The organism is Halorubrum sp. ARQ200 (assembly GCF_005435115.1).
GTDB classification, from domain to species: Archaea; Halobacteriota; Halobacteria; order Halobacteriales; family Haloferacaceae; genus Halorubrum; species Halorubrum tropicale.
The window spans coordinates 56318-111591 of record NZ_SGTZ01000007.1; the positions used below are offsets into that span (position 1 = coordinate 56318).

Annotated in this window: 57 protein-coding genes and 1 pseudogene (2 of these 58 running past the window's edge); 36 read left to right on the plus strand and 22 right to left on the minus strand. The window is 68.6% G+C overall.

The annotated features are described in order from the left end of the window. The 4 genes from EXE50_RS10145 to EXE50_RS10160 form a co-directional block, all read right to left on the minus strand. Positions 1-18 carry the beginning of an ABC transporter ATP-binding protein gene (locus tag EXE50_RS10145; RefSeq protein WP_053770418.1) on the minus strand. Its footprint begins 1101 nt before the window's first position, so the window shows 18 of its 1119 coding nt (coding positions 1-18); its start codon is at positions 16-18; its stop codon lies beyond the left edge, outside the window. A gap of 102 nt (positions 19-120) precedes the next feature. Continuing rightward, entirely contained in the window at positions 121-1065 is a 945-nt protein-coding gene (locus EXE50_RS10150) for a carbohydrate ABC transporter permease (protein ID WP_053770419.1), read from the minus strand. Continuing rightward, a complete protein-coding gene (locus EXE50_RS10155) occupies positions 1062-2048 on the minus strand; it encodes a carbohydrate ABC transporter permease (protein WP_053770420.1) in 987 nt (328 codons plus the stop codon). Before EXE50_RS10155 ends, EXE50_RS10150 begins: the two co-directional genes overlap by 4 nt. A 53-nt stretch (positions 2049-2101) precedes the next feature. Next, complete coding sequence (locus EXE50_RS10160) at positions 2102-3409, minus strand: ABC transporter substrate-binding protein (RefSeq protein WP_137705014.1); 1308 nt, start codon at positions 3407-3409, stop codon at positions 2102-2104. Between the two features lie 171 nt (positions 3410-3580). On the opposite strand from EXE50_RS10160, the gene EXE50_RS10165 reads away from it, so the two are divergent. The 5 genes from EXE50_RS10165 (at position 3581) to EXE50_RS10185 (ending at position 8002) form a co-directional block, all read left to right on the plus strand. After that, a complete protein-coding gene (locus tag EXE50_RS10165; RefSeq protein ID WP_053770422.1) occupies positions 3581-4237 on the plus strand; it encodes a DUF4013 domain-containing protein in 657 nt (218 codons plus the stop codon). Positions 4238-4297: 60 nt separating this feature from the next. Further along, positions 4298-5347, plus strand: coding sequence for an AAA family ATPase (locus EXE50_RS10170; RefSeq protein WP_121599970.1), 1050 nt, complete (start codon positions 4298-4300; stop codon positions 5345-5347). Then, complete coding sequence (locus EXE50_RS10175; RefSeq protein WP_053770979.1) at positions 5344-5997, plus strand: protein sorting system archaetidylserine decarboxylase; 654 nt, start codon at positions 5344-5346, stop codon at positions 5995-5997. The genes EXE50_RS10170 and EXE50_RS10175 overlap by 4 nt, the downstream gene beginning before the upstream one ends. Before the next feature lie 88 nt (positions 5998-6085). Then, a complete protein-coding gene (locus EXE50_RS10180) occupies positions 6086-6736 on the plus strand; it encodes an HVO_2922 family protein (RefSeq protein ID WP_053770424.1) in 651 nt (216 codons plus the stop codon). 105 nt (positions 6737-6841) lie between these two features. Beyond that, positions 6842-8002 carry a DNA primase gene (locus EXE50_RS10185; RefSeq protein WP_053770425.1) on the plus strand — a complete coding sequence of 387 codons (1161 nt, stop codon included), beginning with the start codon at positions 6842-6844 and terminating at the stop codon, positions 8000-8002. Between the two features lie 55 nt (positions 8003-8057). On the opposite strand, the gene EXE50_RS10190 is transcribed toward EXE50_RS10185, so the two are convergent. Beyond that, complete coding sequence (locus EXE50_RS10190) at positions 8058-8273, minus strand: hypothetical protein (protein ID WP_053770426.1); 216 nt, start codon at positions 8271-8273, stop codon at positions 8058-8060. 176 nt (positions 8274-8449) lie between these two features. Between EXE50_RS10190 and EXE50_RS10195 the strand changes: the two genes are divergently transcribed. Further along, on the plus strand, positions 8450-9091 hold the full coding sequence (locus EXE50_RS10195; RefSeq protein WP_121599972.1) for an SWIM zinc finger family protein: 642 nt from the start codon (positions 8450-8452) through the stop codon (positions 9089-9091). Here the strand turns inward: EXE50_RS10195 and EXE50_RS10200 are convergent. The 4 genes from EXE50_RS10200 to EXE50_RS10215 all read right to left on the minus strand — a co-directional run bounded on the left by EXE50_RS10200 (position 9072) and on the right by EXE50_RS10215 (position 11421). After that, a complete protein-coding gene (locus EXE50_RS10200) occupies positions 9072-9263 on the minus strand; it encodes a hypothetical protein (protein WP_053770428.1) in 192 nt (63 codons plus the stop codon). The two genes, EXE50_RS10195 and EXE50_RS10200, sit on opposite strands and share 20 nt — an antisense overlap. A gap of 121 nt (positions 9264-9384) precedes the next feature. After that, positions 9385-9729: a 50S ribosomal protein P1 gene (gene rpl12p, locus EXE50_RS10205; protein ID WP_137705015.1), complete on the minus strand. Its 345-nt coding sequence runs from the start codon at positions 9727-9729 to the stop codon at positions 9385-9387. Between the two features lie 16 nt (positions 9730-9745). Then, positions 9746-10786 (minus strand): 50S ribosomal protein L10, encoded by a 1041-nt coding sequence (locus tag EXE50_RS10210; RefSeq protein WP_053770430.1) that lies wholly within the window; start codon positions 10784-10786, stop codon positions 9746-9748. Next, positions 10783-11421: a 50S ribosomal protein L1 gene (locus EXE50_RS10215; RefSeq protein WP_053770431.1), complete on the minus strand. Its 639-nt coding sequence runs from the start codon at positions 11419-11421 to the stop codon at positions 10783-10785. The genes EXE50_RS10210 and EXE50_RS10215 overlap by 4 nt, the downstream gene beginning before the upstream one ends. Before the next feature lie 294 nt (positions 11422-11715). Between EXE50_RS10215 and EXE50_RS10220 the strand changes: the two genes are divergently transcribed. Then, positions 11716-13260, plus strand: a complete 1545-nt coding sequence (locus EXE50_RS10220) for an acyl-CoA carboxylase subunit beta (protein WP_053770432.1) — start codon at positions 11716-11718, stop codon at positions 13258-13260. Further along, positions 13260-13583, plus strand: a complete 324-nt coding sequence (locus EXE50_RS10225) for a hypothetical protein (RefSeq protein WP_053770433.1) — start codon at positions 13260-13262, stop codon at positions 13581-13583. The genes EXE50_RS10220 and EXE50_RS10225 overlap by 1 nt, the downstream gene beginning before the upstream one ends. Positions 13584-13881: 298 nt before the next feature. Here the strand turns inward: EXE50_RS10225 and EXE50_RS10230 are convergent, their stop codons facing one another. Continuing rightward, a complete protein-coding gene (locus EXE50_RS10230) occupies positions 13882-14094 on the minus strand; it encodes a hypothetical protein (RefSeq protein ID WP_053770434.1) in 213 nt (70 codons plus the stop codon). A gap of 86 nt (positions 14095-14180) precedes the next feature. Here EXE50_RS10230 and EXE50_RS10235 point away from each other — a divergent pair, with 86 nt between their 5' ends. Then, a complete protein-coding gene (locus tag EXE50_RS10235; RefSeq protein WP_137705016.1) occupies positions 14181-16055 on the plus strand; it encodes a biotin carboxylase N-terminal domain-containing protein in 1875 nt (624 codons plus the stop codon). A gap of 5 nt (positions 16056-16060) precedes the next feature. Here EXE50_RS10235 and EXE50_RS17960 read toward each other — a convergent pair. After that, positions 16061-16291: pseudogene (locus EXE50_RS17960) on the minus strand (3-keto-5-aminohexanoate cleavage protein); the annotation flags it as partial. Between the two features lie 96 nt (positions 16292-16387). Here EXE50_RS17960 and EXE50_RS10245 point away from each other — a divergent pair. The 3 genes from EXE50_RS10245 to EXE50_RS10255 all read left to right on the plus strand — a co-directional run bounded on the left by EXE50_RS10245 (position 16388) and on the right by EXE50_RS10255 (position 17967). Further along, positions 16388-16735 (plus strand): hypothetical protein, encoded by a 348-nt coding sequence (locus tag EXE50_RS10245; RefSeq protein WP_053770437.1) that lies wholly within the window; start codon positions 16388-16390, stop codon positions 16733-16735. A gap of 146 nt (positions 16736-16881) precedes the next feature. After that, a complete protein-coding gene (locus EXE50_RS10250) occupies positions 16882-17355 on the plus strand; it encodes a TRAM domain-containing protein (protein ID WP_053770438.1) in 474 nt (157 codons plus the stop codon). 126 nt (positions 17356-17481) lie between these two features. Then, positions 17482-17967 (plus strand): Tfx family DNA-binding protein, encoded by a 486-nt coding sequence (locus EXE50_RS10255; protein ID WP_053770439.1) that lies wholly within the window; start codon positions 17482-17484, stop codon positions 17965-17967. Positions 17968-17995: 28 nt separating this feature from the next. Here the strand turns inward: EXE50_RS10255 and EXE50_RS10260 are convergent, their stop codons facing one another. Further along, positions 17996-19057, minus strand: a complete 1062-nt coding sequence (locus tag EXE50_RS10260; RefSeq protein WP_137705017.1) for a succinylglutamate desuccinylase/aspartoacylase family protein — start codon at positions 19055-19057, stop codon at positions 17996-17998. A 124-nt stretch (positions 19058-19181) separates the two neighbouring features. Here EXE50_RS10260 and EXE50_RS10265 point away from each other — a divergent pair, with 124 nt between their 5' ends. Both EXE50_RS10265 and EXE50_RS10270 read left to right on the plus strand, forming a co-directional pair. Then, on the plus strand, positions 19182-20009 hold the full coding sequence (locus EXE50_RS10265) for an MBL fold metallo-hydrolase (RefSeq protein ID WP_053770441.1): 828 nt from the start codon (positions 19182-19184) through the stop codon (positions 20007-20009). Between the two features lie 56 nt (positions 20010-20065). Further along, a complete protein-coding gene (locus tag EXE50_RS10270; RefSeq protein WP_053770442.1) occupies positions 20066-21154 on the plus strand; it encodes a molybdopterin-dependent oxidoreductase in 1089 nt (362 codons plus the stop codon). A 6-nt stretch (positions 21155-21160) separates the two neighbouring features. On the opposite strand, the gene EXE50_RS10275 is transcribed toward EXE50_RS10270, so the two are convergent. From EXE50_RS10275 to EXE50_RS10285, 3 genes are all read right to left on the minus strand, one after another. Then, on the minus strand, positions 21161-21553 hold the full coding sequence (locus EXE50_RS10275; RefSeq protein ID WP_053770443.1) for a PIN domain-containing protein: 393 nt from the start codon (positions 21551-21553) through the stop codon (positions 21161-21163). Next, complete coding sequence (locus EXE50_RS10280; protein WP_053770444.1) at positions 21550-21762, minus strand: antitoxin VapB family protein; 213 nt, start codon at positions 21760-21762, stop codon at positions 21550-21552. Before EXE50_RS10280 ends, EXE50_RS10275 begins: the two co-directional genes overlap by 4 nt. A 69-nt stretch (positions 21763-21831) precedes the next feature. Beyond that, positions 21832-24276, minus strand: a complete 2445-nt coding sequence (locus EXE50_RS10285) for a DEAD/DEAH box helicase (RefSeq protein ID WP_137705018.1) — start codon at positions 24274-24276, stop codon at positions 21832-21834. Between the two features lie 337 nt (positions 24277-24613). Between EXE50_RS10285 and EXE50_RS10290 the strand changes: the two genes are divergently transcribed. Continuing rightward, positions 24614-25054 (plus strand): DUF5807 family protein, encoded by a 441-nt coding sequence (locus EXE50_RS10290; protein ID WP_053770446.1) that lies wholly within the window; start codon positions 24614-24616, stop codon positions 25052-25054. Positions 25055-25098: 44 nt separating this feature from the next. Here EXE50_RS10290 and EXE50_RS10295 read toward each other — a convergent pair whose 3' ends face one another. From EXE50_RS10295 to EXE50_RS10305, 3 genes are all read right to left on the minus strand, one after another. After that, entirely contained in the window at positions 25099-26751 is a 1653-nt protein-coding gene (locus tag EXE50_RS10295; protein WP_121599980.1) for a long-chain fatty acid--CoA ligase, read from the minus strand. A 549-nt stretch (positions 26752-27300) separates the two neighbouring features. Continuing rightward, positions 27301-28584 carry a homoserine O-acetyltransferase gene (gene metX / locus EXE50_RS10300; protein WP_137705019.1) on the minus strand — a complete coding sequence of 428 codons (1284 nt, stop codon included), beginning with the start codon at positions 28582-28584 and terminating at the stop codon, positions 27301-27303. Position 28585: 1 nt separating this feature from the next. Then, complete coding sequence (locus EXE50_RS10305) at positions 28586-29887, minus strand: O-acetylhomoserine aminocarboxypropyltransferase/cysteine synthase family protein (protein WP_137705020.1); 1302 nt, start codon at positions 29885-29887, stop codon at positions 28586-28588. A gap of 197 nt (positions 29888-30084) precedes the next feature. Between EXE50_RS10305 and EXE50_RS10310 the strand changes: the two genes are divergently transcribed. After that, positions 30085-31503 (plus strand): DHH family phosphoesterase, encoded by a 1419-nt coding sequence (locus EXE50_RS10310; RefSeq protein WP_137705021.1) that lies wholly within the window; start codon positions 30085-30087, stop codon positions 31501-31503. Between the two features lie 598 nt (positions 31504-32101). Here the strand turns inward: EXE50_RS10310 and EXE50_RS10315 are convergent. Continuing rightward, complete coding sequence (locus EXE50_RS10315) at positions 32102-32665, minus strand: HalX domain-containing protein (RefSeq protein ID WP_121599984.1); 564 nt, start codon at positions 32663-32665, stop codon at positions 32102-32104. Positions 32666-32809: 144 nt separating this feature from the next. Between EXE50_RS10315 and EXE50_RS10320 the strand changes: the two genes are divergently transcribed. Together EXE50_RS10320 and EXE50_RS10325 are read left to right on the plus strand one after the other, a co-directional pair. Then, positions 32810-33541 carry an ATPase domain-containing protein gene (locus tag EXE50_RS10320; RefSeq protein WP_121598121.1) on the plus strand — a complete coding sequence of 244 codons (732 nt, stop codon included), beginning with the start codon at positions 32810-32812 and terminating at the stop codon, positions 33539-33541. Positions 33542-33716: 175 nt separating this feature from the next. Further along, entirely contained in the window at positions 33717-34997 is a 1281-nt protein-coding gene (locus EXE50_RS10325; protein ID WP_137705022.1) for an RNA-guided endonuclease TnpB family protein, read from the plus strand. Positions 34998-35063: 66 nt separating this feature from the next. On the opposite strand, the gene EXE50_RS10330 is transcribed toward EXE50_RS10325, so the two are convergent. Further along, positions 35064-35402, minus strand: a complete 339-nt coding sequence (locus tag EXE50_RS10330) for a helix-turn-helix domain-containing protein (RefSeq protein ID WP_137705023.1) — start codon at positions 35400-35402, stop codon at positions 35064-35066. A 184-nt stretch (positions 35403-35586) separates the two neighbouring features. On the opposite strand from EXE50_RS10330, the gene EXE50_RS10335 reads away from it, so the two are divergent. The 7 genes from EXE50_RS10335 to EXE50_RS10365 all read left to right on the plus strand — a co-directional run bounded on the left by EXE50_RS10335 (position 35587) and on the right by EXE50_RS10365 (position 40827). Beyond that, on the plus strand, positions 35587-35925 hold the full coding sequence (locus EXE50_RS10335) for a hypothetical protein (RefSeq protein WP_137705024.1): 339 nt from the start codon (positions 35587-35589) through the stop codon (positions 35923-35925). Between the two features lie 190 nt (positions 35926-36115). Next, positions 36116-36706, plus strand: a complete 591-nt coding sequence (locus tag EXE50_RS10340; protein ID WP_137705025.1) for an SHOCT domain-containing protein — start codon at positions 36116-36118, stop codon at positions 36704-36706. Between the two features lie 325 nt (positions 36707-37031). Next, on the plus strand, positions 37032-37598 hold the full coding sequence (locus tag EXE50_RS10345) for an archaellin/type IV pilin N-terminal domain-containing protein (RefSeq protein WP_137705026.1): 567 nt from the start codon (positions 37032-37034) through the stop codon (positions 37596-37598). 2 nt (positions 37599-37600) lie between these two features. After that, a complete protein-coding gene (locus EXE50_RS10350; protein ID WP_137705027.1) occupies positions 37601-38338 on the plus strand; it encodes an archaellin/type IV pilin N-terminal domain-containing protein in 738 nt (245 codons plus the stop codon). Between the two features lie 159 nt (positions 38339-38497). Further along, positions 38498-39088, plus strand: a complete 591-nt coding sequence (locus tag EXE50_RS10355; RefSeq protein WP_137705028.1) for an archaellin/type IV pilin N-terminal domain-containing protein — start codon at positions 38498-38500, stop codon at positions 39086-39088. Between the two features lie 2 nt (positions 39089-39090). Beyond that, positions 39091-40011: an archaellin/type IV pilin N-terminal domain-containing protein gene (locus EXE50_RS17460; RefSeq protein WP_241982672.1), complete on the plus strand. Its 921-nt coding sequence runs from the start codon at positions 39091-39093 to the stop codon at positions 40009-40011. Positions 40012-40095: 84 nt separating this feature from the next. Beyond that, positions 40096-40827 carry a hypothetical protein gene (locus EXE50_RS10365; protein ID WP_137705029.1) on the plus strand — a complete coding sequence of 244 codons (732 nt, stop codon included), beginning with the start codon at positions 40096-40098 and terminating at the stop codon, positions 40825-40827. Positions 40828-41618: 791 nt separating this feature from the next. Here EXE50_RS10365 and EXE50_RS10370 read toward each other — a convergent pair. Next, positions 41619-42062 carry a zinc ribbon domain-containing protein gene (locus EXE50_RS10370; RefSeq protein WP_137705030.1) on the minus strand — a complete coding sequence of 148 codons (444 nt, stop codon included), beginning with the start codon at positions 42060-42062 and terminating at the stop codon, positions 41619-41621. 208 nt (positions 42063-42270) lie between these two features. Here EXE50_RS10370 and EXE50_RS10375 point away from each other — a divergent pair, with 208 nt between their 5' ends. The 10 genes from EXE50_RS10375 to flaJ all read left to right on the plus strand — a co-directional run bounded on the left by EXE50_RS10375 (position 42271) and on the right by flaJ (position 54141). Beyond that, complete coding sequence (locus tag EXE50_RS10375; RefSeq protein ID WP_199241432.1) at positions 42271-44637, plus strand: BGTF surface domain-containing protein; 2367 nt, start codon at positions 42271-42273, stop codon at positions 44635-44637. A gap of 127 nt (positions 44638-44764) precedes the next feature. Further along, entirely contained in the window at positions 44765-45121 is a 357-nt protein-coding gene (gene cheY / locus EXE50_RS10380; protein ID WP_137705032.1) for a chemotaxis protein CheY, read from the plus strand. Next, on the plus strand, positions 45121-46311 hold the full coding sequence (locus tag EXE50_RS10385; RefSeq protein ID WP_137705033.1) for a chemotaxis protein CheC: 1191 nt from the start codon (positions 45121-45123) through the stop codon (positions 46309-46311). The genes cheY and EXE50_RS10385 overlap by 1 nt, the downstream gene beginning before the upstream one ends. Then, positions 46308-46895 carry a chemotaxis protein CheD gene (locus EXE50_RS10390; protein ID WP_137705034.1) on the plus strand — a complete coding sequence of 196 codons (588 nt, stop codon included), beginning with the start codon at positions 46308-46310 and terminating at the stop codon, positions 46893-46895. The genes EXE50_RS10385 and EXE50_RS10390 overlap by 4 nt, the downstream gene beginning before the upstream one ends. Positions 46896-47066: 171 nt before the next feature. Further along, positions 47067-48908, plus strand: a complete 1842-nt coding sequence (locus EXE50_RS10395) for a FlaD/FlaE family flagellar protein (RefSeq protein ID WP_137705035.1) — start codon at positions 47067-47069, stop codon at positions 48906-48908. After that, positions 48898-49371, plus strand: coding sequence for a flagellin (locus EXE50_RS10400; protein WP_137705036.1), 474 nt, complete (start codon positions 48898-48900; stop codon positions 49369-49371). Before EXE50_RS10395 ends, EXE50_RS10400 begins: the two co-directional genes overlap by 11 nt. After that, positions 49372-49866, plus strand: coding sequence for a flagellar protein G (locus EXE50_RS10405; protein ID WP_053770467.1), 495 nt, complete (start codon positions 49372-49374; stop codon positions 49864-49866). Further along, positions 49866-50615, plus strand: coding sequence for an ATPase domain-containing protein (locus tag EXE50_RS10410; RefSeq protein WP_053770468.1), 750 nt, complete (start codon positions 49866-49868; stop codon positions 50613-50615). Before EXE50_RS10405 ends, EXE50_RS10410 begins: the two co-directional genes overlap by 1 nt. A gap of 69 nt (positions 50616-50684) precedes the next feature. After that, positions 50685-52358 carry a type II/IV secretion system ATPase subunit gene (locus EXE50_RS10415; protein ID WP_053770469.1) on the plus strand — a complete coding sequence of 558 codons (1674 nt, stop codon included), beginning with the start codon at positions 50685-50687 and terminating at the stop codon, positions 52356-52358. A 46-nt stretch (positions 52359-52404) separates the two neighbouring features. Further along, positions 52405-54141 (plus strand): archaellar assembly protein FlaJ, encoded by a 1737-nt coding sequence (gene flaJ / locus EXE50_RS10420; RefSeq protein ID WP_137705037.1) that lies wholly within the window; start codon positions 52405-52407, stop codon positions 54139-54141. 31 nt (positions 54142-54172) lie between these two features. Here the strand turns inward: flaJ and EXE50_RS10425 are convergent, their stop codons facing one another. Then, complete coding sequence (locus EXE50_RS10425) at positions 54173-55111, minus strand: NAD(P)-dependent oxidoreductase (RefSeq protein ID WP_137705038.1); 939 nt, start codon at positions 55109-55111, stop codon at positions 54173-54175. Between the two features lie 152 nt (positions 55112-55263). Here EXE50_RS10425 and htpX point away from each other — a divergent pair, with 152 nt between their 5' ends. Continuing rightward, a protein-coding gene (htpX, locus tag EXE50_RS10430) for a zinc metalloprotease HtpX (protein ID WP_137705039.1) crosses the window boundary here: on the plus strand, positions 55264-55274 show its 5' portion. 859 nt of this gene lie beyond the right edge of the window; the window shows 11 of its 870 coding nt (coding positions 1-11); it begins with the start codon at positions 55264-55266; its stop codon lies off the right edge, out of view.

Below are 55274 nucleotides of genomic sequence, written 5' to 3' on the forward strand. Positions count from 1 at the left end.
GAGTTCGAGCGTCCCCATGCTATCGCCCCCGCGGAACGGCGCGGCGGTTTGAGAGCGATACCTTCGGTCGGCTGCGTGGTTGCTGTCGAGTCATGGATTGCTGCCCGCGAGCGGCGCCGTTCATGTCGCCACCCCCTCGGCGAACTCCTCGCCGAACGCGATGTAGACCGCGAGCGTCGGGAGGGCGGCGATGAACGCGCCCGCCATGCGGAGCGCGAAGTCTTGTCCTTCGAGCGACGTGCCCAGCCCGGCGAGGATCAACACGATCGGCGCCGCCGCGCTGGATTCGGTCTGGACCAACACGAGGGTGAACAGGAGGTCGTTCCAGATCTGCGTGAACTGGTAGATCAGGACCACCGCGAACATCGGTCCCGAGAGCGGGAGCACGATGCGGCGGTAGATCCGGCGGATGGACGCGCCGTCCAGCCGCGCGGCCTCGATCATCTCCTCGCTCATGTTCTTGTAGTACGACCTGAACAGGACCGTACAGATCGGGAGCCCGTAGGCCACGTGCGTGACGATCAGTTCGAATATCCCGGTGTAGTCGTTGTTGATCCCGAGCGCCCACAGGAAGCCGAGGGCGTCCTGGAGCGGGATCATCGACCAGAACTGCGAGAGCGGCACCAGCACCGCCTGGTACGGGATGAAGATCCCCGCGACGAACAGCGCGAGGACCGGCGCCTTGTACCGCTGTTTCCAGTCCGACTGCGTGAGGCCGTACGCCGCGAAGCTCCCGAGCAGCGCCGAGATGACGGTCGCCGGGATGGCGTACAGCGCGCTGTTTATCAGGCCGCGTCCGAGCGCGTCGAACGCCGTGCGCCACTTCTCTAAGGTGAACGTGCTCCCCGTGGGCGGCGCGAACGGGAGCGACCCGGTGACGCCGCTCGACGTCTTGAACGAGGTGACGAGCCCGGACTCGATCGGGATCATGAAGAACGCCAGGATCCCGAGGAGCCCGAGGTACAGGAGGACCCGGTACCCGTCGACCTCCGCGAGCGGCCCCGCGGACGCGCCGGAGTCCGTCGCCGATGCCGTGCCGCCGTCCGTTCGTGCGTCGTCGTTCATAGGTTCCCCCGGTTGTACTGGTAGTAGAGGTACGGGCCGACGATCCCGAGCGTCATCACGAACAGGGTGATGGCGATCGCCGACGCGTACGCCCAGTTCAGGTTCGCGTACGCCTCGCGGACCATCTTCGTCGCGAGGATGTCGGACCCGTTGGGCGGTCGGTAGCCGCCGACGAGCGAGTAGAGGAAGTCGAACGCCTTCAGCGCGAACACCATCAGGACGACCGAGGCGCTGATGGTCGACCCCTTCAGCTGCGGGATGATCACGCGCCAGTACATCCGCGCCGTCGAGGCGCCGTCCACCTTCGCCGCCTCGTAGTGCTCGTTCGGGATGGCCCGCAGGCCCGCGAGGAACACGACCATCGCGTACCCCGCGAACTGCCACATCAGCGCGAACATCACCGCCCAGAGGACGATGTCTGGGTTGCCGATCCAGTTGACTCGGCCGAAGCCGAGCGACGTGATGACGATGTTGATGACCCCGTTGTTGAAGTTGAACATCCACGCCCAGAACTGGGCGGTGACCACGAACGAGAGGCTCATCGGCAACAGGTAGATCGTCCGGAACGTGTTCTCGAACCGGATGTTCCGGTCTATCAGGATCGCCAGTCCGAGCCCGATCGCGAGCGTCACTAGGGTGAACCCGACGAGCAGGATGAAGGTGTTGATCGCGGCGTCGACGAACCCGCTGTCGGCCAGCGCGCGGCTGTACATCTCGAGGTCCAGGTCGCCGTAGTTCGGGGTCCCGAAGCCGCTGAAGTCCGTCAGCGAGATCAGGAGGTTCCAGATGATCGCCCCGTAGACGAAGAGGCCGACCAGCAGGAACGGCGGCAGCCAGAACTGCGAGGACTCGACGAAGTCGCTGCCGAAGCGCTCGTTCAGCGCGTCGATCGGACTGAACCCGGACCCGCCGCGCTCCTCGGCGACGCCGCCGTCCGTGACCGCGTCGCCACTCTCGTCGCCGGTGTCAGTGTTCCGTGTCATGTGGGTCGTCGTGTGCCGAAACCGCTAAAATCCGGTCGCATCGAGGACCGGTGTCAGTTAGAGACCGCGTCGACGAAGCCCTGCGTGGCGGCGTCGACGTTGTACGGTCCGGAGAACTCGCTGGAGATCACTTCGTTCAGCGCCGTCATCGTCTCCGAGGGGACGCCGAGCCCGTGCTGTAGGTTCGGCGGCCGCTGCTCGGCGCTGGCGAAGTCTTCCTGCGTCTCCTGGAGGTACGGCCCGAACTCGCTCATGTCGACGTCGGTCCGCGTCGGGATCGAGCCCTTGTACTGGTTGAACGCGACCTGCGCCGCCTCGCTCCCGACGAACGAGAGGAAGGTCTTGGTCGCCTCCGGACTCGGGTTGTCCGACGGGTAGAGGAACGAGTCGAAGTGGAGCATGTACATGTCCTCCGAGCCGGGGTACGTCTTGAAGCCCCAGTCCTCGTTGTAGCTGAAGTCCTCGGCGTTCCGGTAGGCCCCGGCGGCCCAGTTACCCTGGTGGATGAACGCCGCGTTCCCCTCGATGATGTTCTGGTTGGACTCCGTGAGTCCGATCGAGGAGGCGTCCTCGTTGATGTAGTTCCCGAGGATCTCGGCGAGCGACTCGAAGGTCGCGCGGACGGCCGCCTCGTCCGGGCTCCCCTCGATGAAGCTCATGTACGCGTCGTACCCTTCCTGCCCGAGCATCGTCGAGGCGAACAGCTGGGTCGTCGTCCAGGTACCGCTCGCGCCGTGCGTCATCGGGATCGCGTCGGTCTCGCTCTGGACCGTCTCCAGCGCGTCGATGAGCGCCGACACGCTCGTCAGCGAGTCGGGGTCGACCCCCGCCTCCTCGACGACCGAGGTGTTGTAGAACAGGCAGTTCAGGCGGTGCGAGCCGAGGGGGACGCCCCGATAGGCGCCGTTGTACTGGTGGAGGTCGACCGCCTCCTGTACCATCACGTCCTCGAAGCCCTCGGACTCCCAGATGTCGCCGACCTCGCCCAGCACGCCCTCGTACCGCTGGAGGTTCGGGCCGGGCCAGTTCGCGAACGAGCTCGGCGGGTCGCCGTTCTGGAGCCGGTTCGCGACGACCGCGTCGAGGTTCTGGTTCCCGCCGCCGCCGATCGGGTTGAACTCGTGTTCGACGTCCGGGTGCTCCTCGTCGAAGGCGGTGACGAGCGCCTCCGCCGCGCGGGCGCCGTCGCCGCCGGTCCACGCGTGAAGAACTTCGAGCGTGTTGCCGCTTCCGCCGTCGCCGCCGTCGCCGCCGTCGCCGCCGTCGCCGCCGCCGGAACAGCCGGCGAGCCCCGCGAGCGTCGCCGCCCCCGTCGCTCCGACGAAGTGTCGCCGCGATAACCGCTTGTCTTGGTCTGTCATGGAACTTCACGATACACAATGGATGATTGCCATATATACTTACTCATTCTTTGAGAACTATTTTCGAAGTATCTATCCGGCGTCACCCACAGTCGTAATCGGAGTTCTTTACGTCCGGTCGGACGGCGACGGACCGACGGGCATACTACGGTCCGGCGGATGGGCGTACGCATGCGCCCCTCGACCGCCGCCGTCACGTATCCCGTCGCCGGCGACGCCCGGGAGCGGCCCCTCCTCGCCGTCTGGCTGCTGTTCGCGCTGGCCGTCGTCGTCCCGGTCCTCCCGGCGCTGCCGGTCGTCGGCTACCTCGTCCGCGTGCTGACCGCCAGCGAGCGGGGCGACTCGATGCCGCCCTTCCTCGCCGACGGTCGGACGCTCCTCCGCCGGTCGCTCGGCGGGACGGCCGTCTGTCTGGTGTTCCTCGGAGTCCCGTTCGCGGCCCTCCTCGTGACGCTCTACGGCGTCGTCACGCTCGACCCCGGCGCGAACGCGCCGGTCGGCCGCATCCTCGCCGGCTCGACGGCCGTCCTCTTCGTCGGCGTCCTCGGCACGTACCTCGCGCCCGTCTCGCTGATCACCTACGGCCGGGAGGAGTCGCTCCGCCGGGCCTTCTCCCCGAGCGCCCTCCGGCCGGTCGCCGGTCACGCCGCCTACTTCTTCGGGTGGACCCTCGGCTTCACCGCGCTCGTCGTCGCCGTCGGCGTCGGCGGCGCGCTGTTCACCGTCTCGCGCGCGGGGCCGCTGTTCGGGACGTTCGTCCTCGCGTACGGCCTCCTCGTGGCCGCGTACCTCTGGGGTCGCGCGGTCGAGCGCGCCCGGCGACGGTAGGGCGACGACGCGGCGCCGCGACCGACCGATTCTTGACCGCCCGGCCCGGATCCGCACGACATGGACGGACCGCTGTGGACAGACGCGCACGCGCCCGACCTCGACGAGATCCGGCAGGACGAGGCCCGCGACCGCCTGCGTCGGGCCGTCGACGAGCCGATGAACCTCGTCGTCCAGGGGCCGCCGGGAGTCGGGAAGACGGCGGCGGCGCGCGCGCTCGCGGCGGCGTCGCACGCCGACCCGGATGCCGACCTGATCGAGATCAACGTCGCCGACTTCTTCGGGCGGACAAAAAAGGAGATCCGGACCGACCCGCGGTTCGAGGGGTTCCTCGCGGGCCGAAGCTCGATGGCGAAACGCGACATGATAAACCGCGTGCTGAAGGAGTCCGCGTCGTACGCGCCGATGTCCGGTGAGTACAAGACGGTCCTGTTGGACAACGCGGAGGCGATCCGCGAGGACTTCCAGCAGGCGCTGCGCCGCGTGATGGAGAAGCACCACCGCACCACCCAGTTCGTGATCGCGACGCGCCAGCCCTCGAAGCTCATCGCCCCGATCCGGTCGCGCTGCTTCCCGGTCCGCGTCCGATCGCCGACCACCGACGAGGCGATCGACGTCCTGGAAGCGATCTGCGAGCGCGAGGGCGTCGACTACGACGGCGACGGGCTGGAGTTCGTCGCCAGCGCGGCCGGCGGCGACCTCCGGGAGGCGATCCTCTCGGCGCAGGCGACCGCGGTCGAGGGCGGCGAGATCACCATGTCGACCGCCTACGAGACGCTCGGCGACGTGGGCGACGACGACGCGATCCGCGCGGCGCTCGCCGACGCCCGCGCCGGCGACCTGGCGGACGCCCGCTCGGCGCTCGACGACCTGCTCGACGAGGGGTACGACGGCCAGGAGCTGCTCCGCGAGACGCTCCGCGTCGCCCGCGCCGGCTCCGAGTACGGCGGCGACGACCTCGCGCGCCTCCACGCGCTCGCGGGCGAGGCCGACCTCGACCTGTCCGACGGGCTCCACGACACGACCCACCTCGTCCACCTGCTCGCGGCGTGGGCGGCGGGGCGGACCGAGCTCTCGCCCGGTCTCCGGGACGCGGAGGCGGCGCCGTGACCCGCCGCCCGCCGCTCTCGCGGCTGCTCCCCTTCCCGGTCGTCGACGCCGCGTGGGACCTGGCGCTCGTCCCCGCGCTCGCGGGCGCCGTCGCGCTGCCGTTCGTCCCGCCCGTCGGCGCCGCGCTCGTCGCGCTCGCCGTCGTGGTCCTTTGGTTCCACCGCGACCCGGCGCGCGACCCGCCGAGGGGCGACGAGACGGTCGTTTCCCCGGCCGACGGCACCGTCTCCGTGGTCCGCGAGGAGGGCTCGCGGCTCCGCGTCGGCGTGTTCATGAACGTCACCGACGTGCACGTGAACCGCGCGCCGCTCGCGGGCGAGGTGCGCGAGGTCCGCCACCGTCCCGGCGCGAACCGCCCGGCGTTCGACAAGGAGTCGGACCGCAACGAGCAGGTCGCGATCGACTTCGGGGAGTACGAGCTGCTCGTCATCGCGGGCTGGTTCGCCCGGCGGATCCACCCGTCGGTCGAGCCGGGGGACCGCGTCGAGCGCGGCGACCGCGTCGGACACGTCTCGTTCGGCTCTCGCGCCGACGTGGTGCTGCCCGCGGACGTGAGCCGCGACGACCTGCTCGTCGCCGAGGGCGACGGCGTCCGCGCGGGCGAGACGATCATCGCGGAGCGGCCGGACGCGGCCGACCCCGCGGCGTGACCGTCGAACACCGATCGACTGAGATACCACGCGAGACCCCGGATTTCGGGCGTACACTTTTCTTTGGCGGCGGTGACGCTTCTCGCGCATGCCCGACGACACCATCCACGAGTCGAGTCGGTCGCGGACCCGACAGGGGCTGGCCACGTACCTCCGCCGGATCGCCCGCGCGCTCGGTCGCGGCGAACCCGTACCGGTCGACGAAGGCGGGACGGTGACGGTCGACGCGGCCGGGACCGGCGACGTCGAGGTCGAACTCGAACGGGAGGACGGCACGGTCCGCTTCGAGATCGAGGTGGAGTGGCCCGACGAAGAGGTCGCCGTCGACGAGGACGCGAGCGCGAGCAGGGCGACGTTCGAACTGTTCCGTGACAAGGCCGACGAGTACCGCTGGCGGCTCCGCCACGAGAACGGCAACATCATCGCCGACGGCGGCGAGGGATACGCCGACAAGCGCGACGCCAGCTCCGGGATCGAGAGCGTCCAGCGGAACGCGGCGGGCGCGCACGTGATCGACGTCTCGCGCGACGAGGAGGCGCCCGAGGAGGGCGGCAGCGACGCCGCGTTCGAGCTGTTCCGCGACAAGGCCGACGAGTACCGCTGGCGGCTCCGCCACGAGAACGGCAACATCATCGCCGACAGCGGACAGGGGTACGCCTCCAAGCAGAAGGCGAAACAGGGCCTCACCAGCGTCAAGTCGAACGCGCCGGGCGCGGCCGTCGAGGAGCCGGACGAGTAGGTCTCGGTCCAGCGGCGAGGCGCCCGCGGTCCGACCGCCGCCCCGCCGGCGGCGCGACCGCGGACCGCACCGCTTATTCGCCGGCCTTCACTACCTCTGAGCGACATGGACGCGCTCGACGCCAAGTACCCGTTCTTCGCGAGCGCCCGCGAGGCGGTCGCGTCGGCCGCGGTGTCGCTGCCGGAGCTCGTCGCGACCGACGCCCCGGCGGTCGACCGCGCCCGCGAGCGCGTCGAACGCGCCCTCCTCGAGGGGACCGTCGCCTCGGAGAGCGGCGCGTTCCCCGGCGAGTCCGCGTACGACGCCCAGGCGGAGCTGCTCTCGTACCCCATCGCGCGGATCCTCGTCTCGCTGCTCGACTCCGACCCCGCCATCGAGAAGTACGCCGCCGCGGAGGCGGCGACCGCCGTGGAGCGGGTCCGCCGCGACTTGGAGACCGACGACGAGCTGCGGTCCGTGTCGACCGCGACGGTCGGGCTCGACGACCTGCTCGCCGAGTTCGACCTCGCCGACGCCGTGCGACCGGACGCGACCGCGCCCGCCGGCGCCCGCGGCGCGGGTGCGGCGGCGGGCGGCGGGGCCGGCCGCGACCCCGACAGCTACCGGATCGACGTCGGCCCCTACCTCCGGCTCACCTCCCCCGAGTGGGGCGACTCGTGGCGGCTGGTCAACCGGGCGCTCGCCGACGGCGCGGTGCGGGTCTCCCGCGAGGAGCTGCTCGCGGCGCTGGAGGCCGCCGTCGAGGCGCGGGTCGCCGAGGGGCTCCCCTTCGAACTCGGTGCCGACGAGGAGATCGCCGCGGCGCTGGAGTCGCGCGTCGCCGACCTCCGCCGGCTGCTCTCCGAGCGGACGTACGCCGAGCCGCCGGACGTCGTCGCCCCCGCGCTGTTCCCGCCGTGTATGACGAACCTGATCGAGAAGGCGGAGCGCGACACTGCGCTCTCCGCGGCCGAGTCGTTCGCGCTGATGGCGTTCCTCGTCGGTATCGGCATGACGCCCGACGAGGTCGTCGCCTTCTGCGCCGACACCAGCCTCGACGCCGAGGGGATCCGTTACCAGACCGAGTTCCTCACCGACGACCGCGGGACCCAGTACCCCCCGCCGACCTGCGAGACGCTGGCGAACTACGGCATCTGTCACAACGAGGACGACCACATGCAGGTCGCGCCGGACCCCCTCTCGTACTACGAAAAGCGAGTGGCGGCGGCCGACGACGTGACCGACTGGCGGGCGGACCGCGAAACCGACGGGACGGGAGCGGCGTGAGCGCGGCGAATCGAACGCGGCGACAGAAACAGCGGACCGCTGCGGCTCGACGGCCTTACGAGCCGCCGTTCGCCCGCATCAGGAAGGTCCCGACGCCGGCCATCAGCAGGACGAACCCGGTCAGGAGCCCGACGAGCGCGATCGCCCCCGCCTCCGGGAGGACCGTCGACCCGCCGAAGGTGACCCCGATGGCGACCAGCCCGACGATGAACACCGCGGCCGCCGCCAGCGAGACCGCGATCTGCCGACGGAACTCCGCATCGATTTCCATGTTCGCGGCTTCCCGTCGCCGCTAAAAAAGGACTTCGATGAGGGCGGCACCCCGCTCTGGGCGCGAACAGGGCCGAACCGGGGCGAAACACCCGATTCTCCGCGGTTCGCCGGTGCGTTTACCAGTCTCGGGTCCCTATCTTCGGTCGAAGCGAGGCCCCCGCCTCGCGGTCGCCCATGACGCACACCCGAAACACAGCCGCGTCACCCGCCGATCCGAACCGCTCCGACACGCCCCGAGCGACGCGTTCGTCCCCGGCCGACGAGCGGGCCGAGCGGGCCCTCTCGGAGCCGATGACCGTCCGCCAGCTCCCGGACCGTCGGTACGTCGTCGACACCGACGGCGGCACGTACGTCGTTGCCCTCGACGCCGGGCGCTGTACCTGTCCCGACCACGCCATCCGCGGCGCCCGCTGTAAGCACCTGCGCCGCGTCGCGCTGTCGGTGACCGCCGGCGTCGTCCCCGCTCCCGACGAGCGCGTCGGCGCCTGCGCGGTCTGCGGGACGGCGACGTTCGTCCCCGCCGACGAGGGCGGGTCGTACCTCTGTGACGCCCACGCGTTCGACCCGGGAACCGTCGTCAGCGACCGCGAGACGGGCGACCGGCTCGTCGTGACCGCGGTCACGACCGAGCGCGCCGACGAGTACCGGACCGACGACGGCCGCCCCCTCGTCGACTACGCGTCGAACGCCGCGTACGGCGCCCACGAGCCCGCCGTCGAAGCCGTCTACGTCTCGTCGCTCCGTCCGGACTTCGCGCCCCGCGACGCGCGGACGTACGCCTTCCCGGCCTCGCGGCTCACCGCGCCAGAAACGTGATGTCCCGCCGCAGCGAGTACCCGCGCGGCACGCCGACGACCTCGACGCACTCCTCGCAGAGCACCCGCTCGTAGTCCCGGTTCGTGTCCTTCTCCAGCAGCGAGACGTCCGCGAGCGGGTACACCTCCCCGCACCGCGCGCACTCGGCTTTGTCTCCGTCGACGATGTTCATTACACACGTCTATCAGAGATTGACATATAAATTCGCGGACGACGTTATCACTCCGGATAGCGGGTCGTTGAAAAATCGGTACGGGTCGACGCGGTCGGCGTCGAGGGAGTCGCGCGCCGGCTCAGCCGAACAGCTCGCCGAGCCCTTCGCCGCCGTCGCCCTCGTCCTCGTCGTCGTCCGCCTCGTCGGCGGCGTCGGCCTCGTCGGCCTCGTCCTCGTCGTCGTCGTCCGCCTCGGCGGCGGCGTCGGCGTCGGCGGCGCCACCGGCGGACGCGCCGGCGGCCGGGGCCGCGGCGGCCGTCTCGATGGCCTCCTCGATGTCGACGTCCTCCAGCGCGGCGACGAGCGCCTTGACGCGGGACTCCTCGACGTCGACGCCGGCGGCTTCCAGCACGCCGGTGACGTTGTCTTCGTTGATCTCTTCGCCAGTCTCGTTCAGGATGAGCGCAGCGTAAACGTATTCCATTGGTGTGTACCTCGTGTTATCCGAACATCGCGCCGAGTCCTTCGCCGCCGTCGTCGCCGTCGTCGTCGGCGTCGTCGTCGGCCTCCTCGGCGTCTTCCGTGTTGTCGTCCGCCTGTTCCTCTTCCTCGTCGGCGTCGTCCGTCGCCGGCTCCGCGGCCGGCGCGGCCTCGACGCCCTGGAGCTCCTCGGGGAGCGCCTCCTCGTCGTCGATCTGCGCCGCGAGCGCGCGGAGCTGGGCGTCGGCCTTCCCGATCAGGTCGGGCACGACGTCCGGGCTCTCGATCTCCGCGAACAGGCCGACGGACTTCGCCTCGCCGGACGCCTTCGCGATGAGGGCGCCGGCGGTGGCGGCCGTCGGGTACGCGGCGTTGATCGAGAGGTTGCGCGCGGCGGCCGCGGCGGACCGGACGTCCGCCTCGTACTCGTCGACGTCGAGTTCGAGCTCGTCGGGCTCGAACAGCACGCCCTCGGAGTAGACGGCCTTCAGGTCGAGGCCGACCTCCTTGGGCTCGATGCCGAGCTCGACGAGGACGTTCGCGAGGTCGTCGTCGACGACCTCGCCCTCCTCCAGCACGGTCGAGTCCTCGGTCACCTTGATCGAGCCGTCCATGATGCGGGCGGCCGCGCCCACGGTCTGGAGCTCGCCGACGAACGGCCCCGGGTCGACGCCGGTGTCGCCCTCGGGGATCACGATGTCGTTGGGGGCCACCTCGCCCGCGTTGATCGGGGCGGGGGTCTTCGAGGCTTCGAGCTGCTTGAAGAGGCCGAACGGGTTGTCGTTGGTGCCGACGAGCGCCACCTGGCCGCTGACGTACTCCGTCAGCGCCTCGACGCCGTCGCCGACCTCCTCGAGCGCCCGGTTCGTGAGCGTGTTGCGGCTCATGCGGACGGCGGCCGAGCCGTGGAGCTCCCGGCGCATGGCCTGGAGCTGCCGGCTCGGGATGCCGGACACGCCGACGATCCCGACGGACTGGTAGGAGTCGATGAACTCGACGAGCTCGTCGACCTCCTCCCGCTTCCACTCGGGGATCGTCTCGGTCTTGCGGACCGAGCTCATACGGGCACCTCCTTCGCGGGACCCATCGTGGTCTTCACGTAGATCCCGTCGATGTTGAGCGGGCCCTTCTCGAGGTTCGCTTCGAGTCGCCGGATGATGACGTCGATGTTGTCCGAGATCGCGTCGGCGCCCATGTCCTCGGCGCCGACGCGGGTGTGGAACGTGCGCCGGTCGCGCGACCGGAGCTGCACCGTGTTCTTCATCCGGTTGACTGTGTCGACGACGTCGTCGTCCGGCTGCAGTGGGGTAGGCATCTTCCCGCGCGGACCGAGGACGGTACCGAGGTACCGACCGATGTCCTGCATCAGGTTGGCCTCGGCGACGAAGAAGTCGGTGTCGTCGGCGAGGTCCTTTGCGCGGTCGTCGTCGTCTCCGAGGTCTTCGAGGTCGTCGCTGTCGAGCACTTCGTCAGCGACCTCCTCTGCGCGGACGGCGGTTTCGCCCTCCGCGAAGACGACGATCTGTGTCTCCTGCCCCGTTCCAGCCGGCAGCACGACGGACTCGTCGATACGGTTCGACGGATCGTTGAGGTCGAGGTCTCGCAGGTTGATCGCGATGTCCACGGTCTCGCGGAAGTTCCGCTCGGGCGCATCGTCGAGTGCGAGGGTTACGGCCTCTTGTATTGTGTCTGCCATTTTCACCTCCGTAGTACGCAGGTCGCTCCTACGGGTCAGTGAAACAGGCGAAGCCTGTCTCATCGGAGAGTGGTTCATCGGAGGTTTAAAAGCGTCGAACCGCCGGTCGCCGTGTGAACCGGCGACAGGGCCGCTCCGGGTCGTTCGCGCGCTCACGTTCGGATCCGGCGCCCGTCGTCGGCCGCCGCGGGACGGATTCGACGGGCGTCGAAGGCCGAAACGTCGGATAGGGGAACCCTTTTGACGGCGGTCGCCGACCCACGAGGTAATGACGCAGGGTGGTCCGCCGTGACGATGGACGACCGTATCGAGGACCTCCGCGAGCGCCGCGAGCGGGCGGCGAAGGGCGGGGGCGAAGACCGGATCCAGTCGCAACACGACAAGGGGAAGATGACCGCCCGCGAGCGGATCGACTACTTCCTCGACGACGGCACCTTCCACGAGTTCGACCGGTTCCGCACCCACCGCAACCACACGTTCGGGATGGAGGAACAGCAGATCCCGGGCGACGGGGTGGTGACCGGCTACGGCGAGGTGAACGGCCGGAAGACGTTCGTGTTCGCGCACGACTTCACCGTCTTCGGCGGGTCGCTCGGCGAGGTGTTCGCCGAGAAGGTGTGTAAGGTGATGGACAAGGCGATGGACGTGGGCGCGCCGGTCGTCGGCCTCAACGACTCCGCGGGCGCCCGGATCCAGGAGGGGGTCGCCTCGCTCGGCGGCTTCGCGGAGATATTCCGGCGCAACACGGAGGCCTCGGGCGTGATCCCCCAGATCTCGGCGATCATGGGGCCGTGCGCGGGCGGCGCGGTGTACTCCCCCGCCATCACGGACTTCACCTTCATGGTGAAAGAAACCTCCCACATGTTCATCACCGGGCCGGACGTCATCGAGACGGTCACCGGCGAGGAGGTGAGCTTCGAGGAGCTCGGCGGCGCGGTCACTCACTCGTCGACCTCCGGCGTGGCGCACTTCGCCGAGGAGAGCGAGGAGGAGGCGCTCGACAACATCGCGCGGCTGCTGTCGTACCTCCCCGCGAACAACGTGGAGGACCCGCCGCGCGTCGAGCCGTGGGACGACCCGGAGCGCGCCGACGAGGAGCTCGCCGAGATCGTCCCCGACGCGCCCCGGAAGCCGTACGACATGAAGGACGTGATCGCGAGCGTCACCGACGAGGGCTCCTTCTTCGAGGTGCACGAGAACTTCGCGAAGAACATCGTCGTCGGCTTCGCCCGCCTCGACGGCCACTCCGTCGGCGTCGTCGCGAACAACCCCCGCGTGAACGCCGGCACGCTCGACATCGAGGCGAGTCAGAAGGGCGCGCGGTTCGTCCGCTTCTGCGACGCGTTCAACATCCCCATCGTCACCTTCGAGGACGTGCCCGGCTTCATGCCCGGCACGGACCAGGAGCACAACGGGATCATCCGCCACGGCGCGAAGCTGCTGTACGCCTTCTCGGAGGCGACCGTCCCCCTGCTCACCGTCATCACTCGGAAGGCGTACGGCGGCGCCTACTGCGTGATGTCGTCGAAGCACATCGGCGGCGACGTCAACTACGCGTGGCCCACCTCGGAGATCGCCGTGATGGGGCCGAAGGGCGCGGTAAACGTCCTCTACCGCGAGGAGCTGGCCGAGGCCGACGACCCCGACGCGCGCAGGCAGGAGCTCATCGACGAGTACCGCGAGGAGTTCGCGAACCCCTACACCGCCGCCGACCGCGGCTTCGTCGACGACGTGATCGAGCCGACCGAGACGCGCGCGCGCCTCGTGGAGGACCTGAAGATGCTGAAGGGGAAGAACTCGGACCAGCCCGCCAAGAAGCACGGCAACATCCCGATCTGATGGCGGCCGACGACCACCCGGACGAAAGGGGGGCGACCGACCCGGCGGCGACCGCCGACCCGGCGGCCGCGCTCGCCGGGCTCTCGATCCCCGACGACGCCCGCGACGACGAGGCGGCCGCCATCGCCGCCGCGGTCGCCGCCCACCTCCGCGACGGCGAACTCGCCGCCGCGGCCGCCGCGAGCGAGGCGGACGACGGCCGCGACGAGGACCGCTGGGCGTTCGCCGGCCGGATCGAGCGACTCCGCCGCCGCCGGGTGCGCGTCCCGGCCGACGCGCCCGCGGACCCGTGGACCGCGGCGGGCAGGAGCGACCGGTTCTGACGCGCCGACGCGCCGCTCCGCCTTTCGGCGTTCGTCCGCCCGACCCGTCCCTGGTCGAGTCCTCGACACGTCGAACGGCGCCGCCGGACGCGGCGGCGTCCGACCGCGTACATTCCCCCGACAGCGCGGCGTCGGTCCGCCGCGCCGTCGATCCGGCCTCTACTCAGAGCGCGTCCGCAGATACGTCCGCTGACATATATACCTGTGGTAGCGGCTCACGCGGTCGGCCGGCGCGCCCGCTCGTCGCCGGCGAGGACGCCGGCGGTCGCGCGGCCCGCGTCGGTCGCGTCCGTCGCCGTTACTCCGCCGTCTCGTCGCCGTCGTCGGGGTCGGTCGGGCCGCCTCGGCCGCCGAGGAGTCGATTGAGGACCACCGGCACGACGGCCACGAAGACGAGGAGCGCGCCGATCCGGACCGGCAGCGAGGCGTCGGTGGCCGCGGTGAGTCCGAGGTAGACGGCCGCGCCGACCAGCACGGACGGCAGCACGTACGGGTTTCCCGCGTCGAGCATGCCTCAACCTGGCGCCCGCGGTCCCCTTAACCGTCTCGGCACGGACCGACAGAGTTTGGTAGCAGTTGGTGGAAGAACCGACAGGAATGTTCGATAAGGTTCTCGTGGCGAACCGCGGCGAGATCGCGGTCCGGGTGATGCGCGCCTGTGCGGAGCTGGGCGTCGACACCGTCGCCGTCTACAGCGACGCCGACAAGCACGGCGGCCACGTCCGGTATGCGGACGAGGCGTACAACGTCGGGCCCGCCCGCGCGGCCGACTCGTACCTCGACGGCGAGGCCGTCGTCGAGGCGGCGCGGTCGGCCGGCGCGGACGCGATCCACCCCGGGTACGGCTTCCTCGCGGAGAACGCCGACTTCGCGGCCCGCGTCGAGGCCGCCGACGGGATCACCTGGGTCGGGCCGTCGAGCGACGCGATGGAGCGGCTGGGCGAGAAGACGCACGCGCGGCGCGTGATGGACGACGCCGACGTGCCGATCGTCCCCGGGACGACCGAGCCCGTCACCGACGCCGAGGCCGTCACGGACTTCGGCGACGAGCACGGCTACCCGGTCGCGATCAAGGCCGAGGGCGGCGGCGGCGGCCGCGGGATGAAGGTCGTCGAGGGCGCGGACGAGGCCGCGGAGGCGCTCGAGTCCGCCAAGCGCGAGGGCGAGGCGTACTTCTCGAACGACTCGGTGTACCTCGAACGCTACCTCCAGACCCCCCGCCACGTCGAGGTCCAGGTCGTCGCCGACGACCCGAACGGCTCGGTGAGCGAGAGCGACGTGGTCCACCTCGGCGAGCGCGACTGCTCGCTCCAGCGCCGCCACCAGAAGGTGATCGAGGAGGGGCCCTCCCCGGCGCTCTCCGACGAACTGCGCGAGAAGATCGGCGAGGCCGCCCGCCGCGGCGTCGCCGCCGCCGACTACACCAACGCCGGGACGGTCGAGTTCCTCGTCGAGGAGGACCCCGACCGCGACCCGTCGGAGCCGCTCGGTCCCGACACGCCGTTCTACTTCCTCGAAGTCAACACCCGGATCCAGGTCGAACACACCGTCACGGAGGAGCTGACGGGGATCGACATCGTCAAGGAACAGCTCCGGGTCGCCAGCGGCGAGGGCCTCTCGGTCTCGCAGGACGACGTGGAGCTCGAGGGCCACGCGATCGAGTTCCGGATCAACGCCGAGAACGCCGCCAACGACTTCCAGCCCGCCAACGAGGGGTCGCTGGAGACGTACGACCCGCCGGGCGGGATCGGCGTCCGCGTCGACGACGCGCTCCGCCAGGGCGACGAGCTGGTCACCGACTACGACTCGATGATCGCGAAGCTGATCGTCCGGGCCGGCGACCGCGAGGCGTGTCTCGCGCGCTCGAAGCGCGCGCTCGCGGAGTACGACCTGGAGGGCGTCGTCACCATCGTCCCGTTCCACCGGCTGATGCTCGACGACGAGCGCTTCGTCGACGGGACGCACACGACGAAGTACCTCGACGAGGAGCTCGACCGCGAGCTGGTCGCCGACGCGCAGGAGAAGTGGGGGACGGAGTCGGCCGCCGCGGGCGACGACGAGGAGGAAGCGGTGACCGAGCGCGAGTTCACCGTCGAGGTGAACGGCAAGCGCTTCGACGTGGAGTTAGAGGAGCGCGGCGCGCCCGCGATCCCGGTGCCCGAGAGCGGCGGCGGAAGCGGGAGCGGCGGACAGCAGCGCCCGCCGCAAGCCACCGACGACGACGGCGGCGACGATTCGGGCGTCGACGTGGCCGAGGGCGGCGAGGCCATCGACGCGGAGATGCAGGGGACGATCCTCTCGGTCGACGTCGACGAGGGCGACGAGGTCGCCGCCGGCGACGTGGTCTGCGTCCTCGAGGCGATGAAGATGGAGAACGACGTGGTCGCCGAGCGCGGCGGCACCGTCGCGAGCGTCCACGTCGGCGAGGGCGACAGCGTCGACATGGGCGACGTGCTGATCGTGCTGGAGTGAGCGGGCTACCGACCCCGGAGCCCCAGTAGCTCCCGCGTCTGCTCGGTCGTCGCCACGGGCCGCCCGAGTTCCTCGGCGAGCCGCGCCGCCCGCGCCACTAACTGCTCGTTCGTCGCCAGCTCGCCCCGCTCGTAGTACCGGTTGTCCTCTAAGCCCACCCGGACGTGCCCGCCGAGCAGCAGCGGCTGGGTCGTCATCGGGAGCTGGTGCGGGCCGAACCCGACCACGTTGAAACCCCGCGTCGGGGCGCACGCTCCGCTCCGTTCCGAGCCGATTCGATCCGGTCCGATCTGACCGACGCTGTTTAACCGACCGCCCGAGAACGGATGGCCATGGAGCCGGTCGACGACTGGCGGTCGGCGATCGACGAGGCCGGAGAGCTGACCGGCCCGATCGCGGCGGCGATCGTCGATGCCCACGGCGACCGGGGACAGCGCGCCATCGAGGCGGTCGGCGAGGGTCGCGTGAAGCGTTACCGCGACTTCACCGTCGTCGTGGGCCACGAGGACGAGTACGTCGTCGAGGGGGGTGAGTGTAACTGCGCGGACGCGACGTACAACCTCGACGCCGACGACCCCGACCAGCGCTGCTGGCACGCCATCGCGGTCGACGTCGCGGACGCGCTCGACGCCGTCGACCACCACGACATGTGGTACTCCGAGGTCCGCGAGTTCCTGTGAGGCCGCCGGGGTCCGCGCCCCGCCGCGCTCCCCGCTCTCTCCCCGTCTCGAAGCAGCCGCCGCTCGCCCGCGTGAATCGGCCGTTTTCGCGAACTTCGGTCTGAGAGTCGAAAACGTTTACAACGGCGGCCGGTCTCCCCTACGGTATGGCGGACTGTCCACTCGCCGACGACTGCCCCAGCTTCGACGAACGGATCCAGGGGATGGGGTGTCAACACTACGGCAACAAAGGCGGCGCGGAGTGGTGTAACCACTACGACATGCCGATCTACGAGCTGAAACAGCAGCCGGTCCAGCCCGGCGAGGCGGTCGTCGTCGAGGTCGACGACATCCACGAGAGCGGCGCCGGCGTCGGCCGCACCGACGACGGGTTCATCGTCCTCGTCGACGGGCTGCTTCCCCCGGCGCGCGCCGAGGTCAAGATCCACCGCGTGAAGTCGAGCCACGCGACGGCGCAAGAAGTGGTCGAGCGCCTCCCGGACGACCCGGACGAGGAGTCCGACGGCGAGGCCGCGGACGGCGACGAGGGGGACGACGAGGACGCGGACGACGAGCGCAGCCGCCGCGACCGCCCGGACCGCGAACGGCTCGGCAGCCGCGAGAACTTCTGGGGCAAGTGACGGCGTCCCGGGGGAGCCCCGCCCCACGGACAGTCCGGACGCCGTCGATTCTCCGCGCGACACGCGCCCGTCTCCGCCCGCCCGCGAATCCGCCGTTTTTTGACGGCCCGGCCCGTCGGTGACCACATGGTGGCAGACGAGGAGCGGCCGGATCCGGCGGACGTCGACGCCGATTCGATCCTGGAGCGAGCCGGCTTCGACGCCGACGAGAGCGTGCTCACCCGTCGGCAGGCCGAAGTGCTGGCGCTCCGCGAGCGCGGGCTCCGGCAGTCGGACATCGCGGACCGCCTCGGCACCTCGCGGGCGAACGTCTCCAGCGTCGAGGCGAGCGCCCGCGACAACGTCGAGCGCGCCCGCGAGACGGTCGCGTTCGCGGAGGCGCTGTCGGCCCCGGTCCGCGTCGAGATCGACGCCGGGACCGACCTCTACGACGCGCCCAAGCGCGTGTACGACGCCTGCGACGAGGCGGGCGTGAAGGTGAACCAGACCGCGCCCGAGCTGATGAAGTCGATCGGCGACCGCGCGGGCGACGCGGTCCGCGGCCGAGAGGTCCGCAACCGGCTCTTCGTGACGGTCGCCGCCGACGGACGGATCCGCGTCCGCCGGCCGTAGCCGCTCGTTTCGCCCGCCGGCCGCCCCGTTACTCCCCGTCGATCCGCTCCGCGACGCCGACGAGCGTCGCGCCCGCGGTGACGGTCGCCTCCCGCGCGACCGAGTACGCGATCCCGTCGCGGTCGGCCCGCGCGACCTGGAGCGTCTCGAACGTCGTCGGGTCGAACACCTCGCCGACCCGCTCGCCCGCCGCGACGCGGTCGCCGACGGCGAGGTCGGGCTCGGGGACGAACAGCCCGGAGTCGTCGGCGATCACGCGGCCGAGGTGGTTGCGCGCCACGACGCCGTCCCACGGGTCGGGCTCGCCGCCGAGCAGCCCCTCGCGTCGGAGGACGCCGAGGGTTCCCGCCACGCCGGTCTCGACCGCCCCGGGCACGATCTCCTTGCTGTGGGCGAGCTCGGGCGTGATCGTCGGGATCCCCTCGCGCGTGGCCGCGACGCGGAGCTTCCCGGCGAAGCCGCGCTCGGCCCACTCGGTGTCCGCGTCGTCGCCCGCGGCCTCCGCGAGCAGGAGGTCGGTGCCGAACGCCTCCGCGAGCCCGCGGCAGGCGTCGTCGCCGCGCATGTACACCGTGTGCGTCGCCATCGACGGCGACCCGGTGTGGAGGTCGACGATCGCGTCCGCCTCGCTCGCGAACGCCCAGAGCCGGGACGCCATCCGCTCGTGGAGCGACCCCTCGGGGTCGCCGGGCCAACAGCGGTTCATGTTCGGCTGCCGCGAGTCGAGCGACTCCGGCGTCGTGTACGAGGCGCGGTCGAAGGTGAGCGGGTCGGCGACGGGCACCGTCACGAGCGTCCCGTCGAGGTCGGCGGCGCTCGGTCCGTCGGCGCGCTCCGCGTCGCCGGTACCGGACCCCTCCGCCGCGTCGCCCGTGAGCCGGTCGTGGAGGCGCCGGAGGACCGCCGTCCCGTTCACCTCGCGGCCGTGCTGGGCCGCCTGCGCGTACACGACGGGACCGTCGCCCGGCGCGTCGAGGACGGGGCCGTCGTCGCCGTCGACGAGCCGCCCCTCGCCGTACGCGTGGACGGTCGTCCGGATCGGTACGCCAGAGGGGAGCCGCGCGAGGGTGAGGGTACGACTGGTGTGCACGGTTCGGATCGGGGCGGCGCGGAGTTATACGTCCGGGGTGCGAGCGCGACGCGGTCGCCCCGGGTCGCCGGCCGCGGCGGCCTCGACCGCGGACGCTAAGGCCGTGGCCCGCGCATCTCGTCCCATGCGGGTCACCCTCCTCGGGACGGGCGACACGACGGGGACGCCGACCGTCGGCTGCGACTGCGACACCTGCGAGGCGGCCCGCGAGCGCGGGGTGTCGCGGTCGCGCTTCTCCGTCCACGTCGCCAACGAGCGCACCGGCGAGTCGCTGCTCGTCGACTTCAGTCCCGACTTCAGACAGCAGTTCCTCGCGGCCGACGTCCCCCTCCCGGACGCCGGGCTCGTGACGCACATCCACTTCGACCACCTCGACGGGCTGGGGAACGTCTACCGGCTCGTCGACGGGCTCCCGGTCCACGCGCCGAACGAGACGGACCCCGCGACCGACGAGAGCGTCGCGGAGACGATCCGGCGCAAGTACGACTACCTCGAAGACCGGATCGGCGTCCACGCCCGCGACCCGTTCGAGCCGTTCGAGACCTGCGGCTTCGAGGTGCGGTTCGTCCCCGTCGACCACCCGCCGCTCGTCTGTTACGGGGTCGTGATCGAGGACCCCGAGACGGGCGCGACGCTCTCGCTCACCGGCGACACCAGCTACGACGTGCCGGAGCGCTCCCGCGACGCGCTCGCCGGCGCGGACCTCCTGCTCGCCGACGCCATCGTCCCCGCGTCGCTGTGCGAACACCACCCGATCGGCGGGCGCCACGAGGGGCCAGACGGCGTCCCGCGGACCTTCGGCACGAAGCACATGACCCGGGAGGGGGCGCTCGCGCTCGCCGACGAGCTCGACGCCGACCGCACCCGCCTGGTCCACCTCGCGCACTACTACCCGGCCGACGAGGCGTTCGCGGAGCCGCTGGCGGTCGACGGCGAAGTGTACGAGCTGTGAGTCACGGCGCGCCGCGGGCTGTACCCTTTTGTCTCGCTAGCGCCTATCGCGCGTAGATGGCCGCGACGGACCGCCTCCGGACCGCGCTCGACCGCGTAGAGCCGCCGCCGCGCGCGGTCGACTGGTCGCTGTTCGCGTTCGTCGTCGCCGAGGCGCTCACCGGGCTGGTCTCGTTCACCGTCGGCGTCCCCGAGGGGTGGCCGCTGTTCTGGCTCCACCGCGCGCTCGGCGTCGGCATCGTCGCGCTGCTCGCGTGGAAGCTCGCGCGCGTCCGCCGCCGGCTCACCGACCCGAACCTGTGGCGGCGGTCGACCGCGCTCTCCGCCCTGACGCTCGTCGCCGCCGTCGGCGCCATCGGGACCGGGGTCGCGTGGGTGTTCGGCCTCGACGTGCGGATCTCCTACTGGACGCTGCTCTCGGTTCACGTCGGGTTCGGCCTCGCGCTGGTCCCGCTCGTGGCCGCCCACGCGTCCACTCGGTTCCGGCTCCCGCGCCGCGTCGACTTCGAGCGCCGGCGCACCGCCGTCACCTACTTCGCGCTGCTGGCGGCCGGCGGCGCGACCTACCGGATCCAGCAGGGGGTCAACGACGCGCTCGACACCGCCGGCGCCGACCGCCGGTTCACCGGCTCGCAGCCGCGCGAGGGCGCGGGCAACGGCGCCTTCCCGATCACCTCGTGGGTGGCCGACGACCCGGACCCCATCGACCGCGACGACTACCGACTGACCGTCGCGGGGCTCGTCAGCGACCCCGTCGAGCTGACCGCCGACGAACTGGCGGCGGGCCACGAGACGGAGGCGCTGCTCGACTGTACGAGCGGCTGGTACACGGTCCAGGAGTGGGGCGGGATCCGCGTCGGCGACCTGCTCGACGCCGCCGGCGACCTCGACGACGACGCGGCGTACGTCCGGTTCACGTCCGTGACGGGCTACCGCTGGAGCCTCCCGATCGAGGAGGCCGAGGACGCCCTGCTCGCGACGCACGTCGGCGGCGAGCGACTCTCACACGGCCACGGCGCGCCGGCGCGGCTGGTCGCGCCCGACCGCCGCGGCTTCCAGTGGGTGAAGTGGGTGACGCGCGTGGAGGTCCGCGCGGAGTACGACCTCGGGCAGTGGGTGGTGACGCTGGTGAGCGGGTTCGACTGAGCCCCTTCAGACGAAATCGAAATCGAGTGCGTCACGAATCCCGTCGACGGTGAAGTCGGTGTCCGACACGGCGAGCCGTTCGTCTTGTGCGACGGCGGCCCCCGCGATGAAAGCGTCGCGGGCCGCGAGGGGATCTCCTCGATCACGGAGCGCATCCTGAAGCACCGCCGCTTCGAGAGCGACTGCCGCCGACGTATCGATCACATCTATCCAGTCCAGCGCCTCGTCGACCGCGCCGAGGTCCGTCGCTCCCGACTTGAACACCTCTCCTTGATACACTTCGAACAGCACGAGCGGCGGTGCGACCGCACGCTCGTCAGCGTGAGACTCGACATACTCGACGGCGGAGGATCGTCCCGCGAGGTAATCGATGAGGACGCTACTATCGTACAGGGTCACCGCGAGTCGACCCCGCGTTTCATCTCCCGGCGTTTCTCTCGGGCGCGCTCCGGCGCGTCGCTTCCCTCCCACAGGCCGGCCCCGGACCGGATATCCTCGCGGCGCTCGCGAAGCAACCGCGTCAGCAGGTCGTCGAAGGTCTCGTCGTCGCCTTTCAGTGAGGCGAGCGCGGCGTGTGTCTCCTCGTCGACGCGGATGCTCTTGCTCATGTCTACTCGTATACTACCTCGTATACAATATCCTTTCGCCGCTGTTGTCGTTCGTCCCTTCGATCAACGCTACTCGTACTCGCTGCCGACGACCTCGCGGATGCGCTCCGCGGTCACCTGCCCGACGCCGTCGACCTCCAGGAGGTCCGCCTCGCGCGCGGTCATCACGGCCTCGACGGTGCCGAAGTGCTCCAGGAGCGACCGGGCGGTGACGGGACCGATGTCGGCGATGGAGGAGACGACGTACTCCTGCTGTTCCGCGCGGGTCTTCGTCGTCTTCTCGCCGTGGACGCTCACCTCGCGGTCGCGCGTCTCCTGCTCGCGCCCGGCGATGGTGGCGAGCAGCTCGGTGGTGTCCGCCTCGTCCTCGGTGCGGAGCACGCTCACGTCGAAGTCGACCGCGAACGACGCCAGCGCGCCGCGGATCGCGTTGGGGTCGATGTCGCGCTGCCCGTAGAGGTTCGTGCCCTCGACGACCATCACGGGGCGGGCGTACGCCCGCGAGAGCTCGCCGACCTGCTCGAACATCGAGCGGTCGGCGTCGAGCATGGAGTCGACGAAGTCGGCCGCCGACTTGCGCTCGACGGCGACCCGGTCGGAGAGCACGTAGTCGCCGACCGCGAGCGTCTCCAGCCGGGTGACGAGCCCGTCGCGCGTCGAGAGGTCCTTGGCGATGGAGGAGTCGAGCTCGCGCTGGTCGACGACGACCTCGACGCCGTCCTCGACCCCGGCGGTCGCGACGACGCCGTCGTCGTCGGAATCGGCTGCGGCCTCCTCGCTCTCGCCGGTGGCGTCGCCGTCGCCTTCGTCGCTCTCGCGCACCGCCTCCGCGAAGTCGGTGAGGCCGGCGTCGCCGCCGTCGTCCGCGCCGGTCTCCCCCTCGCCGCCGGCGTCCTCGGTCGACTCCGCGTCCCCGCCGGACTCGTTTGTGAACGCGTCGAGGCCGGCCTGTCCGTCGTCGCCGACGGAGTCCTCGATGTCGTCGGTCGCCGCTTTCAGCTCCGCGAGCTGGCTGGCCATCTCCTTCTCGCGGCGGCGCGAGATCCAGAAGAACGCCTCGTCGCGGGTGTCCTCGGCCATCAGGACGACCACCTTCCCCTCGGCCTGCCGGCCGGTTCGGCCCTTGCGCTGGATCGACCGGATCGCGGTCGGGACGGGCTCGTAGAAGCAGACGAGGTCGACCTCGGGCACGTCGAGCCCCTCCTCGGCGACGGAGGTGGAGACGAGCACCTCGAACTCGCCGGCCTTGAACTCGTCGAGCGTCTCCTGCTGCTGTTTCTGGGTCATCCCGTCGGAGCCGTCCTTGTCGCCCTGCCCGACGAACTTCCGCACGTCGAAGCTCGCGGAGAGAAAGTCCACGAGCGCCTCCGCGGTGTCGCGCGACTCGGTGAACAGGATGGCGCGCTCGCCGCCGTCGATCCCGAGCGTCTCGGCGAGCAGGATCCGGGCCTTCGAGAACTTCGGGTGGAGCCCGTCGAACGACTCCGCCTTCCGCATCGCCTCGCGCACCTTCGGGTCCGCGACCATCCGCTGGCTCGCCTTCGAGGCGCCCGAGGAGCGCGCGGCCTCGCGCTGTCGCTCGAAGTAGCGCCGGACCGACTCGACCGACTGCGTCTCGACCAGCTCGGTCGCGCGCCGGAGCTTCATCACCTCGGCGTGGGTGCTCATCCCCTTGTACCCGTCAGACTGGTCGTTGTCCATCATCTGCTTCAGCTGCCCCCGCATCTTGTTGAGGTCCTTCTGCGAGAGGTCGGGGTTCGTCGTGTTCGTCACCCCGAGCCGCTTCAGCTTCTCTAACCGGTCCGTGATCACCTCGTTGAGGGCGTCGCGGATCGCGAGGACCTCGTCCGGGAGGGTGACCTGCTCCCACTGGACGTCGGTGTCGTGCGTGTACTCGTCGACGTCCGCGTCCTCCTCGGTCATCACCTCGACGTTGCCGAGCCCGAGGTTCTCACAGACCGTCTCGATCTCCTCGGTGTCGCCGCCCGGAGACGCGGACATGCCGGTGACGAGCGGGTCGGCCGCGTCGGCGTGGTACCGCTCCGCGATGTAGACGTACGCGTAGTCGCCGGTCGCGCGGTGGCACTCGTCGAAGGTGAGGTGCGTCACGTCCGCGAGCGAGATCCGGTTGCCGACGAGGTCGTTCTCGACGACCTGCGGGGTCGCGATCACGACCCGCGCGTCGTCCCACAGCGCGGCGCGGTCGGCGGGCTTTACGTCGCCGGTGAACACGACGATCTCGTCGTCCGGAATCTGCAGCGCCTCGCGGTAGAAGTCTGCGTGCTGCTGGACGAGCGGCTTGGTCGGGGCCAAAAAGAGCGCCTTCCCGCCCGCCTCGCGGAGCCGCTCGGCGGTGACGAGCAGGCTGACCGTCGTCTTGCCGAGGCCGGTCGGCAGACAGACCAGCGTGTGTTCGTCGGCGGCGGCGTCCGCCAGCTGGAGCTGGTACCGGCGTCGCTGCAAGAACCCGTCGACGAGCAGATCCCTGTCGATCCCGGCGGCCTCGGTCGCCATCGGCGGTGCTTCGCCGCCGTCGGCCTAAAGCCTTCGCGAAGCGGGGTGAAAGTTATCCGTCGGCGGAGCGCTCCTCGCGGAGCTCTTCCGGAACGTCCTCGTCGACCAGCTGTGCCCACTCAGCGAGCCGGTCGCCGGATCGGGTTTTCGCACTCATCACGCGACGGATCTCCGTGATACGTCTTAACAGTTGCCCCGATTCTACATGATTTAGCACGGGTCCGGCCGGATCTCGCCGGTCGGTCGACCGCGACGCGCGCCGCCTCCGGTCGGAGGGGCCCGCTCGGCGCTCGGGCCGACTCGCACGCCTTTTACCGCTCACGCGCCTCCGACCGCCATGAGCAACCTCGACGAGTTCCTCGCGGGCGAGCGGCTCGACGACGTGGTCTTCTACCTGAGCGACGAGTACCTCGACGACGACTCCCGGCTGCGCGCGGTCGGGACCGAGACGGCGGGCGGCGTGCGACTGATCCTCGACGGCGAGACCGGGCGGTCCGCGTTCCAGGCCGGCACGGGCATGGGCGCGATGGAGTTCGCGAAGACGGCGATGGACGCCGACGGCGAGATCGCGCGCTCGCTCGACGACGGGGCGTGCCCGTTCGCGGACGACGCCGACGCCGACGACCACGCGATCCGGTTCGTCTTCGCGTTCGCGGAGGCGCAGAACGAGGAGGTCGGCGGCCTCTACGCCGAGGGCGACGTGGTCCACGCGTACGCCCACTGCACGTGCGGCGAGAGCTACTCGCACAAGTGGGTGATCGGCGACCGCGACGACTGAAGTCTGGGCGAGCGCACGGTGCGCTCGCTGCGCGCGGCGGCGCGTTACTCCCCGTCGGGGGCGTCGTCTTCCGGCACGGCGCCCTCGACGAGCGACTGGTCGCCGTACTGCTCGCGCAGGTCCTTCTTCGAGAACTTCCCGGTGGCGGTCTTCGGGACCTCGTCGATGAACTCCACCGCGTCGGGCACCCACCACTTGGGGTAGTCGTCGCGGAGGCCGGACTCGATCCGGTCGACGAGGGCCTCGCGGTCGACGCCCTCGGCCACGACGACGAACGCCACGGGCCGCTCCTGCCAGCGCTCGTGGGGCACGCCGACGACGGCCGCCTCGCTGACGCCGTCGTACGCCATGATCGCGTTCTCCAACTCGACGCTCGATATCCACTCGCCGCCGGACTTGATCACGTCCTTCGTCCGGTCGACGAGCTGCATGTAGCCGTCCTCGTCGACGGTGACCACGTCGCCGGTCTTCAGCCAGCCGTCGACGAACTCCTCCTCGTTGGCCTCGGGGCGCTTGAAGTACTCCTTCGTGACCCACGGGCCGCGGATGCGGAGCTCGCCGAACTCCTCGCCGTCCCACGCGATCTCCTCGCCGTTCTCGTCGATGACCTCGAACTCCAGTCCGGGGGCGACGAGGCCCTGCTTCGAGCGCTTGTTCACCTGCGTCTCGTAGTCGGCGTCCCGCAGGTCATCCTTGAGGTGCGAGACGGTACCGATCGGCGACAGCTCCGTCATCCCCCACGCGTGGAGCACCTCGACGTCGCGCTCGTCGTACCACTCTATCAGCGCCTGCGGCGCGGCCGCGCCGCCGATGATCACGGTGTCGAGCGTCGAGAGGTCCACCTCGTTGCCCCCCTCGATGTACTCGCGCAGGCCGAGCCACACGGTCGGTACGCCCGCGGAGATGGTGACGCCCTCCTCCTCGATCAGCGCCGCGAGGTCGGCCGGGTCCGGCGACGGCCCGGGGTAGACGTGCTTCGCGCCCGCGGCGGCCGCGGTGAACGGCATCCCCCACGCGTTGACGTGGAACATCGGGACGACGGGCATCACCACGTCGGAGTCCTCCATCGGGATCCCCTGCGGCGTCTGGGAGGCCATCGTGTGGCTCCACAGCATCGACTGGGTGTACTCGACGCCCTTCGGCTTCCCCGTCGTGCCGGAGGTGTAACAGAGGCCGGCGGGCTGGTCGCCGTCGAGGTCGGGCCAGTCGTACTCCGTCGAGTGGTCCGCGATGAACTCCTCGTAGGCGGGCGCGTCGAGCGCGTCGATCCCCTCGGAGCCCATGGCGACGAAGTCGACGCCCTCGAACTCTTCCGCGCCCTCCGCGGCGCCCGCGATCTTCTCGGCCAGCGACGGGTCGACGAAGACGATCTCGTCGTCCGCGTCGTCGACGATGTACCGGATGTGTTCGTCCGGCAGCAGGGGGTTGATCGTGTGGAGCTGCGCGCCCGTGTTCGGGACGCCGAAGTACGTCTCGAAGTGCCGGGTGTGGTTCCAGCAGAACGTCGCGACGCGGTCGCCGCGCTCGATCCCGTGGTCGTCCAAGGCGTTCGCCAGCTGCGCGGTCCGGCCGGCGTACTCGGCGTAGGTGTGCCGCGTCCGCCCCTCGTGGGTGCGCGAGACGATTTCCGTGTCGGGGTACAGTCGTTCCGCGCGCCACATGAACGGTCGCAGGGTCTGAGCGTGTCCGCCTGGCATACCTCTCACACCACGCGGTCGGGAACTATGAACGTTATCATGATTGATCGTGATTGTAGGACGCGGGCGACCCCGACGCTGATCGGTGCGATGTCGCTGCCGCCACGGAGAACACCGCCAAAGTTTCAGTTACTCGATAATACGTAGCTGCCGCCACGGAGAACACCGCCGAAGCCCCTGTCGTGAGGACTCGCGCGGCTCGTTGTCGCCCGAAAATCGAGGATTTTCGGGATGACGAGAGAGCTTTGCTCTCTCGAACCACGCGCTTCAGTCGCTCACTTCGTTCGCTCCTTCCAGTGCCGCCGGCGGCTCCGCCGCCGGCTGCCCGTGGCGCGTCGCGCCACGCTGCTTACGTCGCCGTGCTTCGTCCTCGCGACTGCCCCTTCGAGTCCAGCCCCGCACAGCACCTCACGCCTCCACAGCCTCGTCAGCCGCCGTCGCTTCGCTCCGGCGACTGACTCCCTCGCGCGCGCTCCTCGCGGCCGCCGGAGGCGGCCACTCGGAGGCGCGCGCCACCGCATATGGGTTCAAGGGGACCGATTCGGACGATTACCCCCGGAACAGGCTCGCGTGGACGGGCGCGTGGTCCGAGTCGGGGCGCGGGTCGTCGCCGTCGTCGCCGCCGTCGTCGGAGACGGCGCGGCCGTCGACGCCGTCGGCGAGGAAGTCCCGGACCGGCGGGCCGACGTGTTCGGGCTCGACGAGGAACGCGTCGTGGCCGTGGTCGGAGTCGACGACGTGGTGCGCGACCGGCACGCCCGTCTCGCGGAAGGCGTCGGCGAGCGACCCGGACTGCTCGACGGTGAAGTGCCAGTCGGCGGTGAAGCTCATCAGCAGGGCCTCGCCCTCGAACGCGCCGAGCGCGCCGGCGTCGGTGCCGTGGCCGGCGGCGAGGTCGTACTCGTCCATCGCGCGCGTGAGGTAGAGGTAGCTGTTCGCGTCGAAGCGGTCGCCGAACCCCTCCGCCTGGTAGTCGAGGTACGACTCCACCTCGCGGTACGGGAAGAAGCCGGCCGTCGGCTCCGGCGGCAGCCCGAGGTCGCCGTCCTCGCGCGTCAAGGAGTCGCGACCGGCCGACCGGCGCCCGAACTTCCGCTCCATCGACGCCTTCGAGAGGTACATGACGTGCCCGATCTGTCGGGCGATGGCGAGCCCCTCGGTCGGGTCCGGCCGGTCGTCGCCGTAGTAGTCGCCGCCGTTCCAGTCGGCGTCGGCGCGGATCGCCCGACGCGCGACCGCGTCGAGCGCGAGGCACTGCGCGTCGAGCCGCCCCGCGGTCGCGATGGCGACCACGCGGTCGACGTCGTCCGGGTACCGCTTCGCCCACTCCAGGGCGTTCATCCCGCCGACGCTGCCCCCGACGACAGCGCGCAGCCGCCCCACCCCGAGGTGGTCGAGGAGGCGGCGCTGCGCGCGCGCCCAGTCCTCGACCTGGACCGGCGGGAACGCGGTCCCCCACCGGTCGTGGTCGGGCTCCTCGCGCAAATCGAGGTCCGCCGGCCGCTCGCTGGCGGGGCCGGTGGTCCCGTAACAGGAGCCGGGGACGTTCGCGCAGACGACGTAGTACTCGGTCGCGTCGATGGCCTTCCCCGGCCCGACCACGTCGTCCCACCACGCGCGGGCCTGCCCGGCCGTCCCGGCGTCGCGCTCCGGCTCGGGCGACCGCGCGACGTTCTGGCTCCCCGTGAGCGCGTGGCAGATCAGCACGACGTTGTCGCCGTCGAACTCGCCGTGGGTCTCGTAGGCGACCTCGAAGTCGGGGACCGACTGGCCGCACTCGAAGGTGAACTCGCCGAGCTCGGCGACCCCGTGGTCCGTCGGGACGGCGCTCATTTCAGCTCCCCTCCTCGGCTCCGACCGCACGCTCGCCCGCCGCCAGCCCCGCGTCGAGGTCGGCGATCACGTCCTCGGGGTCCTCGATACCGACCGAGAGCCGGAGCATCTCGGGGTAGACGCCGGCGTGCCGCTGTTGATCTTCGTCCATCTGCGCGTGCGTCGTGGAGGCCGGGTGGATGACGAGCGTCTTCGCGTCGCCGATGTTCGCGAGGAAGCTCGTCAGCTCGACCGACTCGCAGAACGCCTTGGCGGCCCCGTAGCCGCCGTCGACGCCGAAGGTGACCATCCCGCCGAAGCCGTCGAGGTACTCGGCGGCGTTCCCGTGGCTCTCGTGGCCCTCGAAGCCGGGGTAGCTCACCCAGTCGACCCGGTCGTCGTCGCGGAGGAACTCGGCGACCTCCCGCGCGTTCTCGCAGTGGCGCTCCATCCGCAGCGGCAGCGTGTTGAGCCCCTGAATCGTCTGCCACGCGTCGAAGGGGGACTGCTGGCCGCCGGTCGGGCGCACGCCGCGCTGGCGGACGACGTTGGCGAACGCGGCGTCGCCGAACCGCTCGACGAAGTCGATCGGGTACGCGGGCGATTGCCCGTCGAGCTCGTCGTAGTCGGCGTCGGGATGGTCCCACGGGAACTGCCCCCCGTCGACGACGACGCCGCCGACCGTGGTGCCGTTGCCGGTGATCCACTTCGTCGTCGACTCCCAGACGACGTCCGCGCCGTGCTCGAACGGGCGGCAGCAGTACGGCGTCGCGAACGTGTTGTCGACGACGAGCGGCACCGCGTGCTCGTGGGCGATCGCGGCGAGCCGCTCGAAGTCGGGCGTGACGAGCGAGGGGTTCGCGATCGTCTCGACGTGGACGAACGCGGTGCCGTCGTCGACCGCGTCCGCGTACGCCTCGTAGTCCAGCGTGTCGACGAGCCGCGTCTCGATCCCGCGGCGGTCCGCGATGCTGGTGAGGTACGCCGCGGTCCCGCCGTACATCTCGGAACTGGCCACGACGTTGTCGCCCGCGCTCGCGAGGACGGTCGTGATCGCGTCGAACGCGGCCATCCCCGAGCCCGTCGCGACCGCGTCCGACCCGCCGGAGAGGTCGGCGATCCGGTCTTCCAAGGCGTTCACCGTCGGGTTCGAGAGCCGGGAGTAGATGTGACCTTCCGCCCGGAGCGCGTACATCTCCGCCGCCGCGTCCGCGTCGTCGAAGACGTACGACGTGGTCTGGTGGATCGGCGTGGCGCGGGCGCCGGTGGCCGGATCGGGCTCGGCGCCGGCGTGGAGACTCCGGGTGGAAAACCCACGTGTCATGTTTGTTGCTCATACGTCTGCAAACTGCTATAACTGTCAGTTACGGCAATTGATGCCCCTTCGCCGGTGACGCCGGGCGTCGCCGGGACCGGGGCCACGCCGCGCCGGGCTCGCGTAGGCCCCGCGTCGGGCCATCCGGGCCGCGCTCGCCCCGCCGAAGCGTGCGTTTATGACCGGTCGGGCGCCAACCGGTGGTAATGGCAGTCGCCGCCCCAGTCCCCGACCTCGCCGACCGCGCGACCGACTGCGCCGACCGACTGCGCGAGGCCGGCCGGGTGCTGCTCGCGTCGCACATCGACGCCGACGGTATCACGAGCGCCGCGGTCGCCTCGACCGCGCTCGCCCGGGCCGGGATCGACCACGAGGTCGTCTTCGAGAAGCAGCTGGACGCCGACGCGATCGCCGGCGTCGCCGCCCGCGAGTTCGACGTCGTGCTTTTCACCGACTTCGGATCCGGCCAGCTCGACGTGATCGCCGACCACGAGGAGCGCGGCGACTTCGTCCCTGTCATCGCCGACCACCACCAGCCGGCCGACCGCGACACGCGCTACCACCTCAATCCCCTGTTGGAGGGGATCGACGGCGCGAGCGAGCTCTCCGGCGCCGGCGCGAGCTACGTCCTCGCCCGCGCGCTGGAGGGGCCGAACGGCGACAACCGCGACCTCGCCGCGCTCGCGGTCGTCGGCGCGGTCGGCGACATGCAGGACTCGGACGGCGGACTCGTCGGCGCCAACGAGTCGATCGTCGCCGACGGCGTCGACGCCGGCGTCTTGGAGGCCCAGACCGACCTCGACCTGTACGGCAGACAGACCCGCCCGCTCCCCAAGTTCCTGGAGTACGCCTCGGACGTGAAGATCCCGGGGGTCTCGAACGACGAGACGGGCGCGATCGCCTTCCTCACCGACCTCGACGTCGACGTGAAACGCGACGGCGAGTGGCGGCGCTGGGTCGACCTCGACGGCGGGGAGCGACGGACTCTCGCGTCGGCGCTGATGCGCCGCGCGGTCGCCTCCGGCGTCCCGTCCGACCGGATCGAGGCGCTCGTCGGCACCGCCTACACGCTGGTCGACGAGAAGCCCGGCACCGAGCTGCGCGACGTCAGCGAGTTCTCGACCCTGCTCAACGCCACCGCGCGCTACGAGCGCGGCGACGTGGGGCTCGCGGTGTGTCTCGGCGACCGCGGCGACGCCCTCGCGGAGGCGCGCCGGCTGCTCCGCACCCACCGGCAGAACCTCTCCGAAGGGCTCCAGTGGGTCAAAAACGAGGGCGTCACCCACGAGGAGCACCTCCAGTGGTTCGACGCCGGCTCCCGCATCCGCGAGACCATCGTGGGCATCGTCGCGGGGATGGCGGTCGGCTCCCCCGCGGTCGACCGCTCGAAGCCGGTGATCGCCTTCGCCGAGGAGAGCGCGACGGAGCTGAAGGTGTCCTCTCGCGGCTCGCACGCGCTCGTCAGACGGGGGCTCGACCTGTCCGCGGTGATGCGCGAGGCGAGCCAGGCCGTCGGGGGCGACGGCGGGGGCCACGACGTGGCCGCGGGCGCGACGATCCCGACCGACGAGCGCGACGCGTTCCTCGCCGAGGCCGACCGGATCGTCGGCGAACAGCTCTCCTGAGCCTGTCCGGCCGCCGCGCCGCCCGCGGCGACCCGCTCGCCCGTCGCTTCAGGTTGACGATCGCCTGGTCGACCGGCCTGACCACGAACGCGGGCGTCCACCCCGTGGCGAGGTACGAGCCCGCGGCCGCGCCGGCCGCCGCCGCGAGCGGCGCGTCGCGCTGTTCGGTAACGTCGATCATACACTACCTCAGGATCGCGGTCACTTGAACCACGCCCGCAACGGCCGCTGCGCCCGCGGACACTGCCGTCGTCGCGCTGCGACCGAACGCCCGGGCCGGCCATCGCGCGTCTCGTCGCGTCATGCCCCCGACGAGGTCGACGGCGGGGATATAGATTCTTCAACGACCGGACAACATCCGTTCGGAGTCCGCCTCGGATCCGTTCAAACTTCGTTCGGTATCCCGCCGCAGTCGGCGGGTTCGGGCAGTCGCTCTCGGTCGGAGCACCATAGACGTTTTCCGTCGGAGCGCGGTAACGTTCGGCTCGCGCGCGCGAGCGACGAAGAAACGCTGTCGCGTTCGGCGCCGCGTCGGAAGAATCGAGCGAGCGGTGGATCGCGGGTCGGTCCCACTGCGGGAACGCCGGGCGGCGGCGCGTCAGGCCTCGCCGAGGTCGCGGAACATCGCGCGGTAGTCGTCGGTTGACAGCAACTCGCCGAGGTCATCGATGTCGGCGTCCAACTCCGCCAGCCGGTCGACGAGTTCGGTGTACGCCTCGCTGCCCTCGCGCTGGGCGGCCGGCTTCTGGGAGTTGAGCACGGCCCGCTTGCTGGCGAGCGCGGCGGCCTCCTGAATAAGTTCGTCGTACTCGCTGCGCGTGAGCAGCGTATCGATGGCCGCGAGCAGCTCACTGCGGCCAACCGGCTTGGTGAGGTACAGGTCGAACCCCATGTCGATGATGTCGAAGTCGGGCTCGACCGCGGTGACCATCGCCACGCGGCAGTCGTACCCCTCCTCGCGGATGTGTCCCAAGACGTTGTCGCCGCTCCCGTCGGGGAGGCGGCGGTCGAGGAGCACCACGTCGACGGTAGCGTCGACGCGGTCTATCGCGTCGGCGGCGGTCTCGGCCACGTCGACCGCGTATCGCTCCTCTAAGAAGCCGGCGTACAGCGCCGCGATGTCTGGTTCGTCCTCCACGATGAGTATCGACGGATCGGTCACCGTCGATCACCGCCGGGAGCGACCGGACACGCTTCACCGGGCATACACGAACGGGCGGCGTGTCGAGAGATAAAACTGTCGCCGTCCGTTCGCTCGGTGTACCGAACCGTCTTTTATATACTCCGGCCGTGTAAGGGGAGACGAATGTCAGAACTCGTCTCCACCGGGGTCGAGGGGCTCGACTCCATTCTCACCGGCGGCATCACCCAGCGGTCGACGGTCCTCGTCTCGGGGAACCCGGGCACCGGCAAGAGCATCTTCGGGATTCAGTACCTCCACCACGGCGTCTCCGAACACGGCGAGCGCGGCGTCTACGTCTCCTTCGAGGAGGACGAGGCGGACATCCGCGGCGCGGCCGAGTCCGTCGGCTTCGAGGGGTTCGACGAGATGGTCGACGACGGCGACATCGTCATCCTCGACAAACGCGAGATGCTCCGGGAGACCGACTTCTCGACCGCGGTCGACCGGCTACTCGACACCGTCGAGGACGGGGAGTTCGACCGGCTCGTCCTCGACTCGCTGTCGATGTTCCAGCTGTTTTTCGACGCCGAACAGGAGAAGCGCACGTACCTGCTGAAGTTCTCCGACATCCTCAAGGCGAACGGGCTCACCTCGCTGCTCATCAACGAGCAGGGCGCCGTCTTCCCCGACACGGAGGTCGGCTTGGAGAACTTCCTCACGGACGGGAACATCTACTTCATCCAGACGCCGACCGACTCGGGCGTCAACCGCTACGTCTGGGTGGCGAAGATGCGGAAACAGGACATCGACACCGACATCTTCCCGATGGAGATCGGGCAGGGCGGGATAACGGTTCACGAGCGCGCGGGGGGCTTCTCGATGATGGGCGGCTCCGACGACCAGCCGTCGTTCTGACGGATCGGAAACCGCCGGGGAACGGCGTTACGGAGAATCGAGGAGAAAGCCTCGCGCTTTAGCGCGGGGATGAATCCGACACTACACTTCACACTCCACCGTTCGATGGTACGGCTGGATATTCCACGCTGAGCAAATACACACCTTCAAGTAAGTATATCTACATGGGTTACATATGGCGAAACAGGTCGTTACCCGCACCTATACTGCTTCCATACGGAACCAGCCGCGGGTGCAAGACGACCTTGATTCGCTCGGGTTCGCTGCCTCGAAACTCTGGAACGTCGGACGGTGGACATGTAGCCGGATCTGGGACGAAATCGATCACATCCCGAACCACAACGAACTCACCACGTACCTCAAAACCCACGAACGCTACGATGACCTGCATTCGCAGTCAAGTCAGCGAGTCCTTCAAGAACTCGCTGAAGCGTTTAACGGCTGGTACGGCAAACGACGTAACGGAGACACGAGAGCGAACCCGCCCGGCTACCGCAAACACGGTGACGAACACCCGCGTTCCACAGTCACGTTCAAGCAGAAAGGATTCAAACTCGACACCCAGTACAACCGCGTTCGACTCTCAAAGGGGTCGAATCTCAAGGAGTATTGGTCGGACTTCATCCTGTGTAAGTACCAGACTCGCCCCGACGTTGATCTTTCGACCGTCGAGAACGTCCAACAGGTTCGGACAGTTTGGACGGGTGAGAAATGGGAACTACACTTCGTCTGTAAGGTTGAAGTAGAGGTGGCTGAAGCCCCCGGTGAGAAGGCGGTGGGCGTTGATCTCGGGGTCAACAACTTTGCCGCGCTTGCCTATGAAGACGGCCACAGCGAGCTGTATCCGCTGAACTGTCTGAAGCAGGACGACTACTACTTCAGCAAGCGGATTGCCCGGTGTGACGACTCGAACTCTGAGCAGGCCACCCGGCTGAACCAGAAGAAATCGGCTCGTCGTACCCACTATTTCCATACGCTCTCGAAACACATTGTTGAACGGTGTGTTGAGCAAGGCGTTGGAACGATCGTAGTGGGAGATCTCTCGGGAATCCGCGAAGAGGATGACTCTGACGAGTCGAAAAACTGGGGCAAACACGGCAACCTCGACTTACACTCGTGGGCGTTCGACCGATTCACCGACCTCCTCGAATACAAGGCGGAGATGGAAGGTATCACCGTCGAGGAAGTCTCCGAGGAAGACACGTCGAAGTCGTGTTCGTGCTGTGGTCGCAAGCGTGACGCAAACCGTGTTGAACGCGGACTGTATGTCTGCGATGAGTGCGGGACTGTGGCGAACGCGGACGTGAACGGTGCTGAGAACATTCGACAGAAAGTATCTCCAAGTCCCGCCACAGATGGCGGTGATAGGAGTAACGGCTGGTTGGCACAGCCATCGACGTTCCTGTTTGACAAGGAAACTGGTGCATTCGTACCTCAAGAACGGGCCACGTCGTAAACCACAATATCCCAACCCAGCGGCACGGTGCCGTGGGAATCCTCGCGCTTCAGCGCGGGGAGGATGTCAATCTCGCGTTGAGAGGTCGCGCCAGACGTCATCGAGGCGATTCTTCACCGCCGACCGCTCTTCTACCTCGACCGTGAGCCCGTTGCGGAAGTCGACCTCGACTCCGTCGACCTTCCGACGGTACACCTTCACGCGCCGGTGTTCGTCGGAGAGCGGGCGGTCGTGTAGTTCGAGGAGGTCCGCCTCCTCTAACTCGTTGATCCGTCGGTAACACGTCGCGATCGGGACGTCCAGCTGATCGCTGAGGTCCTGCGCCGACTTCGGGTCGCTCGTCGCCGTCAGGATGTCTGTGTTGTATTTGTTACCGAGTACGGTGATCAGATCGTCCTCCACCATTCACGTTATCGAGACTGATTTTGTGTCTTATAAGGGTACCGGTGAGTGCCCCGGGTGGCAATCCTCGTGATCTGGCGCACGGTATGGGACCACGGGCGGTTCGGCGACTCGAATCGGTCCGCCGTGTTATCGCCGCTGATACCCGCTCCCGTGAGTTTATCACCGCCGTTCGAGTAGGAGGTGTATGGAGCTCATCGAGGGGTTGTACCTGGTGACGACCACCGTGCTGGCCGGCGCAAGCGCGACGCTCGTCGCGTTTGCCGTCGCGGCGTATCGGTCGTCCGGCCGCACGGCAATGGCGTATCTGGCTGTCGGCTTCGGACTCGTCGTCATCGCGGCGATCGGGACGCCCGCAGTCGCCTTCCGGACGGAGTTCGGGAACGCCGAGGCCCTTTTGCTGATCAACACCGGACTGCTCGCGGCGTCGATGGCGCTCGTCGCCGGGAGCCTCGCCGTCTACGAGCCCGGAACGCAGGAGTTCGTCATCCCCGAATCGGAGCTGTCGCGCCTGCGCGATCGGTGAAAAACGAGGCCCCTCTAACCGGTTCTGCTGTCTCAGTTCGCCACCGAGCCGGCCTCCCCGACGCGTTTTTGATTTCGCGTCCCGTAGTGATGTCGATGACAAATTGCTGTCGTGGCGGGGGTGCGAGCACACGAACGGCGCCGCGCCGGCACCGGACGGACGAATCGATCCGACGCTGGGAGCACCGGCGATGACGACCGCCGAGGCCCGCGGGGATCGCTCGACGGTCGCTCGCCTCTCCGACCTCGCCGCGCGCGCCGGCGTGGGAGCCGGGGTGACGGTGCTCGTGAGCGTCCTGCCGGTCGTCGGCCTAGTCGCGCCCGCGGTCGGCGCCGGCGTGGCGAGCTGGACCGACGAGGCCGAGGCGCCCCGCGGCCCCCGGATCGGCGCCGCGACGGGCACGCTGGTCGCGCTGCTGTCGCTGCCGCTGACGTTCCTCGCGGTCTGGGTCGCTGCCGCGGTGTCGCCCGCGGCGACCGTCGGCGTCCTCGCGCTCACGCTCGTCGGCGCCGCGTACGTCGTCGGCAGCGGCGCGCTGGGCGGCTACCTCGCCGATCGCATCGCCGCGGAGCGCGCGTCCCCGCGCGCGGCGCCCGCCGGTGACGACGCGACCGCGCCGGTGGAGCGCCTCAAACACCGCTACGTCGAGGGCGAGCTCACGGACGCCGAGTTCGAGCGTCGGCTCGACCGCCTGCTGGCCGCCGACCGTGAGCAGGAGCGCTCCGCGACGCGGTCTCGGTCCGGGCCAGCAGGCTCGAAGACGCGCGAACGCGAGCGCTGACGCCCCTCCGGCCTCCCGGCGCGGACGCGCGGCCCGACCCACCGGGCGCGTTCCCTATTTCTCCGACCGGCGATTCGCTCCGTCACCCGTCCGACGTCGAAGCGCGCTATCCGCCGGTTCGTTGTTCTCAACAGATCCAAAACTGATACCACTGCGCGGATTTCATTGATATATTCTGTAACTACTGATATACAAATAATACTAAAAACGCACGACTGCAAGTGTTTATCAATCTAGATAATCAGACGCGTGATCTTAAGTAGGAATTCCCCATCGCTAACGATAACGCCCGCCGGGCAGGCCGGGGGCCGACGCAACACAACCAATGTTCGAAACCATACTGGACGAGGAAGAGCGCGGTCAGGTGGGGATCGGGACCCTCATCGTGTTCATCGCGATGGTGCTGGTGGCGGCGATCGCCGCCGGCGTCCTGATCAACACGGCCGGATTCCTCCAGACGCAGGCGGAGGCAACGGGCGAAGAGAGTACAAGTCAAGTGAGCGACCGGCTGCAGGTCGTGAGCCAGTCGGGGGATTTCAACGATCCAAACATTGAGGAACTTGACTTTGTCGTCGCGCAGGCACCGGGTGCGAACAACATCGATCTCAATGAGGTTACAGTCGAACTAGTTGGGACTGATGGTCAAGAGACGTTCCAGCTTGACAACAGTGCCGCAACCGTCGAGATCTTCACAGACACTAACGGTGACGTGGTTCTGACAGACAACAGCGACCGTGCGACGATAAATCTTGATCTTACCGGATCTGGTCTTGATTACACGCTTCAAGAGGGTGATAGCTTGTCGGTAACGTTCACTACGTCAAGTGGTGCGACAACGACAACAGAGATTCGCGTGCCGAGTACCGTGGTTGATGACACCGTGAGGCTGTAACTATGTTTGAGAAAATCACGAACGATGAACACCGTGGGCAAGTGGGGATCGGCACACTCATCGTGTTCATCGCGATGGTGCTGGTGGCGGCGATCGCCGCCGGCGTCCTGATCAATACAGCCGGCTTTCTCCAAACCCAAGCAGAAGCAACAGGCGAAGAGAGTACCGACCTTGTCTCTGAGCGGATCGACGTGACCAGTTCTGTCGGCATTGTCGGAAGTGAGGGAGATGGTGAACTGAATCAAATTCGGATTAGTGTTAGTGGTGCTGCCGGTGCGGACCAGATCGATTTGAGTGAGACGACGATTCAAGCGGTTGGTCCGAATGGACAAGCGAACCTCGTGTTCACTGACACCGATGCAAACGGAAACAGCCCAGGTTCCAATGGCTTCGATCCTTCCACTGACGGCTGGGCAACACAGATCGACCAAGGCGAGTTCGTGGTTCTTCAGAACGGGAACATCGCCTCGGACAGCGAGGCAGTCCTCAACGACGACGACCAGTTCACCATCGTCGTTAACCCTGCTGCTCAGCCGTTCGGCGATCTTGATGGCTCCGACTCACCGAGCGGCGTCTACGGGAGCAGCCAATTTAATTTCGCGCACGGGGATAGTAACGCTGTCTTCGGCCAGGGTGACTCGTCTTCACTTGACATAGTTTCACCGTCGTCGGCGACGACGTCGATCGAACTCACCGCGCCCGACCTGTTCAACACTGACGGCGAAGCGGTCCGGCTCTAGTATTTCAGAATATTTTCATATTTTTAGTTTCCTTTTATTCTGGGTTATCGGTAGACTCAAACCCATTATTGATAAAGATAATTTGGACCTGCAGTTTATATGATTGTTCTTACTCTCAGCGAGTACGGCCCGCGACCGGAAGTCACGGGTGCACACAAGATGTTCGAGATAATCACAGACGGGGAAGAGCGCGGTCAGGTGGGGATCGGGACCCTCATCGTGTTCATCGCGATGGTGCTGGTGGCGGCGATCGCCGCCGGCGTCCTGATCAACACGGCCGGATTCCTCCAGACGCAGGCGGAGGCAACGGGCGAAGAGAGTACAAGTCAAGTGAGCGACCGGCTGCAGGTCGTGAGCCAGTCGGGAACGTTTGAGACATCCCCACGAACAAGTAGCGAACAGATCACGGAGCTTGACTTCGTCGTCGCGCAGGCTCCAGGTGCCAACAATATCGACCTAGAAGAAGTTTCAGTTGAGCTAATCGGTACTGACGGCCAAGAGACGTTCGAGTTGTCCGACGCTGCGGCTACGATTGATATCTTTACAGGAAACGGAGTCGTACTAATCGATAACAGTGATCGCGCCACTGTGAACCTCAATCTCGACGCGACCGACACAGGCGACGAACTGCAGTATGTCCTCGAAGAGGGTGATAGCCTGTCTGTGACGTTTACGACATCGAGCGGCGCAACAACGACGACAGAGATCCGCGTGCCGAGTACCGTGGTTGATGACACCGTGAGGCTGTAACCATGTTTGAGAAAGTCATAAACGAAGAGGAGCGTGGTCAAGTGGGGATCGGGACCCTCATCGTGTTCATCGCGATGGTGCTGGTGGCGGCGATCGCCGCCGGCGTCCTGATCAACACGGCCGGCTTCCTCCAGACGCAGGCCGAAGCGACGGGCGAAGAGAGCACCGATCTAGTCTCTGAGCGGATTGATGTGAACAGTGAAGTTGGTATCGTTTCGGACGCCAGTGCTGGCGAGCTCGGAGAGATTCGGCTTGGGGTTGCTGGTGCTGCAGGTGCAGACCAGATTGACCTGAGTGAGACGACGATTCAAGCGGTCGGTCCAGGTGGTCAACAGAATCTCGTGTTCACGCCTGTGGCGTATGCGTACAACGTCCCAGACGCCTCAGGTCCGGACGCCATTACCATTCAGAATACCATCTCAGTTGACGAACAGACCGTGGAAGTTGATGTGGGTTCGCTCAGCAACGGAGATCAGATACAAGTCACGAATCAAGACGGATCTGGGTCTGTTACTGTGGACGCTGAGGACAGTCAGATTAATACCATTGACATCTCTAGTTTCAGCATCAGCTCGGGTGACTCCATACAGGCAGAACTGCTCGATTCTAGTGGAAATTCGCTTTCCGGGCCGGTGACGGCAACTCAGACTGCCTCAGTCGAAACTAATTCGATCTCGGAACTCGGCCCGAATGAATTTGCGGTTGAGTCTGGAGGCAGTTTCGTGGCGAATCCAGTACTCAATGATGACGAGCAGTACACGGTCGTAATCAATCCCGGTCAGGGGGCCTTTGACGATGGAACCGCGTTCGAACAGGGACAGACCGCCACGCTCGACATCGTCTCACCGTCTTCGGCAACGACGTCTATCGAGCTAGCTGCCCCTGACCTCTTCACCGCGGACGACGAGGCGGTTCGACTCTAACCGTCTTCGAAGCCCGCTGAATCACCTACATGACGGATCCCTCCGCCCGGAACACCTATTTTCTCGCGTCACCACGGCTACGCCATGAGTGACCACGACGCACCGGCGGCCGATCCGGATGCCCCGCCGGCCGACCCGGAGGAGCTCGACTTCACCGACGACGAGAACGTCGTCGAGATCGGGCAGGGTCGCTACGTCGTCGGGACGAACGGTCGCCCCAACGTCAGCCGCGGACGCGGGCAGCGGCGCGCACAGCCCGCGGACGACTCGGGGTTCACGACGGCCGAGCCGACGAACCCCGACGAGCGACGCCCCGCGGGCGACGACCCCCGGGCGAGCGCGGCCGGTCCCGGCGTCGGCAAGCGCGGCCAACAGGGCGGCGGGCAGCCCGGCGGCGGTCAGCCGCCGCCGAACGCCGCGCGGGGACGGGGGCAGTCCCGGCCCGACCCGGGCGGCGAGACGGTCGACCGCCAGTCGGTGAGCCGGTGGCTGGCGAACTCCTTCGACGACGACGGGTTCACCTACGGGATCGACGCGACGCTCCACGTCGACGGCGACACCACCCGGCAGCGAATGGTGTCGAACGACGTGACGGCCACGTTCGACTCGCTCGTGTCGTGGTTCGCGTCGAACGCCGGCCCGAGCTCGCCGACGCCGGAGACGCTCGGGCTCCTGCTCGTCGCGAGTGAGACGACTGTCGACGTGCCGCCGGTGGCGATCAAGCGCTTCGCCGCGAGCCAGGGGCTCTCGGCGAGCGACAGCATCGGCGACTTAGTGCGCGTCGCAGAGGACGAGGGCGGGTTCCGGATCGAGTAAGACCGGTGGCAACCCAAATGAACCGCTCGCTAAACTCCCGTGAAACCCATCGAATTGACAGCGATTCCACAGCGATTCTCCCCGAAAACATCCGCTGAAACCCCCCATATCCGGGATGTTACACCGACTGGGTCCGGCCGCAGTAACACCTCTCGAAAACGGGTGTCACGACCGCACGCGCCCGACTCAACTCTTGTGACATGGGGACTCGCTCTCGATTCGGTATTATCGGTCGCTGCGCTGCTGAAAACCACCAGCCGGCTGGCGGGTCTGAACACTGCCATCTCAACACGGTACGGGTCGTCCGCTCGTCGCGGGGTATAATATATCACTGAGTGGATACCGCAGATTCGTCCGAACACCCCCGGTGTTCCCGGGGTGTTTTGGGAGAACGGGTTTAGCATATCACGCGTCGTAGATATTTGACAGGCGATCCGCGTGACCGTCCCCGTTGTGTGGTGGCCGTGAAATCGCTGTGTTTTGTATTGTGATGGCGGTTCCCGGCTGGTACGGCTACCGCTCTACGTTTGATCATCCTCTCAAGTCTGGTGCTGGTGCGGGATGACACGCGTTCTGACACGGAGCTACTGCGGCGGGGCAAACGGGTGTAACTCAGGGCGCCGTCGGCCGCTTCTCTGTTGGGACGGCTGAAGCGCCGGACGTCGTCTGCCGTGTCGTTTCACAGCGGCAGCGTTGTCGCTCGGGGCTCTATCTCTCAGCATTAACCAACACTTCGTAGTATCTCATCGAGTGTTGGTTAATAATCTGCGTCACACAACAGCGCGGCCGTGTTACAGGAGAACGAACAGCGCAATGCCGATCAGCGCGAACACCGCGTAGATCCCCGCCATCACCCCGCGTTTCAGCGGGCTGCCGAGCGGCTCCGCGGTGAGCCGCCGGATCGGCGGCAGGATCGCGATCCCACCGAGGATCAGCGGCCACGACTCCGCGGCCGGCACCCGCGTGAGCGCGACGACGATCGTCCCGTAGCCGAGGACGTACGACCCCCGCCGCCAGAGCTGCTCGCGGTCCGAGAGCTCTTCCATGGACGGGAACGTGTCGTTCCCGCTCGAGCCGCCGCCGTCCGAGCCGCCGCTCCCCGCGACTTGCTCCGCCTGTCGCTGGACGTACTCGTCGAGCTCCTCGGCTGCGTCCTCCGTCTGCGGGGCGCCGCACTGGGCGCAGTAGCGCGCGTCGTCGTCGACCGGAGCGTCACAGCGGGGACACGATGGCATCTTGGCGTGGATCGGGCGCCGCCCGGGCTTAATTCTTCGGACCGAGGACGACGCTCACTTCGGGCGATTTCCGCCTCGTCCCCTCGTTACGACCGCTCTTGTTACATGCCCTGATAATCGGGAGGGTACGCTTTAGTTGGTGACCCGCGGAGTTGTCGGCAACCAAGCGCGGGCCGTCGTCCGGCCCGCACTCGTTGCCCACGCCCTCATGACACTGGAACGCGACGACACGGCCGACGCACGCTCAATGGACCCGACAGTGACCGACGGCGACCGGCCAGTTGACTCCGCGAAGCGCGGGCGCCACCGAGCGGTCGGACCCAGGCCGTCGCAGCGTCAGATGACCGCGGCCGCGCTCGTCGCCCTCGTCGTACTCGCCGGCGTCGTCGCGACCGCTCCCGTCGCGGCCGGCCTCGCGGTCGGTTCGTCCGCGTCCCCCGTCGCCGCCGGACCGGCCGCGCCCGTTGCGGTCGAGGCCCCAGGCCCGGTCGCCCCGGCGGACCGCCCGGAGATTGACGGGGGGTTCTCCCGGCCGACGTACACCGGCGTCGCGGGCGACCCGATCGAGGTCAGATACACGGCTAGCAACTCGGATGGGCCGACGTACCTGCTCATCGGTGGCAACCGGCTCAGCGACACGGGCCAGCCTGTCGGCTTCGTTGATGTTGTCAAAGTTTCAAACACGAGCGACTTGACCATCAACACGCGGACGCTCGGCACGGACGCCACTAATGTCGAGAGCTGCGGGCTGGACACAACGTCGTGTGATTTGAAGTTCGTCGATGAGGATGGGAACCTCGTCGCCGAGAACCTTAGCGCGCTTCCGAGCGCGACCGGGGCGGGCGGGCTCGCTCGCCCGCTGGTCCCCCAGCGGTATCGGCTCGCAATCACCAACGGGACGTTCGTCGTGGATAACTCCGGCGTGGTGACGCCGACCGCGAGCGCGGACCAGGCCGACCTCGTGTTGGAGAAACCGAAGTTCAGCGAGGAGATTGCGGTGTCTACCAGCATCGACCCGGCCGCCCTCGAAAAAAACACTGACAACCAGTCACTTGATTCGCTCCGGAATAACGGGCTCGACCGGACTGCAGTGACGAAAGGGAACCGGGTCGTCCTCGGCTTCGAGGCGACTGGAATCTGGGGCGCGCTGTCGCACTTCGCCGCGGAGCGGGACGCGGGGCCGATCGAAGCCGGTCAGGAAGTGGACCCCCGCGTGCTCACCGACCTGCTGACCGCCAACGAGGGAGTGTCGCTCCGGGTCCGTGAGACGAATCCCGGCCGGAACGAACCTCGCTCGACGCTGGACCTGTCGCGCGCCGACGTGGACGACATCAGGCTCTTGATTGCGGACGCGAACGAACTCGAGACGCCGGATACACCTGGCCGCTTCTACCTTGTTGTCGACACGAGCGACGGCGGCCCGTTCACCCAGGATCCGGAGCCAGGTGACAAGTTCACCGTCGAGTTTGCGCTGGAAGGAACTGAGGGCAAGCGGTACACCTTCGCGGACGACTCAGCGCCCCCGGCCGCATTCAACGCTTCCTCGACGACTGACAATGCTGTTTCACAACAGTTCCCGTATTGGGGAACCGACGACGGTACAGTGCGCGCCGAAGCAACGTTCACTGTACGGGAGCGGTTCCTCCGGTATGACCACGTCACTGACGACGGGGAGATACTGGTTGAGGCCGATAATGGCCGCGTCACGGGAACAACCTCACTGCTGCCCGTGCGCGAAATGACCGCGACGTTCGTCAACGACGCCGGTGGTGCGCCCTTCCGCACGGAGTCCCCACTAAAAATCGCGGACGGGAACTTCACCGCTGATCTCGATCTCAATGACACCAATCTCGGCACACGGCTGAACTACGAGCTGTACGAGGGGTCCACGCTCCGCGACAGCCGGCCGGTCGTCGTCGTGAGCGACGCCGACAACCCGGACGAGTTAGCGATCGACGACGCCCCCGACAACGTCACCGTCACCGAGGGCGGGAACCTCTCCGCGCTCCGGGCCGTCGCGCGCAACGCGGGCGGCCTCACCGGCGAGGGGGAGCTCACCCTCTCCGTCGACAACGGTAGCCTCGGCGGCTCGTGGGGCGTCCGGCTCGCGCCGGACGAGTCCCGGACCTACGACTTCGCCTCCGTGACCGCCGACCTCGACCCCGGTCAGTACCCGTTCACCCTCCGGCTCGACGGCGACACTCACGGCGGGACGCTGGTCGTCGAACGGGACCCGGCGACGACGACGATCGACGACGAGGGCGACGGGAGTGCGGACAACGGCACCAACACCGGCGACGGCGGCGCGGACAACGGCACCGACGCCGACGGGGGCAGCGACGGCGGCGACTCGGAACCGAACTCGACCGCCCCGAACGGGTCGGACTCCGACGGCGACTCGAACGGCACCGAAATCGGCGACGACGGCGGCTCCGACGAAACGAGCGACGGCGACGCGCCCGGCGACGACGAGCCCGACTCCGTGGGCATGCTCCCGCTGCCCTTCGGCACCCGCGAGGCGTTCGGCGGCACCGTCCTCGTCGGCGCGATCCACCTCCTCGGCCACTGGGTCTGAGGCCCTCCTCGGCCGCCGACCCGCGGCGCGCTTCCCAGACGCCGCCAGCACCGCTCCGTCCCTGTTCTCAGCGCTGAGAACCGCGGGGGAGCGATTAAGTGTTCGCCTTCCCCCGCTTCAGACAACAATGGTTACGCGGGTACTCATCGCCGACGACTCGGAGTTCATGCGGAATCTCCTCCGGGAGATCCTCGAAGGCGAGTTCGAGATCGTCGGGGAGGCGGAGAACGGCGTGGAGGCGGTGAACATGTACGAGGAGCACGGGCCGGACCTCGTGATGATGGACATCGTGATGCCGATCCGCGACGGGATCGAGGCGACGACGGAGATCTTAGAGGAGCACCCCGACGCGACGGTGATCATGTGTACCAGCGTCGGGCAGGAGGAGAAGATGAAGGCGGCGATCAAGGCGGGCGCGGAGGGGTACATCACGAAGCCGTTCCAGAAGCCGAACGTGCTCGACGCCATCGGTTCGGCCGTATAATGCGCGTCGACGTCCGCGCGCTGGGCGCCTGTAACCGCCTCGCGGAGCAGGGGGCGAAACAGGCCGCCGGCGCGCTCTCGGACCTGACCGGGACCGACCTCGCGGTGGAGGTGACCGGCGCGAGCGTCGCCAGCGGCGAGGACCTCGCGGAGGCGTTCGCGGGCCGGGAGTCGATCGGCGTGCGCGTCGGGCTCCGGGGCGGGTTAGACGGCGAGGCGGTGCTCGCGTTCGACGCCGTCAACGCCGACGCCCTGCTCTCGCTGCTCCCCGGCGGGGCGTCGATGGAGCGGAGCGCGGTGACGGAGGTCGGCAACATCGCGCTCGGCGGCTTCCTCGACGGGTGGGCGAACTACCTCGGGAAGGCGATCGACATGACGCCCCCGCGGTACTTCGAGGCCGACGGCGCGGCGGTGCTGCCGGACGGCGCGCTCGCGGGCGACGGCGTCTTCCTCTTCGAGAGCCGGCTGGACGCGACGACGACGGACCTCGACTTCTCGATCTACATGCTGCCCGACTCGGGGCCGTTCCGCGACCTCATCGTCGGGAAGACGGCGCCCGCGGCAACCGCCGGCGGCGCGGCGAACGGCGGGACGGAGAGCACGGCGGTCCCGTACGAGTCGCTGTCGACGTTCTCCTCGCTGGCGAAGAAGGGGTCGGCGAACGCCGCCGACAACATCGCGATGATGACCGGGTTGGAGACGAGCGTCGACGTGAGCCGGCTCCGGTTCGTTCCGCTCGCCGACGTGCCCGCGGAAGTCGGCACCGAGTCGCACGCGGGCACGGTGTTCAAGCTTCAGGGCCAGCCGAGCGGCTACCTCGCCATCCTCTTCGAGGAGTCGTCGGCGGCGGCCGTCGCGGACGCGATGCTCCCGATGGACCCCGACGATCCCCTCGGTGACATGGCTCAGAACGCGCTCTGCGAGCTCGGCAACGTGATGACGAGCGGGTTCATCGACGGCTGGGCGAACGTCCTGGGCACCTCGATCACCCACTCCCCGCCGGAGTTCGTCCACGACATCGGCGCGTCGACGATCAGCCCGCTCGTCGCCAAGCTGAGCGAGCGACAGGACTACGGGTTCGTGATCGACACCGCCATCGAGACGGAGGGGATCCAGGCGCGGTGCGACGTGTACGCGCTCCCCGACGAGCGCGAACTGGCCCGGGCGCTCGACCGGCTCTCGGAGCCGTGACCCGCTCGCTCTCCGACGATCGGCCGGACGACCCGGCGGACCGAACGGGGAGCGGCGGAGCCGCGGTCGACGACGCGGAGCCCGCCACGGTCACGGGCGGGGCGGCGAGCGACGACCCCGGCCGGATCAAGGTCGGCGTTGGCGAACTGGCGGTCACCGACGGCGACGCCGTCCTGACGACCAGCGGGCTCGGCTCCTGCGTCGCGGTCGCGCTCGCCGACGAGCGGGCGGGCGTCCGGGGGCTCCTCCACGCCATGCTGCCCGCGGGCAAGGGACGGACCACCGCGGGTTCGCGGCCGGCGAAGTACGTCGACACCGGGATCGACTCGCTGATTGGGGCCCTCGACGACGCCGGCGCCGACCCCCGCCGCTTAGAGGCGCGCGTCGCCGGCGGCGCCGAGATGCTCGACCTCACCGACGCGGTCGGCCCGCGGAACGTCGAGCGGGTCGGCGAGGTGCTCGACAACGCGGGCGTTCCGGTCGTCGCCAGCGACGTGGGCGACGCGGTGGGGCGGACGGTGCGGTTCGGCGCCGACGGTCGGCTCGTCGTCCGGGCCGCCGACGGCTTCGAGCGAGCGATCTGACCGCTTCTCTCGGACGCCTCGTCCCGACTGCGACCCGTTTCGGCTTCGGTCACGTTCGGATTTCCCGACGTTCACCCCGATCAGCGGTCGCCGCTCGTTGTGCGGCGGGTTTTCTCACTGTTGATATTTTGAGGGGTGAATTGAAGTGGGTTCTGCGGGTCGTACACGGTAATGGGCCTCGAACTACCGGTGTGGGGAGCTCCAACGGCCGCCTGGGCAGTCGCCACGCTGGGGCTCGTCGGTGCGAGCGTCCTCGACAGGTTCCTCGACGACGACGGGTCCGACGACGACGGTTCCGGAGGTATGGACGGCGACGACGACCCCTTCGGCGGCGACATGGGCGGCGGCATGGGCGGCGGCGGAGGGATGGGCGGCGGTATGAGCGACGGCGGCGGTATGAGCGACGGCGGCGGCGACGGCTTCGACGACTTCGACGGCATGGACGAGTGGGACGACGAGTTCGACGACGGCGGCGGCGGTGGCGGCGGCGGCGCGGCCACCGACGAGTTAGAGAACCGGCTCGATGAACTCGAAAACGAGGTCGCCTCGCTCTCCTCGACCGTCTCGACGGTCCGCTCGGAGAACGAGGAGATCTCGAACGCCGTCGACGACATCGAGGAGGACGTCCGCAACCTGCTCGACATCTACGAGATGGTCACCCGCGGCATCAACCCGTTCGTCGACGACTCCGGCGGCTTCGACAGCGTCGCCGGCGGCGGCGAGGGCTCGTTCGGCATCTTCGACGACGAGGAGGGCGGCGAGGAGGAGGACCTCGACGAGGACGTCGCGAACGCCGACGCGGACGGCTTCTTCGACGACGACCTCCTCGACGAGGAGGAGGCCGACGGGTTCGACGACGAGCTCGACGAGGACGGCGACGACGAGGCGTTCGACGAGCTCGACGGTGACGACGGGTTCGACGACTTCGACGAGGAGTTCGACGAACCGGACGACGACAGCACGGACGACGCCGCGTCCGAGACCGAAACGGCGGACGACGGAGACGACATGAACGAAGACGGAAAGAGTTTCAGCGAACTGAAAGAAGAGTACGACTCCGGGGAGGCCGACTGGGCCGAGGAAGGCGACGACGCCGCGGACGACGACCCGTTCGACGACCCCGGCGACGAAACCGACTCGTTCGACGACGCCGACGACGGGTTCGACGACGACCTCGGCGGCGACCTCGAGAACGACGGCGTCGACTTCGACGAACCGGCGGATGCGGCCGATCCGGAGCCTGCCGACCGTCAGCCCGGCGGCGATCCGGCCGAGGCGACCGGCGGCTTCGAGTACGTCGGCGAGGACGACCTCTCGGGGAGCGGCGGCCGCGGCAAGCCGTACCTCACGGAGCTTCCCGGCGACTACGTCGGCGACCTCCTCGTGATGGAGTGGCTGGAGTTCCTCGTCTCCGAGAGTGACGTCACCGACGCGGTGCGCGCCATCAACTACTACGAGCGGATCGAGTGGATCGGCCCCGACGCCGCGGCGCGGCTCCGCGACTTCCTCTCCGGGTTCGGCACCATCGACCGCAACCTCGTCGACCGGCCGGGCACGGACCGGCTGGTCCGCGAGCACCACACCCGCAGCCTCCGGTACGTGACCCAGCTCAACGGCACGAGCAGCCACACCGTCCTCCTGGACCGCTGGGACGACCTCGCCGGCGGCTCGATGGTCGGCGGCGGGCCGGTCAACGCGCCCCGCGGCGGCCGTCGCGGCGGGCGGGCGAGTTCAGACCGGGGCGGACGCAACGGCCGCGACGCGCGGCCCGACCGAGGCGCGGCCGAGCAAAACGACCACGGCGGCGGTCGTCGGGACGCGCCCGACGACCGCGAGCGGCGGACGAACGGCGCGGACCGCGACGACGCGGCACGCGAAGCGGACGCCGACCGGCGCGACGGTCACCGCGACGACCAGCGCGAGCGGAACGGTTCCACCCGACCGATGAACGACCCGAATCCCCGTTCCGACCGCGCCGATCCGGCCGACGGAGGGTGGGGAGATGGGCGTTAGCGTCTCCGCGTCCACGGCCATCATCGTCGCGGGGCTGTTCTTCGCGTTCACGACGTTTTACCCCGTGGCGGCCAACGGGCTCGACCGCGTCTCCGACGCCCAGCACGGCGTCAACGAGCGCGCGCTCGAACGGCAGAACACCGAGTTTGCGGTGACGAACGCGACGTTCGACACGACGACCGACGCCCTCACCGTCAACGCCACCAACGAGGGGGCGGTCGGCCTCGTCGCCGGCGACGCGACGCTCGTGGTCGGCAACGAGTACGTCGACGTGGGCGGGCCGAACGCCACCACGACGGTCGACGGCGACGGCGACACGGAGCTCTGGCTCGGCGACGAGACGCTCACCGTGCGGGTCGCGCAGGGCGACACGGCCACGACGATCGGGGAGGGCACGCGCGTCGTCCTGGTCGTCGAGTCCGGCGTCCGCGACGCCGCGACCGTGACGGAGGTGAGCGCGTAGATGGCCAGCGTCCCCGTCTCGCACCTCATCCTGTTCATCGCCAGCTTGGTGATCGCCGCCGGCGTCGTCGGCACGATCACCACCGGCGTCGACCGGGTGAGCGCGGCCGTCGACGACGCCGGCCTCGACGCGACCGAGCAGCTCCGGACAGACGTGACGATCATCTCGGACCCCAGCGCGGGGGTGTACAACGCGAGCGGCGACCAGAACGTCACGCTGTTGATAAAGAACACCGGCACGTATCGGTTGGCGCCCGACGGCTCCGACCTCGACGTCGTCTTCGACGGCGCGTACGTCCGGCCGGACGCGACCTCCGGGGAGCTCGTCTCCGCGGACGGCGCGAACGCGTGGAGCCGCGGCGACGTGCTCCGGCTCACGATCGACGCCAACCGGATCGACGGCTCCGACGGGCTCGCCGACGGCGACCACCGGGTGTTCCTCTCGGTGAACGGCGACGAGGAGCTGTTCCAGTTCCGCGTGGAGGGGGGTAACTGATGCCCCACGACAACCTCCTCTCCCTGGGCCTCGGCGACCGCGACCGGCTCAACAAGGAGCTCGGCGGCGGCATCCCCCGCGGGAGCATCGTGCTCATGGAGGGCGACTACGGGGCCGGGAAAAGCGCCATTTCGCAGCGGTTCGCCTACGGCCTCGTCCAGGAGGGCGCGTCCGTCACGATGATGTCGACTGAGCTCACCGTCCGCGGGTTCATCGACCAGATGCACTCGCTGGAGTACGACATGGTGAAGCCGCTGCTCCAGGAGGAGCTGCTCTTCCTCCACGCCGACTTCGACTCCGGCGGCGCGTTCTCCGACGGCGACGGCGAGCGCAAGGAGCTGCTCAAGCGCCTGATGAACGCCGAGGCGATGTGGAACTCCGACGTCGTCTTCCTCGACACGTTCGACGCCATCTTCCGGAACGACCCCACCTTCGAGGCGCTGGTCCGGAAGAACGAGGAGCGGCAGGCCGCCCTGGAGATCATCTCCTTCTTCCGCGAAATCATCTCGCAGGGGAAGGTCGTCGTGCTCACCGTCGACCCATCGGCGGTCGACGACGACGCGATCGGTCCGTTCCGGTCCATCGCCGACGTGTTCCTCGAACTGGAGATGATCGAGGTCGGCAACGACATCCGCCGGCAGATCAACGTCAAGCGGTTCGCGGGCATGGGCGAACAGGTCGGCGACACGATCGGGTTCTCGGTGCGTTCCGGAACCGGAATCGTCATTGAGAGCCGCAGCGTCGCCTAACACCATGGCCCGTCGACGCACAGCCGGTCCGCGCGCGCGGACCGCGACCACCCCGACCCGGCCCAAGACATGACCGAACACGGCACCGCCCAACCGTCCGAAGAGCTCCGAAAGGCGGCCATGCGCCGCCCCCACCTCCGGGAACACCTCCGCGAGTTCAAACAGATCACCGGGGAGTTCCCGCAGTTCATCGAGGAGCCGAAAGACGAGTACGAGTCCCCGCGGCCGAACGTCATCTATCCGGTCGGCGGCCCCATCTACAGCCACATCTACGGCGACCTCGGGCAGGACACGAAGTACTACGCCATCGAGCCCGAGGTGTCGGGCCCGCAGGCGGAGATCCTCAACGAGGTGAAAAACCGGCTGCTGACCGTGAGCGGTCAGCACAGCGCGCCGGAGAACGAGGCCGAGTACGACGACCTCATCGAGGAGCTGTTAGAGGAGGTCACCCACGTCGACGACACCTCGTCGGGGTTACAGAAGGGCCTCTCGAAGGTCAAGAACTTCGGGAAGCTGTCCGTCACCGAGGAGACCTACGAGAACATCCGGTACCGGCTCAACCGCGACATCGTCGGGCTCGGGCCGCTGGAACCGGTGATGCGCGACCCGGCCAACGAGGACATTCACGTCATCGGCCCCAAGGAGTGCCACGTCGACCACGGCACCTTCGGCATGCTGGAGACGACCGTCGACTTCGGCACGCCCCAGGAGTTCGACAGCTGGCTGCGCAACATGGGCGAGCGGATCGGCGACCCGCTGTCCGACTCCGATCCCATCGTCGACTCCACGCTGCCGGACGGGTCGCGTATCAACATCATCTACTCCGACGACGTGTCGCTGAAGGGGTCCTCGCTCACCATCCGCCAGGGCGAGGAGGTGCCGCTGTCGATCAACCAGATCACCAACTGGGGGACGCTCTCGCCGGAGCTGGCGGCGTACCTCTGGCTCTGCCTGGAGAACGAGCAGACGGTCTTCGTGGTCGGGGAGACGGCGTCCGGGAAGACGACGACGCTGAACGCCATCCTCTCGTACATCCCCGACGACTCGAAGATATACACCGCGGAGGACACCGCGGAGGTCATCCCGCCGCACAACACCTGGCAGCAGCTGCTGACCCGCGAGGGCGGCGGCGAGGGCTCCTCCGACGTGGACATGTTCGACCTGGTCGCCGCCGCGCTGCGGTCGCGCCCCGACTACATCATCGTGGGCGAGGTCCGCGGCGCCGAGGGGCGCATGGCGTTCCAGGCGGCCCAGACCGGCCACCCGGTCATGCTGACGTTCCACGCGTCCGACATCGTCTCGATGATCCAGCGGTTCACCTCCGAGCCGATCAACGTCCCGGAGACGTTCATGGACAACGCCGACGTGGCGCTGTTCCAGAACCGCGTGAAGCAGGGCGACCAGGTCCTGCGCCGCGTGACGAGCGTCCAGGAGATCGAGGGGTACTCCAAGGAGATGGAGGGGGTCGTCACCCGCGAGGTGTTCAGCTGGGACCCCGTCGAAGACGAGATCGTCTTCCAGGGGATGAACAACTCCTACGTGCTCGAAGAGCAGATCGCGACGCTCCTGGGCTACGCCGACACCCGCGACATCTACGACGACCTCGACTTCCGCGCGGAGCTGATCGAGCGGATGATCCAGGAGGGAATCTTAGGCTACCACGAGGTCAACGACGCGATCAACTCGTTCCAGCGCGACGGCGTCGAGGGGCTCCCCTTCGACATGCACCGCAACACGATGTGACGATGCCCGGCGAATCACCCACCGCGACGACGGAGGCACCCTGACGATGGCGGTCAAGCAGATGGGCGACGGGCTCGCGACGGCCGCCAGGCTGACCTCCGAGGTCATGGAGTCGTACGAGCAGCTCGACATCTCCAAGGGGAAGTACGTCGGCCTCGTGCTGGTGCCGGCCGTGTTCGTGTTCGTCGGCAGCGTCGTCGGCCTCGTCGCACTGCCGCTCCCCCTCGCCGCCCGCGTCCCGATCCCGATGTTCGGCGGGCTCGTCCTGTTCGCGGCCGTCATCTACCCGAAGATCTACCTCTCCAGCCTGGAGACGAAGATCGACAACCAGCTACACCTCGTGATGACGCACATGACGGTGCTGTCGACGACGAACATCGACCGGATGGAGGTGTTCCGGACGCTGGCGCAAGAGGAGGAGTACGGCGTCGCCGCCGAGGAGATCGGCCGCGTCGTCCACCTCGTCGACACGTGGAACCAGAGCCTCGACGACGCCTGTCGCCGCCGCGCGCAGGAGGTCCCCTCCGACGCGATGGCCGACTTCTTCGACCGCCTCGGCTACACGATGGGCGCGGGCCAGTCGTTAGAGGAGTTCCTCGTCTCCGAGCAGGACGTCATGCTCGCGCAGTACGAGACCCGCTACGAGTCCGCGCTCTCGAACCTGGAGGTCATGAAGGACCTGTACATGTCGATGATCCTCTCGATGACGTTCGCGCTGGTGTTCGCCGTCGTCCTCCCGATCCTCACCGGCAACGACCCGACCGCGACCGTGGCGGCCGTCATCGTCCTCTTCGTCTTCGTCCAGCTCGGCTTCTACGCGATGATCCGCGCGACGTCGCCGTACGACCCGATCTGGTACCACCCGGAGGAGCGCTCTCCCGGCGACCTGAAGCTGTGGGGATCGCTGCTCGGCGGCGGCGCGCTCTCGTTCCTGCTCATCGGGATCACCGCCGCCGGGATGTTCGGGATCGGTCCCGGGCTCCCCGGCCTCCTCTTCTTCCTCGACGATGTCCGGCTCCCGCTGTACCTCGCGGTGCCCATCTCGCCGCTGATCATCACCGGGGTAGTGCTCCGGACCGAGGAGCAGGCGATCACCGCCCGCGACGGCGAGTTCCCCTCGTTCGTGCGCGCGCTGGGCGCGACCGAGAGCGCGAAGCAGTCGACGACGACGGACGTGCTGACGACCCTGCGCGACAAGAACTTCGGCGAGCTCTCTGAGGCCATCGAGCGGCTCTATCGCCGGCTCAACATGCGGATCAGTACCGAGGGCGCGTGGCGAGCGTTCACGCGGGACACGCGCTCGTACCTCATCCAGAAGTTCTCCGAGATGTACCTCGTCGGCCGGCGGATGGGCGGGGACCCGAAGCTGCTCGGTGAGCTGATCTCGAAGAACATGAACGCCGTCAACCAGCTGCGCGAGCAGCGCCGGCAGGCGGCGATGACGTTCATCGGGCTACTGTACGGGATCACCGCGGCCGCGACGTTCGCCTTCTTCATCGGGCTGGAGATCGTCGCGATCTTGGCGGACCTCACCGCTGACTTCGGCCTCGACCAGATGGACATCGGCCAGATCGTCTACCCCGGCGCCTACGACATCCCGCTCATCGAGTACCTCCTCCTGACCGTCGTGTTATTCAACGCCGCGCTCTCCTCGCAGATGATCCGCCGGATCGACGGCGGGAACCCCGCGAACGGCTACATCCACTTCGTCCTCCTCACGTGGCTCGGCGCGGGTACCGCCATCGCGACGCGGACGCTCGTCAACGCCATCCTGTCGATCTGAGTGGGAGCCGCCGTCCCCGGTCACGCTCGGTTCACTCCGCGAACAGCGCTGGCTCGGGGGCCGTCTCGTCGGCCGCGTCGCGCCACGAGCGCGTGGGTTCCCACCCGAACAGCCGCGTCGCCTTCTCGATAGCGTAGGCGCCGCGGTCGTCGCCCTCGGCGAGCGCGCGCTCGTCGACCGCGCAGTCGGTCGGAATTTCGCCGTAGGACTCGCGCAACAGGTCGAGGAGGGGGCGACCGAGCGCGTTGTCGGCCGCGACGCAGTTGACCGCCTCGTGGGTGCCCGGGGCGACGGCGGGGTCGTCGCCGAGGAGGTCCGCGAGCGCGGCCGCGACGAGGTCGGCGACGTCGCGGGCGTCGACGTACGACCAGAAGTTGCCGGCGCCCGCGTCGAGGTCGGTCACGTACTCGTCGGCGCGACAGGCGTAGTCGCCGGGGTACTGGATCCATGACGGACGTATCGAGACGGCCGGCACGCCGTGGCGGCGCGCGACCGCGCCCGCGGCCGCCTCCGCCGTCACCTTCGAGAGCCCGTACGGGTCCTCCGGGCGGAGCGCGTGCGCCTCGGTGACCGGCAGCTCGTCCGGGAACGGGGTCGGGTCGGCGAAGAAGAAGCCGTATGCGCCGTCGCTGGAGGCCTGGACGACCGGCGCGCCGGCCCGGCCCGCGGCGTCGAGGACGTGTTTCGCGGCGAGGGCGTTCGTCTCGAACACCCGCCCCTCGGGGTGGGTGCCCGCCACCGGGATCGCGGCCCAGTGGATGACCGCGTCGGGGTCGACGGCGGCGACGACGTCGAGCGCCTGGTCGCGCTCGGCGAGGTCGGCCGCGCGGAAGGAGACGTTCGGGGCCGGGTCGACGCCGAGTCCGGGGTGGTCGTAGTCGACGACGACGACCTCGTAGTCGCTGGCGAGCCGGTCGACGACCCAGCGCCCCGAGGCGCCGCGGCCGCCGGTGACGAGCACGGTGTCCATGGATCGGCGTCGCCGTCGCCGGGCAAAAACGCACCGTTGCGGCGAAACGCGCAGCCAGAGCGGCCAAACCGCACCGCCGCGGGCGGGCGGAACCGGCTCGGCGGGTCCGCGGCTCCGGCAGGCTTTAACGCGCCGAGCGGTAACTCTCGGGTATGGACTGGAA

Coding starts and splice junctions, on each gene's coding strand:
- EXE50_RS10150 (WP_053770419.1), bottom strand. CDS start 1,065: ATGAACGACGACGCACGAACGGACGGCGGCACGGCATCGGCGACGGAC.
- EXE50_RS10155 (WP_053770420.1), bottom strand. CDS start 2,048: ATGACACGGAACACTGACACCGGCGACGAGAGTGGCGACGCGGTCACG.
- EXE50_RS10160 (WP_137705014.1), bottom strand. CDS start 3,409: ATGACAGACCAAGACAAGCGGTTATCGCGGCGACACTTCGTCGGAGCG.
- EXE50_RS10165 (WP_053770422.1), top strand. CDS start 3,581: ATGCGCCCCTCGACCGCCGCCGTCACGTATCCCGTCGCCGGCGACGCC.
- EXE50_RS10170 (WP_121599970.1), top strand. CDS start 4,298: ATGGACGGACCGCTGTGGACAGACGCGCACGCGCCCGACCTCGACGAG.
- EXE50_RS10180 (WP_053770424.1), top strand. CDS start 6,086: ATGCCCGACGACACCATCCACGAGTCGAGTCGGTCGCGGACCCGACAG.
- EXE50_RS10185 (WP_053770425.1), top strand. CDS start 6,842: ATGGACGCGCTCGACGCCAAGTACCCGTTCTTCGCGAGCGCCCGCGAG.
- EXE50_RS10190 (WP_053770426.1), bottom strand. CDS start 8,273: ATGGAAATCGATGCGGAGTTCCGTCGGCAGATCGCGGTCTCGCTGGCG.
- EXE50_RS10195 (WP_121599972.1), top strand. CDS start 8,450: ATGACGCACACCCGAAACACAGCCGCGTCACCCGCCGATCCGAACCGC.
- EXE50_RS10200 (WP_053770428.1), bottom strand. CDS start 9,263: ATGAACATCGTCGACGGAGACAAAGCCGAGTGCGCGCGGTGCGGGGAG.
- rpl12p (WP_137705015.1), bottom strand. CDS start 9,729: ATGGAATACGTTTACGCTGCGCTCATCCTGAACGAGACTGGCGAAGAG.
- EXE50_RS10210 (WP_053770430.1), bottom strand. CDS start 10,786: ATGAGCTCGGTCCGCAAGACCGAGACGATCCCCGAGTGGAAGCGGGAG.
- EXE50_RS10215 (WP_053770431.1), bottom strand. CDS start 11,421: ATGGCAGACACAATACAAGAGGCCGTAACCCTCGCACTCGACGATGCG.
- EXE50_RS10220 (WP_053770432.1), top strand. CDS start 11,716: ATGGACGACCGTATCGAGGACCTCCGCGAGCGCCGCGAGCGGGCGGCG.
- EXE50_RS10225 (WP_053770433.1), top strand. CDS start 13,260: ATGGCGGCCGACGACCACCCGGACGAAAGGGGGGCGACCGACCCGGCG.
- EXE50_RS10230 (WP_053770434.1), bottom strand. CDS start 14,094: ATGCTCGACGCGGGAAACCCGTACGTGCTGCCGTCCGTGCTGGTCGGC.
- EXE50_RS10235 (WP_137705016.1), top strand. CDS start 14,181: ATGTTCGATAAGGTTCTCGTGGCGAACCGCGGCGAGATCGCGGTCCGG.
- EXE50_RS10245 (WP_053770437.1), top strand. CDS start 16,388: ATGGAGCCGGTCGACGACTGGCGGTCGGCGATCGACGAGGCCGGAGAG.
- EXE50_RS10250 (WP_053770438.1), top strand. CDS start 16,882: ATGGCGGACTGTCCACTCGCCGACGACTGCCCCAGCTTCGACGAACGG.
- EXE50_RS10255 (WP_053770439.1), top strand. CDS start 17,482: ATGGTGGCAGACGAGGAGCGGCCGGATCCGGCGGACGTCGACGCCGAT.
- EXE50_RS10265 (WP_053770441.1), top strand. CDS start 19,182: ATGCGGGTCACCCTCCTCGGGACGGGCGACACGACGGGGACGCCGACC.
- EXE50_RS10270 (WP_053770442.1), top strand. CDS start 20,066: ATGGCCGCGACGGACCGCCTCCGGACCGCGCTCGACCGCGTAGAGCCG.
- EXE50_RS10280 (WP_053770444.1), bottom strand. CDS start 21,762: ATGAGCAAGAGCATCCGCGTCGACGAGGAGACACACGCCGCGCTCGCC.
- EXE50_RS10285 (WP_137705018.1), bottom strand. CDS start 24,276: ATGGCGACCGAGGCCGCCGGGATCGACAGGGATCTGCTCGTCGACGGG.
- EXE50_RS10290 (WP_053770446.1), top strand. CDS start 24,614: ATGAGCAACCTCGACGAGTTCCTCGCGGGCGAGCGGCTCGACGACGTG.
- EXE50_RS10295 (WP_121599980.1), bottom strand. CDS start 26,751: ATGCCAGGCGGACACGCTCAGACCCTGCGACCGTTCATGTGGCGCGCG.
- metX (WP_137705019.1), bottom strand. CDS start 28,584: ATGAGCGCCGTCCCGACGGACCACGGGGTCGCCGAGCTCGGCGAGTTC.
- EXE50_RS10305 (WP_137705020.1), bottom strand. CDS start 29,887: ATGACACGTGGGTTTTCCACCCGGAGTCTCCACGCCGGCGCCGAGCCC.
- EXE50_RS10310 (WP_137705021.1), top strand. CDS start 30,085: ATGGCAGTCGCCGCCCCAGTCCCCGACCTCGCCGACCGCGCGACCGAC.
- EXE50_RS10320 (WP_121598121.1), top strand. CDS start 32,810: ATGTCAGAACTCGTCTCCACCGGGGTCGAGGGGCTCGACTCCATTCTC.
- EXE50_RS10325 (WP_137705022.1), top strand. CDS start 33,717: ATGGCGAAACAGGTCGTTACCCGCACCTATACTGCTTCCATACGGAAC.
- EXE50_RS10330 (WP_137705023.1), bottom strand. CDS start 35,402: ATGGTGGAGGACGATCTGATCACCGTACTCGGTAACAAATACAACACA.
- EXE50_RS10335 (WP_137705024.1), top strand. CDS start 35,587: ATGGAGCTCATCGAGGGGTTGTACCTGGTGACGACCACCGTGCTGGCC.
- EXE50_RS10340 (WP_137705025.1), top strand. CDS start 36,116: ATGACGACCGCCGAGGCCCGCGGGGATCGCTCGACGGTCGCTCGCCTC.
- EXE50_RS10345 (WP_137705026.1), top strand. CDS start 37,032: ATGTTCGAAACCATACTGGACGAGGAAGAGCGCGGTCAGGTGGGGATC.
- EXE50_RS10350 (WP_137705027.1), top strand. CDS start 37,601: ATGTTTGAGAAAATCACGAACGATGAACACCGTGGGCAAGTGGGGATC.
- EXE50_RS10355 (WP_137705028.1), top strand. CDS start 38,498: ATGTTCGAGATAATCACAGACGGGGAAGAGCGCGGTCAGGTGGGGATC.
- EXE50_RS17460 (WP_241982672.1), top strand. CDS start 39,091: ATGTTTGAGAAAGTCATAAACGAAGAGGAGCGTGGTCAAGTGGGGATC.
- EXE50_RS10365 (WP_137705029.1), top strand. CDS start 40,096: ATGAGTGACCACGACGCACCGGCGGCCGATCCGGATGCCCCGCCGGCC.
- EXE50_RS10370 (WP_137705030.1), bottom strand. CDS start 42,062: ATGCCATCGTGTCCCCGCTGTGACGCTCCGGTCGACGACGACGCGCGC.
- EXE50_RS10375 (WP_199241432.1), top strand. CDS start 42,271: ATGACACTGGAACGCGACGACACGGCCGACGCACGCTCAATGGACCCG.
- cheY (WP_137705032.1), top strand. CDS start 44,765: ATGGTTACGCGGGTACTCATCGCCGACGACTCGGAGTTCATGCGGAAT.
- EXE50_RS10385 (WP_137705033.1), top strand. CDS start 45,121: ATGCGCGTCGACGTCCGCGCGCTGGGCGCCTGTAACCGCCTCGCGGAG.
- EXE50_RS10395 (WP_137705035.1), top strand. CDS start 47,067: ATGGGCCTCGAACTACCGGTGTGGGGAGCTCCAACGGCCGCCTGGGCA.
- EXE50_RS10400 (WP_137705036.1), top strand. CDS start 48,898: ATGGGCGTTAGCGTCTCCGCGTCCACGGCCATCATCGTCGCGGGGCTG.
- EXE50_RS10405 (WP_053770467.1), top strand. CDS start 49,372: ATGGCCAGCGTCCCCGTCTCGCACCTCATCCTGTTCATCGCCAGCTTG.
- EXE50_RS10410 (WP_053770468.1), top strand. CDS start 49,866: ATGCCCCACGACAACCTCCTCTCCCTGGGCCTCGGCGACCGCGACCGG.
- EXE50_RS10415 (WP_053770469.1), top strand. CDS start 50,685: ATGACCGAACACGGCACCGCCCAACCGTCCGAAGAGCTCCGAAAGGCG.
- flaJ (WP_137705037.1), top strand. CDS start 52,405: ATGGCGGTCAAGCAGATGGGCGACGGGCTCGCGACGGCCGCCAGGCTG.
- EXE50_RS10425 (WP_137705038.1), bottom strand. CDS start 55,111: ATGGACACCGTGCTCGTCACCGGCGGCCGCGGCGCCTCGGGGCGCTGG.